11 protein-coding genes (2 of these 11 only partly in view) are annotated in these 57,671 nt (G+C 63.3%); 5 read left to right on the top strand and 6 right to left on the bottom strand.

Annotated features, from left to right (window positions below; translation table 11 throughout):
* The 3 genes from J3P85_RS12370 to J3P85_RS12360 all read right to left on the bottom strand — a co-directional run.
* On the bottom strand, positions 1-23,705 hold the 5' portion of the coding sequence (locus J3P85_RS12370; protein ID WP_434706016.1) for a non-ribosomal peptide synthase/polyketide synthase. 5,326 nt of this gene lie to the left of the window's left edge; the window shows 23,705 of its 29,031 coding nt (coding positions 1-23,705); it begins with the start codon at positions 23,703-23,705; its stop codon lies beyond the left edge, outside the window.
* A 399-nt stretch (positions 23,706-24,104) separates the two neighbouring features.
* Positions 24,105-25,814 (bottom strand): cyclic peptide export ABC transporter, encoded by a 1,710-nt coding sequence (locus tag J3P85_RS12365; RefSeq protein ID WP_411384838.1) that lies wholly within the window; start codon positions 25,812-25,814, stop codon positions 24,105-24,107.
* Positions 25,815-25,848: 34 nt separating this feature from the next.
* Complete coding sequence (locus J3P85_RS12360) at positions 25,849-26,910, bottom strand: TauD/TfdA family dioxygenase (protein WP_434706015.1); 1,062 nt, start codon at positions 26,908-26,910, stop codon at positions 25,849-25,851.
* A gap of 2,010 nt (positions 26,911-28,920) precedes the next feature.
* Between J3P85_RS12360 and syrB1 the strand changes: the two genes are divergently transcribed.
* The 3 genes from syrB1 to J3P85_RS12345 are packed head-to-tail and all read left to right on the top strand — an operon-like array spanning position 28,921 to position 33,008.
* Complete coding sequence (syrB1, locus tag J3P85_RS12355; protein WP_434706014.1) at positions 28,921-30,768, top strand: syringomycin E biosynthesis L-threonine--[L-threonyl-carrier protein] ligase SyrB1; 1,848 nt, start codon at positions 28,921-28,923, stop codon at positions 30,766-30,768.
* 17 nt (positions 30,769-30,785) lie between these two features.
* Positions 30,786-31,721, top strand: a complete 936-nt coding sequence (syrB2, locus tag J3P85_RS12350; protein ID WP_434706013.1) for a syringomycin E biosynthesis L-threonyl-[L-threonyl-carrier protein] 4-chlorinase SyrB2 — start codon at positions 30,786-30,788, stop codon at positions 31,719-31,721.
* Between the two features lie 60 nt (positions 31,722-31,781).
* Complete coding sequence (locus J3P85_RS12345) at positions 31,782-33,008, top strand: alpha/beta fold hydrolase (RefSeq protein WP_434706012.1); 1,227 nt, start codon at positions 31,782-31,784, stop codon at positions 33,006-33,008.
* Between the two features lie 368 nt (positions 33,009-33,376).
* On the opposite strand, the gene J3P85_RS12340 is transcribed toward J3P85_RS12345, so the two are convergent.
* The 3 genes from J3P85_RS12340 to J3P85_RS12330 all read right to left on the bottom strand — a co-directional run bounded on the left by J3P85_RS12340 (position 33,377) and on the right by J3P85_RS12330 (position 36,516).
* Complete coding sequence (locus tag J3P85_RS12340; protein WP_434706011.1) at positions 33,377-33,988, bottom strand: aspartyl/asparaginyl beta-hydroxylase domain-containing protein; 612 nt, start codon at positions 33,986-33,988, stop codon at positions 33,377-33,379.
* 156 nt (positions 33,989-34,144) lie between these two features.
* Positions 34,145-35,515 carry an MFS transporter gene (locus J3P85_RS12335; protein WP_434706010.1) on the bottom strand — a complete coding sequence of 457 codons (1,371 nt, stop codon included), beginning with the start codon at positions 35,513-35,515 and terminating at the stop codon, positions 34,145-34,147.
* Positions 35,512-36,516 carry a cupin-like domain-containing protein gene (locus J3P85_RS12330; RefSeq protein ID WP_434706009.1) on the bottom strand — a complete coding sequence of 335 codons (1,005 nt, stop codon included), beginning with the start codon at positions 36,514-36,516 and terminating at the stop codon, positions 35,512-35,514. Before J3P85_RS12330 ends, J3P85_RS12335 begins: the two co-directional genes overlap by 4 nt.
* A gap of 242 nt (positions 36,517-36,758) precedes the next feature.
* Between J3P85_RS12330 and J3P85_RS12325 the strand changes: the two genes are divergently transcribed.
* Positions 36,759-52,943: an amino acid adenylation domain-containing protein gene (locus J3P85_RS12325; RefSeq protein ID WP_434706008.1), complete on the top strand. Its 16,185-nt coding sequence runs from the start codon at positions 36,759-36,761 to the stop codon at positions 52,941-52,943.
* Positions 52,944-52,947: 4 nt separating this feature from the next.
* A protein-coding gene (locus J3P85_RS12320) for an amino acid adenylation domain-containing protein (protein WP_434706007.1) crosses the window boundary here: on the top strand, positions 52,948-57,671 show its beginning. The gene runs 8,860 nt beyond the window's last position; 4,724 of the gene's 13,584 nt are visible here — the first part of the coding sequence; its start codon is at positions 52,948-52,950; its stop codon lies beyond the right edge, outside the window.

Here is a 57,671-nt window from a genome sequence, read left to right as displayed (position 1 = left end):
ACCTGCAGCGAACTGTGGCGGAAGTTCAACAGCGCACTGAACAACGGCGCTGGCGAGGCCACGTCACTGCAGCGTTGGGCCAGGGCCAGGGAAGCATGCTCATGCCCCAGCAGCCCGGTCAGGCGCCCATGGGTGGTCTTCACCGCGTCCCGCACGCTTTGCTCATTCACCGGCACGCAGATCGGCAAGGTGTTGATGAACATGCCCAGGGCCCGGTCGGCCCCGTCGCCGCCTTGCATCCGGCCCAGCAGGACCGTGCCGAAGACCACGTTCTCCTGGCCCGACGCCACGGCCAGGACCTGGGCCCAGGCCAGGTGGACCAGGCTGGCGGCACTGACGCCAAGCTGCCGGGCTTGAGTCCGCAGGCGCAGGCTCAAGGCGTCATCGACAAATACCTTCACTTCTTCGATGCCGTGCCCGTCACCCTGGACCTGGGCCAGGCCGAATGGCAGCGTCGGCTCATCGATATCGCCGAGCATTTCGCGGAAAAACGCTTCGTGCTCCTGCTCGCTCGTCCCCAGCCGGGCCTGGGCCACGTAATTGCGGTACGGCACCGATGCGGTCAGGTGTTCGTCCTGGCCCAACAGGTGCATTTGCATCTCATGTTGCATCACATCCAGGGCGGTGTGGTCCAGCGCCATGTGATGGAACAACAGGATCGCTACCCAGCGATCCTGGGCCTCGTCCTGTGCATACGCCAGGTGCAACAGCGGGGCCCGGCCCAAGTCCAGGCGACAGTGCCGCGCATCGAAGCGGTTGGCCAGTTGCGTGGCCATGTCTCCGGCCGTGGCATCGGGAACGATGCATTGCGGTTCCAGCACCACCTGGCGCCAGACCACTTGCACCGGCTCATCCAACCCTTCCCAGACCACACTGGTGCGCAGGATGTCGTGGCGATCGATCACCACTTGCAGTGCACCGATGAACGCGTCCAGGCGCTCACGGTTGTCGAAGGCAAACTGTGACTGCAACACGTAGGGGTCGCCTTGTTCGGCGGCCAGGTGGTGATAGAGGATGCCTTCCTGCAACGGCGCCAGCGGATAGATATCCTGCACGTTGCGCGCACCACCTGGCACCGTGGCGACGATCTGGTCGAGGGTGTCCTGGGTCAGGTTGACCAGCGGCAACAACTCGGGGGTGATGCGTTCACAATCCAAAGGAATCAGGTTCGCCGGCACACTGACTTCCCGACCGCTGCCAATCGCCGCGGCCAGTGCGGCCAGGGTCGGTTGGCTGAACAGCACGCGCACGTCGGCGCTCAAGCCGATTTGGCGCATGCGTTCGATCAGCGTCACGGCCAGCAGCGAATGGCCGCCCAGTTCGAAGAAGTTGTCGTGGCGACCGACCTGTTCCACATTCAGCAACTCGGCCCACATGCCGGCCAAGACCTGTTCAACCTCACCCAGCGGTGCCTCGTAGGCCTGGCTGGCGTAGGCCTCGGCGTGCGGTGCCGGCAGGGCCTTGCGATCCACCTTGCCGTTGAGCGTCAACGGGAACGCCGACAACATCACGAACGCGGCAGGCACCATGTAGTCGGCCAGGGTCGCGGACAATCGCTCGCGCAAGTCCGCCACGGTCAGCGTGACCTGCGGCTGGGCAATGGCATAGGCCACCAGGCGCTTTTCGCCCGATTCATCGACCCGCATCAGCACCACCGCATCCTTGACGCCATCACAGGCCACCAGCTTGGCTTCGATCTCGCCCAGTTCGATGCGGAAACCGCGGATCTTCACCTGGTCGTCGTTGCGCCCCAGGCACTCCAGGCGGCCCTCCGGCAGCCAGCGACCGAGGTCGCCGGTGCGGTACAGCAACGCGTCGGGTTCATGGCTGAACGGGTCGGCGATGAATTTTTCCGCGGTCAGGTCCGGCCGGTTCAGGTAACCCTTGGCCACGCCCTTGCCGCCAATGTACATCTCGCCGACGACACCCAACGGCGCCAACTGCTGGCGCGCATCGAGCACGTACACCTGGGTGTTGCCGATCGGTCCGCCGATGGGCACGCATTCGGCATCCGCCGCCACGGCCTTCACTTCAAAGGTGGTGGCATAGGTGGTGGTTTCGGTCGGGCCATAGCAGTGCACCAGACGCAGGTCGGGCGCCAGCTCCAGCAAGCGCCGGAACGATGCCACATCGGCCCGTTCCCCGCCGCACAGCAGGATGCGCAGGCCGCCGATGGCCTGGGGAATCAGTTGCACGTACTGGTTGAAGATCGCCGTGGTCACGAACAGCACCGTGACCCCCGAATCCTTCAGCACCTGGGCAAACCGCGCAGGTTCCAGCAGGGTTTCATGGTCGATCACCACCACTTGCCCGCCATTGAGCAAGGCGCCCCAGACGTCCATGGTGCTGGCGTCGAACGCCGGGTTGGAAGCGAAGGCGATGCGGTCGTGCTCGTTGAAATCGGCGTAACCGTTGTTGATCACCAGGCGGTTGATGGCCCGATGGGGAACCAGCACGCCTTTCGGGGTGCCGGTGGACCCCGAGGTGTACATGATGTAGGCGATCGATTCACTGGGCTGCGCCAATGCCGGGTTGTGCACCGGGCCCTGGCTGTCCAACGTGTCCAGGTCGATGCGCCGCGCGCCTTCCGGCACGGTCTCGGTACTGAGTGTCAGCAGGCACTGGGCCTGGCAATCGTCGAGCATGAACCTTTGACGTTCCAGGGAGGCGTTGCGGTCCAAGGGCACATAGGCCGCCGCGCACTTGAGGATCGCCAACTGACTGGCCAGCAACTCGATGGAACGGGGCAACAGGATCGCGACGCAGTCATCCGGTTGCACACCGAGGCCGATCAGGTGATGGGCCAGTCGAATGGCCCGCTCGTTCAACTCCCCGTAACTCACGTGCCGCGGTCCATGCACCACTGCAATCACGTGTGGCAGGTGCGCGGCCTGGGCCTCGAACAGGGCCAGGACGGTCTGCTCCTGCGGATAGGCACGCTTGGTGGCGTTGAAATCCACCAGCAGTTGGTTACGTTCGGTTTCCGGCAGGATCTCCAGGCGGTTGAGTGGTGTCTGGGGCGCGTGTTCGAGGGCCTGCACCAGGCTTTCCAGGGCCGTGTGCATGTAGGCGCAGATACGAGAGGCACCCACTCCTTGCAACACCAGGGCGCTCAATATGAAGCCGTCGCCCAGGTCATCCACCGACAGGGTCAGTGGGTAATTGGTCCGTTCTTCGTTGCCCAGGAACTCGATGCCCTGCCACGCGGCCAGGGTTTCATTCGAGACCTCGGCCGCAGCGCTGGCGCTGTGCCGATAATTGAGCAGCGCGCTGAACAGCGGCAGCGGCGCGACCACGCCACTGCAACGCTGGGCCAAGGCCAGCGAGGCGTGTTCATGGCCCAACAACCCGGTCAGCCGTGCGTGAGTGGCTTTCACCCCATCGCGCACGCCTTGGCTGCTTACTTCGATCCGCAACGGCAAGGTGTTGATGAACATGCCCAGCGCCCGGTCGGCGCCATCGCCGCCCTGCATCCGCCCCAGCAGGACCGTACCGAACACCACATCGTCCTTGCCCGACACACGCCCCAGTACCTGCGCCCAGGCCAGGTGAACCAGGCTGGCGGCACTCACGCCCAACTGCCGTGCTTGTGCCCGCAGACGCAGGCTCAAGGTCGCCTCGACAACGTGCCGGGCATGCTCGATGTCCTGCCCCTCGCCGCTCACGTCCTGCAAGCCGAACGGCAGCGTCGGTTCGTCGACATCGCCGAGCATCTCGCGGAAAAACCCTTCGTGCTCTTGTTGACTCACACCCAGGTGCGCTTGCGCCACATAGTTGCGGTACGGCATCGCCACGGCCAGTTGGTCGGCCTGGCCCAGCAGGTGCGCCTGCATCTCTTGCTGCACCACTTCCAGCGCCGTGTGGTCGAGGGCCATGTGGTGGAACAACAACACCGCCACCCAGCGCTGGTTGATCGCGTCTTCGGCAAAGACCAGGCGCATCAGGGGGGCCTGGGTGATGTCCAGCCTGTAGTGCTGCGGGTCGAAACCGTTCTGCAACTGCGCCGCGATCTCGCCCTCGGCAATGTCCAGGGCGATCTCTTCCAGATGCAGTTTCGCTTCGCGCCACACCACTTGGATCGGCGTATCGAAGCCTTGCCACACCACACTGGTGCGCAGGATGTCGTGCCGGTCGATGACGTATTGCAGCGCGTCCACAAACGCCACCAGCCGGTCGCGACTTTGCAGTTCGAACACGGTTTTCAAGACATAGGGGTCGCCCTGCTCGGCGGCCAGGTGATGGTAAAGAATGCCGTCCTGCAGCGGCGCCAGCGGGTAGATGTCCTGCACGTTCGGCGCCCCTCCTGGCACCGTCGCCACGACCCGGTCAATGGCCGCCTGATCAAGCTGGATCAGCGTGAGCATGTCCGGGGTGATCCGTTCACAGGCCGGGACAATCCGGTTTACCGGGACATCCACCTCCCGACCACTGCCGATGGCCGCGCCCAGCGCGGCCAAGGTCGGCTGGCTGAACAGCACCCGCACGTCGGCGCTCAAGCCGGCCTGGCGCATGCGTTCGATCAGCGTGACCGCCAGCAGCGAATGACCGCCCAACTCGAAGAAATTGTCGTGGCGACCGACCTGGTCAACCCTGAGCAGCTCGGCCCAGAGTTGGGCCAGTAACTGCTCGACCTCGCCTTGCGGCGCTTCATATTCACGGCTGACGTAGGCGTCGCTGTCCGGCGCCGGCAGTGCACGGCGATCCAGTTTGCCGTTGGCGGTCAACGGCAGTCCGTCGAGGCGAACATAGGCCACCGGAATCATGTAGTCCGGCAATTGCCCCTGCAGATGACTACGCAGGGTCTCGATGTGCGGCGCAACGTCCAGGTCCCGCGGCGTGAAGTACGCCACCAGGCGTTTCTCACCCGGAACGTCTTCAAGCACCAGCACCACGACGTCCTTGACGTCATCCTGCGCGGCCAACCGGGCTTCGATCTCGCCCAACTCGATACGGAAACCACGGATCTTCACCTGGTCGTCGTTACGCCCCAGGTAATCCACCGTGCCGTCCGCACGCCAGCGCGCCAGGTCGCCGGTGCGGTACAGCAACGCATCCGGATCGGCATTGAACGGGTCGGCGACGAACTTCTCGACGGTCAGCTCAGGGCGATTCAAATACCCTTTCGCCACGCCGTCGCCACCGATGTACAACTCGCCGGCCACGCCGATGGGCACCGGTTGTTGATTGGCGTCCAGCACATAGACGTGGGTATTGCCAATCGGACGACCGATGGGAATACCGCCCTCGCCCACCTGCTTGATTTCGTAGGTGGTGGTGAAGGTGGTGGCTTCGGTCGGGCCGTAACCGTTGAGCAGATGAGCCGGCGCGCCTTCTTTCAGGACGCGGCCGATCACGGCTGGGTCGAGTACATCGCCACCAACGATCAAGTAGCGCAACTGGGCGAACGCCGTCGTCAGCCCGGCGGCGTATTGATGGAACAGGCCGGCGGTCATCCACAACACGCTGATCGATTGTTCGAGCAACAGCGCGTGGAAATCCGCCTGGGACAGCAACACGTCCTGGTCGACCACCACCACGCAACCGCCATTGAGCAACGGTGCCCAGACATCGAGGGTGCTGGCGTCGAACGCCGGGTTGGAGGCGAAGGCGACCCGGTCCTGGGCGTTGAAATCGGCGTAGCCGTTGTTGATCACCAATCGGTTGATCGCCCGGTGCGGCACCAGCACTCCTTTCGGTGTGCCAGTGGAACCGGAGGTGTACATGATGTAGGCCACCGATTCGCTGCTTTGCACCAGGTCGAGGTTATCAGCGGCCTCGTCGAAGACCAGCGTATCCAGATCCACCCGTAGCGAGGCTTCAGGCGCTAGCACGGTGCTCGACGTCAGCACGATTTTCGCCCCGCTGTCCTGCACCATGAACTGTTGCCGCTCCAGCGGCGCGCTGACATCCAGCGGGACGTAGGCAGCGGCACACTTGAGGATCGCCAGTTGGCTGACCAGCAGCTCGAGCGAACGCTCCAGTGCAATCGCCACCCGATCACCCGGTTGCACACCAAGGCCGACCAGATGACGGGCCAGGCGATTGGCCCGGCGGTTCAATTCGGCATAGGTCAGGCGTTGCGCATTGTGTACGGCGGCAATGGCTTGCGGACGTTCCTGGGCCTGCGCCTCGAACAGGCCGTGGACGGTCCTGTCCTGGGGATAGCGCCGGGTGGTGGCGTTGAAGTCGGTCAGTATCTGTTGGCGCTCGGCTTGCGGCAGTACCGCCAGCGTCTGCAAGCGCGATGCAGGGGTGGATTCCAATGCCGTGGCCAGGCTTTGCAGCGCGGTCGCCATGTAGGCACAGACCCGCTGCGCACCGACACCGCTCGTGGCCAGGACGGTCAGGGCGAAATCTTCACCCAAGTCGTCGACACACAGCGTCAATGGGTAGTTGGTGCGTGCTTGGCCACCCAGCGTCTCAATGCCATGCCAGGCCGACAGCGCCGCCTCGGTATCGGCCTGTTCGCTGGAGTTGCGGTAGTTCAACAAGGCGCTGAACAGCGGCAGTGGCGCGACCACGCCGCTGCAACGCTGGGCCAGGGCCAGCGAGGCGTGCTCGTGGCCCAACAGTGCGGTCAGTTGCCCGTGGACCGCCTTGACGCCGGCCTTGACGTCCTGGTCGCCAACGCTCACGCGAATCGGCAAGGTGTTGATGAACATGCCCAACGCACGGTCAGCGCCCTGGCCGCCCTGCATCCGGCCCATCAGCACGGTACCGAACACCACGTCCTGCTTGCCGGACGCCTGCCCCAACACCTGCGCCCAAGCCAAGTGATGCAAGCTCGCGACCCCCACGCCCGACTGGCGTGCCAGGCGCCGCAGCCGCCGACTCAAATCGCTGTCGAGCACCAGGCTCGCATCCTCGATGTCATGGCCGTCACCCTGCACCTGCTGCAAACCGAACGGCAGCGTGGGTTCGTCGACATCGCCAAGCATGTCGCGGAAGAACCCTTCCTGCGCCTCACGATCCACCCCCAGGCAAGCCTGGGCCACGTAGTTGCGATACGGCACCGGGACGTCCAATTGACCGGCTTGCCCCAACAGGTACGCCTGCATCTCGACCTGTACGACTTTCAGCGCCGCATGATCAAGCGCGATGTGATGGAACAACAGCATCGCCAGCCAGCGCTGGTTGGGCGTGTCTTGTGCAAAGGCCAGGCGCATCAGCGGTGCCTGGGTCATGTCCAAGGCGTAGTGCCGGGGATCGAAACGGTGTTGCAGCTGTTGGGTGATCGCTCCGGCCTGTGGGTCCAGCGCCAGTTCTTCAAGCCCCAGCCGCGCTTCGCGCCAGACCACTTGTCGAGGCTCGTCGAGACCTTCCCAGAGAATGGCGGTGCGCAAGATGTCATGACGGTCGATGACGCTTTGCAGGGCCTGGGTGAAAGCATCGAGGCGCTCGCGGCTGTCGAAGGCAAACTGCGCCTGCAAGACATAGGGATCGCCCTGCTCGGCCGACAGGTGATGGTAAAGGATGCCTTCCTGCAGCGGTGCCACCGGGTAAATCTCTTGCACGTTGCGCGCCCCACCCGGCACGGTCGACACGATGAGATCGATGGCGTCCTGGTCGAGGCTGGTCAGCGTCAGCATGTCAGGGGTGATCCGCTCGCAGCCGAACGGGATGCCGTTGGCCGGCACGTCGATTTCACCGCCGCCACCCACGGCCGCCGCCAACGCGGCGAGGGTGGGCTGGCCGAACAGGATACGCACGTCGGCGCTCAAGCCGGCCTGGCGCATCCGCTCGATCAGCGTGACCGCCAGCAGCGAATGCCCGCCCAGTTCGAAGAAATGGTCGTGGCGACCGACGCGCTCGACCTTGAGCAACTCGGACCAGATGTGCGACAGGGTGACCTCGACCTCGCCTTGCGGCGCTTCGTAGCCACGGGAGATAACGGCATCGAGATCCGGTGCAGGCAGGGCCTTGCGGTCGAGTTTGCCGTTCGGTGTCAATGGCAATGCGTCGAGGCGCACGTAGGCGGCCGGCACCATGTAGGCCGGCAATTGCGCTTGCAGGTGCGTGCGCAGGATTTGAATGTCCAGCGCTTCGTCTGCCGAGTGCTGGGTGAAATAGGCCACCAGGCGCTTGTCGCCCGGCACGTCTTCACGGGCCAGGACCACGGCTTCCTTCAGCGCATCGTGTCGGGCAAGTTTGGCTTCGATCTCGCCCAATTCAATGCGGAAACCGCGAATCTTCACTTGGTCGTCATTTCGGCCCAGGTACTCGATGTTGCCGTCCGGCAGGTAGCGACCCAAGTCGCCGGTTTTGTACATGCGGGCGTTTGAAGCTTTGCTGAACGGATCCTTGAGGAAACGCTCAGCCGTCAGGTCATCACGATTGAGATAACCGCGAGCGACCCCGGCACCACCGATGTAGATTTCGCCCGGCACGCCCAACGGCACCGGTTGTTTGTGCTCGTCCAGCAAGTAGAACTGGGTGTTGGCCACCGGTTTACCGATGTGCGCGGCAAACCCGTCTTCGCGGGCCATCGACACCCAGCTTGAATAGGTCGTGGTTTCCGAAGGGCCGTAGAGGTTGCATAGGCGCTTGACCTGGGTCTGTTCGAACAACGCTTCCACCAAGCTGCGCTTGAGCGCTTCACCGGCGACATTAACCGTGTCGACGCCCTCGCCCAACCCGCCGGACTCCAGCAACGCCTTGAGCGCCGACGGCACCGTATTGATCAAGGTGATGTCGTGCTCGCCCTGTTGCAGTTCCAGCACATTAGTGACCACGTCGATGCGGCCACCCGAGGTCAACGGGGCGAAGCATTCGTAGACCGCCAGGTCGAAGTTCAGCGACGTCGAGAACAAGGTTTTCGACAGGGTTTGAGCGTCAAATGAGCAATGCGCCCAAGTGAGGAAGTTCACCGTATTGCGGTGTTCGATCATCACGCCTTTAGGCAGACCGGTCGAACCCGAGGTGTAGATGACGTAAGCCAAGTGCGAGGAGATCAGCGCCTTGATCTCTGGATTCAGGATAGACTCGTCCTGCCACAGCCCGCTGTCCAAATCGATCACTGGCATCGATGCGTCTGCCAGCAACCCGAGGGTCGCCGCCTGGGCCAACACCGCCGCCGGCGCACTGTCTTCCAGCATGTAGGCAATCCGATCCAACGGATACGCCGGATCCAGCGGCACATAACCGCCACCGGCCTTGAGAATTGCCAGCAGGCCCACGACCATGTCGATGCCGCGCTCGACACAGATCGCCACTCGCGAATCCGGCTGTACACCTTGCTTACGCAGGTAATGGGCCAGACGGTTGGCCCGTTCGTTCAGGTCCCCATAGCTCAGGCTCTGCTCGCCACAGATCACCGCCACGGCCTCCGACGTACGCTGCACTTGCTCTTCAAACAGCCCATGAATCGTCTGCTGCTGCGGATAATTGGCCTCGGTGGCGTTGAACGTCACCAGCAATTGCTCACGTTCCAAGGCCGGCAGGATCGACAATTGCTGCAAGGGCATGTCCGGCTGCTGCTCGAGCATGCGGACCAGGTTTTCCAGGGTGTGCCGCACATAACCACAAAGCCGCTGCGCACCAATGCGGGCCGGGGTCATGACGGTAAAGCTGAACGCTTCGCCCTGGTCGTCCACCGACAACGTCAACGGGTAGTTGGTCCGCTCCTCGCTACTGAGCACCTGGATACCGTTCCAGGCCGGCAATAGCTCGATCGCGGTGGTCGCCCCGGTATGGCGATAGTTGAGCAAGGCACTGAACAATGGGGTTGGCGCTTGCACGCCACTGCAACGTTGCGCCAGCGCCAATGAGGCGTGCTCGTGCCCCAGTAACGCAGTCAATTGCACATGGGTGGCCTTGACGCCGGCACGGATGCTGGCTTGCGCCACACTCACCCGCAAGGGCAGCGTATTGATGAACATGCCCAGCGCCCGATCGGCGCCCTCGCCACCCTGCATCCGCCCCATCAGCACCGTGCCGAACACCACATCGTCCTTGCCCGACACCTTGCCCAGGACTTGCGCCCAAACCAGGTGATACAAGCTCGCCGCGCTCACCCCGAGCTGACGCGCCTGGGCCCGCAGCCGGCGGCTGAGGCCAGGCTCGACGTCCTGGCGGACCTCCTCGATGCCGCTGCCATCGCCTTGCACATCCTGCAACTCGAACGGCAGCGTCGGTTCGTCGACGTCGCTGAGCATGTCGCGGAAAAAACCTTCGTGGGCGCCGCTGCTCACCCCCAGGCGGGCCTGAGCCACATAGTTGCGGTAAGGCACCGCGGCGCCCAACTGTTCGACCTCTCCCGAGAAACAGGCCTGTATTTCGTGTTGCAGCACTTCCAGTGCGGTGTGGTCCAGCGTCATGTGGTGGAACAGCAACATCGCCAGCCAGCGGTCATTATCCGTGTCGTAGGCATGCACAAGACGCAGCATCGGTGCCTGGGTAATATCCAGACGGTGATGCCGGGAATCGAAACGCTCATGCAGTTGCGTCGCGGCATCGCCGTCGACCGGGTCCAGCGCGACCTCTTGCCGTCTCAACAGGGCTTTGCGCCAGACGATCTGCAAGGGTTGCTCGAACCCTTCCCAACGTATCGATGTCCTGAGAATGTCGTGACGATCGATCACCTGTTGCAACGCGCGCGAGAAGTCCTCCAGGCGCCCGTGGGTCTCGAAAGCGAACAGCGTCTGGAGCAGATAGGGATCGCCCTGCTCGGCCGAGAGGTGATGGTAAAGAATGCCTTCCTGCAAGGGAGCCAGCGGATAGATGTCCTGCACATTGCGCGCACCGCCCGGTACGGTCGATACGATGCGCTCGATAGCGTGCGGGTCCAGAGCAACCAGCGGCAGCATCGCCGGGGTGATGTGCTCACAGTCCAAGGGAATCAAGTTCGCCGGGACGCTGACCTCGCAGCCACTGCCGACGGCGGCGGCCAGCGCGGCCAGGGTCGGTTGGCTGAACAGCACGCGCACGTCGGCACTCAAGCCGACCTGGCGCATCCGCTCGATCAGGCTGACCGCCATGAGCGAATGCCCGCCCAGCTCAAAGAAATTATCGTAACGACCCACCTGCTCGACCTTGAGCAGCTCGGACCAGATCCGCGCCAGCGCCGTTTCGACCTCGCCTTGCGGGGCTTCATAACCACGGCCTGAATAGGCATCACTGTCAGGAACCGGCAAGGCCCGACGGTCGAGTTTACCGTTCGGGGTCAGGGGCAAGGCGTCCAGGCGCATGTAGGCCGCCGGCACCATGTGGCCGGGCAAGTGCACCTGCAGTTGTTCGCGCAGGTTGTCGGCTGTCAGCCCTTGGTCCAGGCTGTCGTGTGCCGTGTAGTACGCCACCAGGCGCTGGTCATCCGGGGCCCCTCCCACCGCGACGACAACGGCCTCCCGGACTCCGGCGCACGCGCCGAGCCTGGCTTCTATTTCACCCAACTCGATGCGCAAGCCGCGAATCTTCAGTTGGCTGTCGTTGCGCCCCAGGTAGTCGATGTTGCCGTCCGGCAAATAGCGCCCCAGGTCACCGGTGCGGTACATCCGCGCCTCCTGCACGGTGCTGAACGGGTCCTTCACAAAACGCTCGGCGGTCAATTGCGCACGGTTCAAATAACCCCGCGCAACCCCGGCGCCACCAATGTACAGCTCACCCGCGACGCCGACCGGAACCGGTTGCAGGTGGGCATCGAGCAGGTAGACCTGGGTGTTGGCCACCGGCCTGCCGATATGCAGCACCGCTTGCGAGGCATCGATCCGCCCCGAGGTGGCCACCACTGTCGTTTCCGTGGGGCCGTAGTTGTTGATCAGTTCGAAAGGCAGATCGGCCGGCAGTTTGCGCAAGCGGTCACCGCCAATCAGCAAGGTGCGCAATTGATCGTGTCCCAGGTTGCGGCCAAACGCGTATTCGGCAATGGGCGTGGGCAGGAAGCACACGTCCAGCGCCTGGGCCTGCCACCAGTCGAGCAGCGCGCCGACGTCCTCGCTGCCCGCCTGGGCCGGCGGTAACAGCAACGTCGCCCCCGCGCACAACGAAGGCCAGATCTCCCAGGCCGCCGCATCGAAACCGAAACCGGCGACACTGGAGGTGCGGCTGCCGCGTTTCACATCGAAGGCCTGGCAATGCCAGCCCACCAGGTTGCTGAGGTTGCGATGCTCGACCATCACGCCCTTGGGCAGGCCGGTCGAGCCGGACGTGTAGATCACATACGCCAGGTGATGGGCTTCGAGCCCCGGCACCTCGGGGCTGGAGACGGATTCGTCCTGCCAATCGCCGCTATCGAGATTGATGACTGGCACCGAACCAGCGGCCAGCGAACCCTGGGTGACGGTCTGCGCCAACACCGCAACCGGTGCGCTGTCCTGCAGCAGATAGGCAATACGTTCCGCCGGATACGCCGGGTCCACGGGGACATAGCCGGCCCCGGCCTTCAGCACGCCCAACAGGCCGACGACCATTTCCAGGCTCCGCTCGACACAGATCGCCACCCGGTCGTCCGGCCGGACGCCCAAAGCCAAGAGGTGATGCGCGAGCTGGTTCGCACGGGCGTCGAGTTCGCCGTAGGTCAGCGCCTGGTCTGCATACACCACCGCCACCGCTTGCGGGTTGGCCGCGGCCTGGGCTTCGAACTGCCGATGGATCAGCAGGTCATGGGTATAGGTCGCCCCTGTCGCATTCCAGGTCTCGAGCAATTGCTTGCGTTCGGCCGGCGGCAAGATTGCCAGGCTGTGCAGCGGCGTCTGTGGTGTATGTTCCAGCGCGTCGACCAGGCTTTCCAACGCCACTTGCATATAGCCACAGATGCGTTGGGCACCGATCCGGGACTCGACCAGCACCGTCAGGCTGAAGTCTTCACCCAGGTCATCGACGCTCATCGTCAGCGGATAATTGGTGCGTTCTTCGCTACCCAGTGCTTCGATGCCTTGCCAGGCTGACGAGGTTCGCAGCGCGATGGGCTCGGCGACCGAATGTCGGTAATTGAGCAACGCGCTGAACAACGGCGTCGGCGCCATGACGCCGCTGCAACGTTGGGCCAACGCCAGGGAGGCATGCTCATGCCCCAGCAGCCCACTCAGGCGCGCATGGGTCGCCAGCACGCCGGCCCGCACACTTTGCGCACCGACCTGCACGCCAATCGGCAAGGTGTTGATGAACATCCCCAATGCGCGGTCGGCACCCTCGCCACCCTGCATCCGACCCATCAGCACCGTGCCGAACACCACGTCTTCACGACCCGAGACCCGGCCCAGTACCTGGGCCCAGGCCAGGTGATGCAAGGCTGCCGCACTCACCCCCAAGCGGCGGGCCTGGGTACGCAGGCGTCGACTCAAGTCGGACGCGATAGCCTGTCGGGCTTCCTCGATACCGCTGCCATCGCCAAGGACATCCTGCAGACCGAACGGCAGCGTCGGTTCGTCGATGTCGCCGAGCATCGCACGGAAAAACCCTTCGTGTTCTTCACGACTCACACCCAGGCATACCTGGGCCACATAGTTGCGGTAAGGCACCGCCTCGCCCAACTGGCCGGCCTGGCCCAGCAGGTACGCCTGCATCTCGTGCCGCACCACTTCCAGCGCCGTGTGGTCGAGCGCCATGTGATGGAACAGCAACGTCGCCACCCAACGCTGGTTGACGGTGTCCTCTGCGAACCGGACGCCCATCAACGGCGCCTGGCGGATATCCAGGCGCTGGTGACTGACGTCGAAGCTCGCCTTCAACTGGCTGAGAATGTCACCGTCCTCATGCTGCGGGACGACGTGCTCAATACCCAATACCGCCTTGCGCCAGACCACTTGCACCGGTTCGTCCAGCCCTTCCCAGGCCATGGATGTCCTCAAGATGTCGTGGCGGTCAATGACGCTTTGCAGGGCCTGGGTGAACGCGTCGAGGCGTTCGCGGCTGTCAAAGGCAAACTGCGCCTGCAGCACGTAGGGGTCACCTTGTTCGGCGGCCAGGTGATGATAAAGAATGCCTTCCTGCAGCGGCGCCAACGGATAGATGTCCTGCACGTTGCGCGCACCACCCGGCACGGTCGACACGATGCGGTCGATGGCATCCTGGTCGAGGCTTGTCAGCGTCAGCATGTCGGGCGTGATCCGCTCGCAGTCGGGCGTAATCCGATTGACTGGCACCACGATTTCGTTGCTGCCGCCCACTGCCGCCGCCAACGCCCCGAGGGTTGGTTGCCCGAACAAGATGCGCACGTCGGCGCTCAAGCCGGCCTGGCGCATCCGCTCGATCAGGCTGACGGCCAACAGCGAATGCCCGCCCAGTTCGAAGAAGTGATCGTGGCGACCGACCTGTTGCAGGCCCAGCAGGTCTTGCCAGATCCGCGCCAGGGTGGTTTCAACCTCGCCGTGCGGGGCTTCGTAGCCACGCGTCACCAGCGCATCGAGGTCTGGCGCCGGCAGGGCCTTGCGGTCGAGCTTGCCGTTGGGGGTCAGTGGCAAGGCATCCAGGCGCACGTAGGCCACCGGCACCATATAGGCCGGCAACTGTGCTTGCAGGTGCGCGCGCAGGGCTTCGATGTCCAGCACTTCGCCCGACGAATGCTGAGTGAAATAGGCCACCAGGCGCTTGTCGCCCGGCACGTCTTCACGGGCCAGCACCACGGTTTCGTTCAAGGCCTCGTGTTGAGCGAGCTTGGCTTCGATCTCGCCCAGCTCGATGCGGAAACCGCGGATCTTGACCTGATCGTCGTTGCGACCCAGGTATTCGATGTTGCCGTCCGGCAGGTAGCGACCCAAGTCGCCGGTTTTGTACATGCGGGCATTGGGAACATTACTGAATGGGTCTTTCAGGAAACGCTCGGCGGTCAGGTCGTCGCGGTTCAAATAACCCCGCGCCACCCCGGCGCCACCGATATAGATTTCACCCGGCACGCCCATCGGCACCGGTTGTTTGTGCTCGTCCAGCAGGTAGAACTGGGTGTTGGCCACCGGTTTGCCGATATGGGCGACAAACCCGTCTTCACGGGCCATCGACACCCAGCTTGAATAAGTCGTGGTTTCCGAAGGGCCATAGAGGTTGCACAGGCGCTTGACCTGGGTCTGTTCGAACAATGCTTCCACCAGGCTGCGCTTGAGCGCTTCCCCTGCGACGTTCACCGTATCGACACCCTCGCCCAACCCGCCGGACTCCAGCAACGCCTTGAGCGCCGACGGCACGGTGTTGATCAGGGTGATGTCGTGCTCGCCCTGTTGCAGTTCCAGCACATTAGTGACCACCTCGATGCTGCCGCCCGAGGTCAGCGGCGCGAAGCATTCGTAGACGGCCAGGTCGAAGTTCAGCGACGTCGAGAACAGGGTTTTCGACAACGTGGCGTCATCGAACGAACGATGGGCCCAGGTCAGGAAGTTCACCGTGTTGCGGTGTTCGATCATTACGCCTTTAGGCAGACCGGTCGAACCGGAGGTGTAGATGACGTAAGCCAGGTGCGAGGAGGTCAACTCTGCCACCTCGGGATTCAGGACGGATTCGTCCTGCCACAAACCGCTGTCGAGATTGATCACTGGCATCGATGCGTCTGCCAGCAATCCGAGGGTCGCCTTCTGCGCCAATACCGCCGCTGGGGCGCTGTCGTCCAGCATGTAGGCAATCCGGTCCAGCGGATACGCCGGGTCCAGCGGCACATAACCGCCGCCAGCCTTGAGAATCGCCAACAGCCCCACGACCATGTCGATGCCGCGCTCGACGCAGATCGCCACCCGCGAATCCGGCTGCACGCCCTGCTTGCGCAGGTAATGGGCCAGACGGTTGGCCCGCTCGTTCAACTCACGATAAGTCAGGCGTTGCTCGCCGCGAATCACCGCGACGGCATCCGGCGTACGCTGCACCTGTTCCTCGAACAGCCCATGAATCGTCTGCTGCCGCGAATAGTCGGCCTCGGTGGCGTTGAATGTCACCAGCAGTTGCTCACGTTCCGCCGCCGGCAAGATCGTCAAATCAGCCAATGACGCCCCAGCCGCACCCTCCAACGCCACGACCAGGCTCGTCAATGCCGCTTCCATATAAGCGCCGATCCGTCGTGCGCCGATTTCGGCCACCGCCTGAACGGTCAGGCTGAAGCCTTGGCCGAGATCGTCCACCGACAGCACCAGTGGATAGTTGGTGCGTTCTTCGCCACTCAGTTCCTCAATCCCTTCCCAGCTCGACGACGCTTGCAGCGCGTCAGGCTCGGCGAGCGAATGACGGTAGTTGAGCAACGCACTGAACAATGGCGTCGGTGCAACCACGCCGCTGCAACGCTGGGCCAACGCCAGGGAAGCATGCTCATGGCCCAACAGCCCGCTCAGCCGCGCATGGGTCGCCAGCACACCGGCCCGCACGTTTTGCGCACCGACGCGCACACTGATCGGCAAGGTGTTGATGAACATGCCCAATGCCCGATCAGCGCCCTCGCCGCCCTGCATCCGACCCATCAACACCGTGCCGAACACCACGTCTTCGCGCCCCGAAACCCGACCCAGCACCTGGGCCCAGGCCAAGTGATACAGGCTCGCGGCGCTCACGCCCAATTGGCGCGCCTGCAGGCGCAGACGGCGGCTCAGCTCCGTCGAGATAGCGTGCTGCGCCTCCTCGATACCGCTGCCATCGCCACGGACGTCCTGCAAGCCGAACGGCAGCGTCGGTTCGTCGATGTCGCCGAGCATCGCGCGGAAAAATGTTTCGTGTTCTGCACGACTCACACCCAGGCACACCTGGGCCACATAGTTGCGGTAAGGCACCGCCTCGCCCAACTGGACGGCCTGACCCAGCAAGTGCACCTGGATCTCGTGGCGCATCACTTCCAACGCCGTGTGGTCCAGCGCCATGTGATGGACCAGTAGGGTCGCCAGCCAACGCTGGTTGACGGCGTCCTCTGCGAACCGAACCCACATCAACGGCGCCTGGCGGATATCCAGGCGGTGGTGACTGACGTCGAAGCTCGCTTTCAACTGACTGAGGATATCGCCCGCCTCAGGGTCCAGGGCCACGTGTTCAGCACCCAGTACCGCCTTGCGCCAGACCACTTGCACCGGTTCGTCCAGCCCTTCCCAGGCCATGGATGTCCTCAAGATGTCGTGGCGGTCGATCACCCCCTGCAAGGCTTGGGTGAACGCGTCGAGACGCTCGCGGTTGGCGAAGGCGAATTGCGCCTGCAGCACGTAGGGATCGCCATGTTCAGCGGCGAGGTGATGGTAAAGGATGCCTTCCTGCAAGGGAGCCAGCGGATAGATGTCCTGCACGTTGCGCACACCGCCCGGCACCGTCGATACGATGCGGTCGATGGCCTCCTGACTCAACGTCGCCAGCGGCAGCATGGCTGGGGTGATGTGTTCGCAACCCAAAGGAATCAGGTTTGCCGGGACAGTCACCTCGTTGCCAGTGCCCACTGCGGCGGCCAGCGCGGCCAAGGTCGGTTGATTGAATAATATGCGCACATCGGCGCTCAACCCGGCCTGGCGCATCCGTTCGATCAACGTGACCGCCAACAGGGAATGGCCGCCCAGTTCGAAGAAATGGTCGTAACGACCGACTCGCTCGACCTTGAGCAGGTCTTGCCAGAGCTGCGCCAGGGCAATTTCGGTGTCGCCTAGCGGGGCTTCGTAGCCACGCGTCACCAGCGCATCGAGGGCTGGCGCTGGCAGGGCCTTGCGGTCGAGTTTGCCGTTGGGGGTCAGGGGCAATTCCGCCAGGCGCACGTAGGCCACCGGCACCATGTAGGCCGGCAACAATGCCTGCAGGTGGGCGCGCAGGGTTTCGATGTCTACTGTTTCATCCAGCGAGTGCTGGGTGAAATAGGCCACCAGGCGCTTGTCACCCGGCACGTCTTCACGGGCCAGGACTGCGGTTTCGTTGATATTTGGAGCCTGGGCGAGCTTGGCTTCGATCTCGCCCAGCTCGATGCGGAAACCACGGATCTTGACCTGATCGTCGTTGCGGCCCAGGTATTCGATGTTGCCGTCCGGCAGGTAGCGACCCAAGTCGCCGGTTTTGTACATGCGGGCATTGGGAACCTTGCTGAATGGGTCTTTCAGGAAACGCTCGGCGGTCAGGTCGTCGCGGTTCAAATAACCCCGCGCCACCCCGGCGCCACCGATGTAGATTTCACCCGGCACGCCCAGCGGCACCGGTTGTTTGTGCTCGTCCAGCAGGTAGAACTGGGTGTTGGCCACCGGTTTGCCGATGTGCGCGGCAAACCCGTCTTCGCGGGCCATCGACACCCAGCTTGAATAGGTCGTGGTTTCCGAAGGACCGTAGAGGTTGCACAGGCGCTTGACCTGGGTCTGTTCGAACAACGCTTCCACCAGGCTGCGCTTGAGCGCTTCCCCTGCGACGTTGACCGTATCGACACCCTCGCCCACCCCGCCGGACTCCAGCAACGCCTTGAGCGCCGACGGCACGGTGTTGATCAGGGTGATGTCGTGCTCGCCCTGTTGCAGTTCCAGCACATTAGTGACCACGTCGATGCTGCCGCCCGAGGTCAGCGGTGCGAAGCACTCATAGACCGCCAAGTCGAAGTTCAGCGAGGTCGAGAACAAGGTTTTCGACAGGGTTTTGGCGTCAAACGAACGATGCGCCCAGGTCAGGAAATTCACCGTATTGCGGTGTTCGATCATCACGCCTTTAGGCAGACCGGTCGAACCCGAGGTGTAGATGACGTAAGCCAGATGCGAGGACGTCAGCTCATCGACCTCCGGATTCTGGATGGATTCGTCCTGCCACAAACCACTGTCGAGATCGATCACCGGCATCGATGCTGCTGCCAGCAACTCAAGGGTCGCCGTCTGCGCCAGCACCGCCGCCGGCGCGCTGTCGTCCAGCATGTAGGCAATCCGATCCAACGGATACGCCGGATCCAGCGGCACATAACCGCCGCCGGCCTTGAGAATTGCCAGCAGCCCCACGACCATGTCGATACCGCGCTCGACGCAGATCGCCACTCGGGAATCGGGCTCCACGCCCTGCTTGCGCAGGTAATGGGCCAGGCGGTTGGCCCGCTCGTTCAACTCACGATAAGTCAGACGCTGCTCGCCACGAATCACCGCCACGGCATCCGGCGTACGCTGCACCTGCGCCTCGAACAGCCCGTGAATCGTCTGTTGTTGCGGATAGTCGGCCCCGGTGGCGTTGAACGTCACCAGCAGTTGCTCGCGCTCCAATGCCGGCAAAATCGTCAAATCCGCCAGTGGCGATTCAATCCCGCGCTCCAACGCCGCCGCCAGGCTCGTCAATGCCGCTTCCATATAGGCGCCGATTCGCCGCGCGCCGATTTCGACCACCGCTTGAACGGTCAGGCTGAAGCCGTCGCCGAGATCGTCCACCGACAGCGTCAGCGGATAGTTGGTGCGTTCTTCGCCACTCAGAATCTCTGCCCCGGCCCAGCGACGCCCTTCACCGACCTCCTTGGGTGCCTGCGCCGCCACGGCAGTCTGCCGGTAGTTCATCAGCGCGCTGAACAAGGGGGTCGGCGCGGCGACGCCGCTGCAACGCTGCGCCAGGGACAACGGCGCGTGCTCATGCCTGAGCAGGGTCGCCAACCGTGCGTGGGTCGCTTTCAGCGCGGCCAGTACCCCCTGCCCTCCCGCCTCGACGCGCAAGGGCAGCGTGTTGACGAACATGCCCAGGGCATGGCCGGCTTCCTGCCCACTGTGCAGGCGGCCCATCAGTACCGTGCCGAACACCACCTCCTGGCGACCGGACAAACGCCCCACCACCTGACCCCAGGCCAAGTGGTGCAGACTGGCCGTACTCACGCCCAAGCGCCGTGCCTGGGTACGTAGCCGTTGGGCCAGGTCGGCGGCCAGCGGCAACACGATTTCTTCGACACCGACACCGTCGCCCTGCACATCCCGCAGACCGAACGGCAATGTCGGTTCGTCTATGTCCCCCAGCATCTCGCTGAAGAACGCCTCATGGTGTTCTTGATTTCCCGCCAACCGCACCTGCGCCACATAGTTGCGGTAAGGCACCGACACCGGCAGTTCAGCCGACCGGCCCTCCAGATGCGCCTCGATCTCCTTGCCCAACATCCCCAGGGAGGTGGCGTCGTCAATCAGGTGATGGAACAACAACACCGCGACCCAGTTGCCGTGGGTGACATCTTCGGTGAAATGAAGGCGCATCATCGGCGCCTGGCGCAGGTCGAAGCGGGTGTGGCGCGGATCGAAACGGCGCTGCATCTGGCCGGCGATATCGCCTTCAGCCGCGTCCAGCCCGAGTTCTTCGACCATCAGCCGTGCCTGACGCCAGACCACTTGGACCGGCTCGTCCAAGCCTTCCCACGCCACCGAGGTGCGCAGAATGTCATGGCGTTCGATCGCCACTTGCAGGGCCTGCACAATCGCATCGAGCTGTTCGCGACTGTCGATGCGCAACAGAATCTGCAACAGGTACGGATCGCCTTCCTCGGTCGCCAGGTGGTGATACAGGATGCCTTCCTGCAACGGCACGAGCCCGTAGATATCCTGGACGTTGGCTACGCCGCCCGGTATTGCCGCGACCACCCGATCGACCTCGTCCTGGGTCAGTGTTGCCAGTGGCAGCATGTCCGGTGTGATGCGTTCGACCCCATGGGCAATCCTGTTGCCCGGTACGGCGATGCCATTGCTGGCACCCGTGGCGGCGGCCAGCGATGCCAACGTCGGCTGGCCGAAGAGAACCCCCACATCGGCATGCAGCTTGACCTGGCGCATGCGTTCGATCAGCTTGACCGCCAGCAACGAGTGGCCGCCCAGTTCGAAGAACCGATCGTGTCGACCCACCTGTTCCACACCGAGCAGTTCGGCCCAAAGCCTGGCCAGCACCGTTTCCACTTCGCCTTCAGGGGCTTCGTAGTTGCGACGGGCATAAGCCTGTGAGTCAGGCGCCGGCAGCGCCTTGCGGTCCAGCTTGCCGTTGGTCGTCAGTGGGAGCGCATCCAGCAACACGAATGCACTCGGCACCATGTAGTCCGCCAACAGACCCAGCAATTGGTCTCGCAGGTCAGCCGCCGAGAGTTGCGCGCCGGCGTCGGCCACGACATAAGCGACCAGGCGCCTGTCCCCCGGACTGTCTTCGCGGGCGATCACCACCGCGTCGCGCACCTGCGCGCATTCCGTCAGCTTCGCCTCGATCTCACCCAGTTCAATGCGGAAACCACGGATCTTTACCTGTTCATCGTTGCGACCCAGGTATTCCAGTTCACCGTTTTTCCGCCAGCGGCCAAGGTCCCCGGTACGGTACATTCGCGCATGAGCCGCGCCGTCGAACGGGTCGGCGAGGAATCGCGTTTCGTTAAGCTCGGGCCGGTTGAGGTAACCCCGCGCCACGCCCGCGCCTCCCACATACAACTCGCCCTCCACGCCTACCGGCACCGGTTGGCCGTACTGGTCGAGCAGGTACAGGCGCAGATCGGGAATGCGCTTGCCGATGGGACTCACGCCGGTCGACTGTGCGTCGGCTGCTTCAAGCGGACGGTACGTCACGTGCACCGTTGTTTCGGTGATGCCGTACATGTTCACCAACTGTGTCCCGGCATTGGTCTCACGGGCATACCACGGCTTGAGCATCCCGGTTTCCAGCGCTTCGCCGCCAAAGATCACCTGGCGCAGGCTGTGGCGCAGATCGCTCTCACCCTGGGCCGCGATCAGTTGCCGGAAAGCGCTTGGCGTCTGGTTCAGCACGGTCACACCGGCTTCGCACAGCAGCGCATAGCAGTCTTGCGGGGAACGACTGACCAGTTGCGGCACCACCAGCAAGCGGCCACCGTGGGTCAACGCGCCCCAGATTTCCCAGACCGAGAAATCGAAGGCGAAGGAATGAAACAGCGCCCACACGTCCTGCGGACCAAAATCGAACCAGGGCTGGGTCGCCGAAAACAGCCGTGCGACGTTGCGGTGCTCGACCATCACGCCCTTGGGCAGGCCGGTCGATCCCGAGGTATAGATCACATAGGCCAAGTGGTGAGAGGCCAGGGCGCGCACATCAGGGTTGAACCGTGGCTGTGCGCTGATACCCGCCGCCTCGGCCTGGTCGAGCAACAACACCGGGACTTGCAAGGCGGGCAGCTGAACCTGCAGCGTCGATTGAGTGAGCAAAGCAACCGGCGCACTGTCGTCGAGCATGAAGGCCAGGCGCTCCCGAGGATAGGCCGGATCCAGCGGCACATAACCAGCACCGGACTTCAGGATGCCCAGCAGGCCGACGATCATGTCCAGACCGCGCTCAACACAGATCGCCACCCGGTCGTCCGGGCGGACGCCGAGGACCAACAAATGGTGCGCCACCTGGTTCGCCCGGGCGTTGAGTTCGCCATAAGTCAAGCAGCGGTCTTCGTGCACCACCGCTACCGCGTCGGCTTGAGCCCGCGCCTGCGCTTCGAACAGGCCATGGATCGTGTGGTCATGCTCATACGTGCGCGCATCGCTCGCGTTCCAGGCCTGAAGCATGTCCGCTTCGGTCGCGGTCGGCAGAACAAAGCCCTCGATTGGCAACGTATCGTCACGCAAGCCTTGTTCCAGCACATGCATGAATCGGTCGGCCATCGACTCGATTTCATCGGCCTGGAAGTAGCTTTCGTTGTAGATCCAGTGCAGCCAGGCATTATCGTCGTGCGGATTGCTGCGGATATGGATGGACAGCGGCATCTGCTCCTGGCCGTTCGAGCCCATCACAAAATGAGCCGGCGCCTGTCCGAACATGAACCGACGATCTTCCTGCTCATAGGAAAATGAAACGTCGAACAGTTGCGCGCGGTTGTCGCGCCGCAGCTCCAGCGAACGGTTCATCTCGCTCAGGGGGAACCGCTGGTTGCGATAATCCTGTTTGAGTGTGCGGGTCACGCCACGTATCAACTCACCAAATGACAAGTCGCTGGCGAACTTGAACCGCACGGCACTAACCTGCGTGAACAACCCCGCCGTTTTCTTGAAGGTTGCATTGGGTCGGTTCAGGATCGGCAGGCCGATCACCAACTCATCGCGCTGGGTGCTCCGTATGAAAAAGACATACAGTGCAGCCAGCAGCACCGAAAAACGTGACGCCTGGTGCGCTTGCGCCAAGACCTCGATTCGGTCGCTCAAGCTGTGGGCGAAGCGATACAAGGCTTGAGCACTGGGCGCCAGGACCCCGGGCTGCTGATCATGGTGACGCGCGACGAACAGTGGATCCGGAACGTCCTGGTATTTGTCCAGCCAGTACGCCTCATCGAGCTTGAAACGAGGGGAATCACGATAGCGGGCATCCTCGTCGATGAAGCCGACATAGGACGGTGCCGACACGTCAGGCGGCTGCTGGTTTTCCAGGGCGTCATAAAGCTCACCCAGCGAAGTGAGCACCAAGCCGACGCCCCACCCGTCCAGGATGATGTGGTGAAGGTGCATCACAAAATAAAACGACGAGTCACCGAGTTTAGCCAGATAGAAACGGAATAAAGGGCTTTCATCCAACCTGATGGCGACCGCCATCCTTTGTTGCATCCAGGCATGGACCGCTGCCTCCGGATCAGGCCGATCCGAAAAATCCAGCACGGGAACCCGCGCCTCCAACGCCTCTGCCATGGTCTGCATGGGCACGCCGTCGGCGCCGTAGTGCAACACCGTACGCAGGGCATCATATTTTTCAATCAGCAGGTCGACCGCCTGCTGAAAACGCTCAGGATCGATGGCGCCCTGGATATGGAGATAGCCACCAATGTTGTACAGGGGGGAATCGCCCTTGGTCATCTGGTCCAGCCAGATGTCCCGCTGTGCTGTCGTCAGAGGGTAAGGTGTCGAGTGCTGGAGAGACTGATTCATACCTGCCCCTCCGACACGCGCACCCACAACGCACTGCCCGGCGCCCCGTGGCCCCGTCGTTTTTCGTGACCCCGGTCAGCCGCCAGGCCTGTTGCAACAACGCCACCCACAGCACGCGCAAAGATAAATTCCATACGTTCCTTCTCAGAGATTTGTCAGTGCTGCCCGGGATAAACGCAACAGGCACGCCTGGAGTTGATGCAGATCCGCGCAGGCAGCCAGCGCGGCACGATGTCGATGATGGTCACCTGGACGAAAGGGTCGTCCGGGGCATGGCATCGCCACCCGACAGCAGGTTCGCACCTGTCGGGTCGAGATGATGCCGAGGGGCGTTCATCCGTTTGCCAAGGTGTTGTCGCGACAACATCGCAAGCCGGACGATGTTGTCGGAACGGACATTCAGGCTCGCTTGTCGCGCAGGGCGCAGTTGATGTCGGAAACGATCTGGCCATCCGACAACTTGATGATGCGATCGGCCAGTTGGAAATACTGGTCGTCATGGGTAATGATCAGCACCGTCTTGCCACGACGCTTGAGGTCGGGCAGCAGCTCTTCGTAGAAGAATTTCTTGAATGGCGGATCCTGGTCCGCGGCCCATTCGTCCAGTACGTAGACCGAGCGGTCTTCCATGTAGGCGCACACCAGCGCCAGGCGTTTTTGCTGGCCATAGGACAAGGCCTTCGTGGTCGAATAGCCCAGCCCTTCTATCTTGATCTTGTCGGCCAGCCCCAGTGTTTCCAGGTACTTGCGCGCCAGCGTCGGGTTGCCGTCCTCTTCGTCGGGGCCGATGAGGCGGTTGAACAGGTGGAAATCGGAAAAAACGGCGGAGAACAGATCGCGATAGTCGTTGCGACTTTCATCGGTGACCGGCTTGCCATCGAGCAGGACCTCACCGCCCTGGGGAATGTAGAGCCCGCAGATGAGCTTGGCCAAGGTGCTTTTGCCGCAACCATTGCCACCGACGATGTAAATCAACTCACCGGTTTGCACCGTCAGGTCGATGGGTCCCAGGGAGAAACCGGTCTCTGCGTGCAGTTCGTGGTAATGCATGCTGACGGCCTTCAATTCGATCCGATTCCACGACTTCTTGTGCTCCAGCAGGTGAACCTTGGGCACCTCGGTCTCGATGGGCTCCGGGTGCGGATCGTTGATCGAGAAACCGAATTCCGAAAGACGTGTACAGGCCACCCGGCCCGCCGCCATCAAGGGCATGGCTGTGACCAGCAACGACAGCGGGCCCATGATGTACAACACAGCCAGTACGCTGGCGGTCATGATTTTCGGATCGACGACGCTGAACAGCGGCGCGGCGAACAGCAGGCAACCGATCAACAATGACAGCGTGAACTGCCCGACGTTGTCGGCGGCGGTGTACCACAGGCGCTCAACGAAGTTGTAGCGCGCCACACGGGTGGAAGACGCCTCGATGGCCGAGCGACCGAACCAACGACGCCGCACGCCATTGAGCTTGAGCTCCTTGAGGCCGAACACCAAGGCGTGTGTGTATTCATTGAACGCGGTGTATTCATCCCGTACGCGGGAAGTGTTCCTGACGCCACAGGAAAAGAAGAACAGGTACAGCCCCACCCCCAGGATCATCAGTGAAACCGTCAGGGCCAGGACCACCCACGACAGGTAGGCCAGGTAGCCGATGCCGAACAGAAAGACCGTCGTTTCCACCAGGACCGTGGGCATGATGATCAGCGTCGTATTCAATTGCGGGATGTCGTTGGTCAACATCGTCAGCACATTGGGCGGGCCGCGCCGGTCCACTTCTTCCAGCGGCGTGGCGAGAATCTTGCGACACAGCGCAATGCGCAAGCGCGTCATGATGCGCATGCTGGCGTAGGCCGGAAACAATGCCGCACCGTTGCGCAAGATCAGCGCCGTGGCACTGAGCCCGATGAACCAGTACAGCGCCTGCAGGCGAGAGCCGTCATTGTGGATAGCCTCGTTGATCACGCTCACCACCGCGATTGACGCAACCCCGCTGATGACACCGCAGATCAACGTAAAGAGCGTCAGCCAGGGATGGTTACGCCACAACAGGCGCATGACCGAGCCCGGTTTTGGCTTCTTCTCTTTCTTCGCGTTCTGCTCGTTTTTCATGGGTTGCTATCCTCGAATGGAGTCACGAAAGGGCTCACGCCGGTCGCCATACATCGCCCCGAGCGGTCATTTCGCCCATCGCCACGACGATGAGGCGTGGTTCCTCGTAGGGATCGCGAGCGTGGGCGGCCAACATGTTGTCGAGCATCACCACATCGCCCTTGCGCCAGGCGAACCTGACCGCACAAGCCTCATAGGCCTCACCGAGCAACGCCATGACGTCGTCTTCTATCGGCGTTCCATCGCCGTAACTGACCATGCGCGGCAGGCGATCGGCGCCGAACATATCGAGCAGGTCTTCGCGCATTTCCTCGCCGAGACAAAACGGATGGTGCAGCTGTACCTGGTTGAAAAAAGCCCGCTCCCCGGTTACCGGATGCTGGATAACCGCCGGACAAAGGGTGCGCACTTGCAGGGTCTCATCGTCGAGCCATTCGAAATCGGTGCCCTCTTCCCGGCAACGCTGTTCGACGACGGCGCGCTCGGTGGTGCCGAAAAACGACGCCCAGCTCGGCTCGACACCGGCGGTGAAGGTGCGGCTGTACCTCAGGCCTTTTTGTTCGAATCGAGCGACCACCTGCGGCGGCAGGCATTGCAGGACTTGGCGGATGTCGGCCAGCGGCGTCGCGCCGCCAACCCGTGAGGGCTGTTCGCAATAGAACCATTGCTTGCGCGGCCAGCTTTCCAGGTGCGAACTCTCGTTGTGATACAGGATCATTTCGCGCTCGGGATAAGGCGTGGAGCGGTAGACGTTGCGTCCGCCCTCCTTCTTCGGCAGGTCGCCGTAGCTGCCGTGCAATCCGGGCGACAAGGCTTCGGCGAACGCCTCGAAGGCCGGCACCGAGCCGAGATCAAAACCGCGAAACAGCACCGCACCGTGGCGACACAGCAACGCCTCGATGGCCTCGCGATGGGTATTGGCCCACAACGAAGGATCCAGCCCGGGATCGATCGGCTCGATCACCACCGGCAAACTCAAACCGTCGGCGAGCAACGACAGCCTGACCGATTCGCCGGCTCCAGGACCTGGCCAGGCAAGCGAATCCGCGATCCCGTCAGCGGGCATGACGGGCGAAGCGTCAGTTTGAAGACTCATCAATAACTCCTGAACCACGGATCGTCGGATCCACGTCGCAGGGCCGGACCAATGCGACCCACCATCGGGCAAGGATAAAAACATTGATCGGGGGGGATGTCTGGCACCGCAAACCGGGACAGAGGTTGTCGTGGGTTTACTTAGGTCGTTTCCGGAGCTGCCGATCTTCCGTTCCGAGAGGGGTGGTTTTTTGGTGTGTATATCCGTTGCTGCAGTAGGCGGTGGGTCAGTTTGCTCTGATGTTGGATGGACCGGCCTCTTCGCGAGCAAGCTCGCTCCCACAGGTGATCTTGGGTGCTCATGAGTCTTGTGTTCACTGCGATCCATTGTGGGAGCGAGCTTGCTCGCGATAGCGGTGGGTCAGTTTGCAGTGATGTTGGATGAGCCGCCCTCTTCGCGAGCAAGCTCGCTCCTACAGGTGATCTTGGGTGCTCATGAGTCTTGTATTCACCGCGACCCATTGTGGGAGCGAGCTTGCTCGCGATAGCGGTGGGTCAGTTTGCAGTGATGTAATGAGCCGCCCTCTTCGCGAGCAAGCTCGCTCCCACAGGTGATCTTGGGTGCTCATGAGCCTTGTATTCACCGGGACCCATTGTGGGAGCGAGCTTGCTCGCGATAGCGGTGGGTCAGTTTGCAGTGATGTTGGATGAGCCGCCCTCTTCGCGAGCAAGCTCGCTCCCACAGGTGATCTTGGGTGCTCATGAGTCTTGTATTCACCGGGACCCATTGTGGGAGCGAGCTTGCTCGCGATAGCGGTGGGTCAGTTTGCAGTGATGTTGGATGAGCCGCCATCTTCGCGAGCAAGCTCGCTCCCACAGGTGATCTTGGGTGCTCATGAGTCTTGTATTCACCGGGACCCATTGTGGGAGCGAGCTTGCTCGCGATAGCGGTGGGTCAGTTTGCAGTGATGTTGGATGGACCGGCCTCTTCGCGAGCAAGCTCGCTCCCACAGGTGATCTTGGGTGCTCATGAGTCTTGTATTCACCGGGACCCATTGTGGGAGCGAGCCTGCTCGCGATAGCGGTGGGTCAGTTTGCAGTGATGTTGGATGAGCCGCCCTCTTCGCGAGCAAGCTCGCTCCTACAGGTGATCTTGGGTGCTCATGAGTCTTGTATTCACCGCGACCCATTGTGGGAGCGAGCTTGCTCGCGATAGCGGTGGGTCAGTTTGCAGTGATGTTGGATGAGCCGCCCTCTTCGCGAGCAAGCTCGCTCCCACAGGTGATCTTGGGTGCTCATGAGTCTTGTATTCACCGGGACCCATTGTGGGAGCGAGCTTGCTCGCGATAGCGGTGGGTCAGTTTGCAGTGATGTTGGATGAGCCGCCCTCTTCGCGAGCAAGCTCGCTCCCACAGGTGATCTTGGGTGCTCATGAGTCTTGTATTCACCGGGACCCATTGTGGGAGCGAGCTTGCTCGCGATAGCGGTGGGTCAGTTTGCAGTGATGTTGGATGGACCGGCCTCTTCGCGAGCAAGCTCGCTCCCACAGGTGATCTTGGGTGCTCATGAGTCTTGTGTTCACTGCGATCCATTGTGGGAGCGAGCCTGCTCGCGAAGGCGGTGGATCAGTTTGCAGTGATGTTGGATGGACCGGCCTCTTCGCGAGCAAGCTCGCTCCCACAGGTGATCTTGAGTGTCCATGAATCTTGTATTCACCGCGATCCATTGTGGGAGCGAGCCTGCTCGCGAAGGCGGTGGGTCAGTTTGCAGTGATGTTGGATGGATCGGCCTCTTCGCGAGCAGGCTCGCTCCCACAGGTGATCTTGGGTGCTCATGAGTCTTGTGTTCACTGCAATCCACCGGCCATTGCACCGACACACGTCGATCCAAACCAGCCTCGCTTGTCCCCATTTCCCGCGACAGACGCCGACACAAAGTCGGTGCTGAAATGCGCGAGCTGCGAAATGCACAGGTACCGCAAACGATGCCGTGGGTCGCAGTGACGTCTCGAGCACATCGGTTTGCGCAACTCGCAACACGGTGTGCCTGGCATTTAACAGGAGCGTTAGTCATGCCGATTAAGAACACTGGCGGATCGGTCAACCCCGCGCCAGCCCCCCTCACGCACGGTGCATTCCTGCATGAAACATTCGTCGCCCGGGCCCGTGAATTCCCTGAGCGAACCGCGGTATCCGACGCCTCTCGCTCATTGAGCTACGCACAACTCGACACTGTCTCGTCGCAGTTGGCGGCCCGGCTTCGCCAGGAAGGCGTCCGGGACGGCATGCTGGTGGGGATGTGCCTGCCACGTGGCGTCGACCTGGTCATCAGCCTGCTGGGCATTCTCAAGGCCGGCGGCGCCTACGTCCCGGTCGATCCGCAATACCCGGGCAAGCGGGTCGAACACATCGTGCGCGACAGCGGCCTGGGCCTGATGATCGGGGAACTCGCCGACCTGCCGCAAAGCGCGTCCGTGCGCGTCCTGTCCCTGGCCGAACTGCTGGCCGGCCCGGCCCTGCAACCGCTGCCCGCCGACGACCAGCGCAACCCCGACGAGGCAGCGGCCTACGTCATCTACACCTCCGGGTCCACCGGTGAGCCCAAGGGTGTATTGGTGGCGCACGGCAACGTCAGCCGCCTGCTGGAAAGCACTCAACGCTCGTTCGTCTTCACCGAAAACGACGTCTGGTCGATGTTCCACTCCATCGGCTTCGACTTTTCGGTCTGGGAAATCTGGGGAGCCCTTGCCCACGGTGGCCACGTCGCCGTGGTGCCCTACGATGTGTCGCGCTCGCCAAGTGGCACGCGTCAATGGCTGGCCGACCAGGGCGTCACCGTGCTGAGCCAGACGCCATCGGCGTTCCGTGGCCTGGATGAAGCGGACCGTTCTGCCAGTGCGCCATTGGCCCTGCGTTATGTGGTGTTCGGCGGCGAGGCGCTGCCCGCCACTGTGCTGCGACCGTGGGTCGAACGCCATGGCGACCAGACGCCAGCCTTGATCAACATGTACGGCATCACCGAAGCCACCGTCCACACCACCTTCAAACGGGTGCGTGGCCAGGACCTGGAAAGCGCCGCCATGGTGTCCATCGGTGCACCATTGGATGGCTGGCGCCTGCACCTGCTCGACGCCGACCGGCAACCGGTGCCGCAAGGCAATGCCGGTGAGCTGTACATCGAAGGCGCCGGTGTGGCGCTGGGCTACCTGAATCGTCCAACCCTGAACGCTGAGCGCTTCGTCCAGTTGCCGGGTACCCCAAGCCGTGCCTATCGCACAGGCGACCTGCTGGTGCTGGGCGACGATGGCGAATACCGCTACGCCGGTCGTTGCGATGAACAGTTGAAGATCCGCGGTTTCCGCATCGAACCGGGCGAAGTCGAGGCGTGCCTGCAAGCCAGCCCGGCCGTAACCGCCGCCCACGTGGCCGGTCACGACTACGGCGATGGCGATTGGCGCCTGGTCACCTATGTGGTGCCGGCCCATGGCGTGACGGCCTGGACCGAACAGGTCCGCAGCGAAGTGGCCGCACAGGTGGCCGCGAGCCTGCCGGACTACATGCGCCCTTCGGCCTACATTCCACTGGCGGCATTGCCGGTCACCGACCACGGCAAGATCGACAAGAGCCGCTTGCCCTCGCCCGAATCGATCCCATCGACCGAGCTCCACGCCAGCGAACCGGGCCTCAGCGAACAGGAGCAGTTCGTGCTCAAGGTTTGGTCGGATGACATCGGCCTGAAGAACATCGGCCTGAACGATGACTTCTTCGATTTCGGCGGCACTTCCCTGGCCCTGATCCGCTCGTTGAGCACGCTCAAGGCCCATTACCGGGTCAACCTCGACCCAGGTGTGCTGGCCGATGGCGCCACCGCCAAAGTGTTGGCCGGCTGTATCCAGCGTTCCCTTGTTCAAGCCCATTGATCGAAAAGGAGAAGTCCATGAGCAAAAAATTCGCCTTGACCCCGGAAGAACGTGCGTCCTTTGAAAAGAACGGTTTCATCGGACCGTTCGACGCTTATTCGCCAGAAGAAATGAAAGAGACCTGGAAGCGCACCCGCCTGCGCCTGCTCGATCGCAGTGCCGCGGCCTACCAGGACCTGGATGCGATCTCCGGCGGCACCAACATTGCCAACTACGATCGCCACCTGGACGACGAATTCCTCGCCGGCCACATCTGCCGTCCGCAAATCTGCGACCGCATCGAAAGCATTCTCGGCCCGGATGTCCTGTGCTGGCGGACCGAGTTTTTCCCTAAATACCCGGGGGACGAAGGCACCGACTGGCACCAGGCCGACACCTTCGCCAACGCCTCGGGCAAGCCGCAGATCCTCTGGCCGGAAAACGAAGACTTCGGCGGCACCATCACCGTCTGGACCGCCTTCACCGACGCCAACATCGCCAACGGTTGCCTGCAATTCATTCCCGGCACCCAGAACAGCATGAACTACGACGAAACCAAGCGCATGGCCTACGACCCCGATGCCAACAACAGCTCGGTGGTCAAGGATGGCGTGCGGCGCGGTTTCTTCGGCTACGACTATCGCCAGCTGCAGATCGACGAAAACTGGAAGCCCGACGAAGCCTCCGCCGTGCCCATGCAGATGAAGGCCGGCCAGTTCATCATTTTCTGGTCGACCCTGATGCACGCCTCCTACCCTCACAGCGGTGAGTCCCAGGACATGCGCATGGGCTTCGCCTCGCGCTATGTGCCGTCGTTCGTGAAGATCTATCCGGACTCCGATCACATCGAGGAATACGGTGGACGGATCAGCCTTGAAAAGTACGGCGCGGTGCAGGTCATCGGCGAGACGACCCCTGAATACAATCGCCTTGTCACCCACACCACCCGAGGCAAAAAGTTCGAAGCCGTCTGATTTTTTCACTGCCACATGACAGTTGGCATGCGCAACGTGCCTGACAGGAGTCCCCAATCCATGACTATTTCCACCGACGCAGCAACGCGCCTGTGTGAGACCGTGAGGATGCTTAGGCACCTTGCCATCCATTTGCCCGATCCTATCTGCCTGAGCTTTCTGGCCCAGGGCAGTGACTTGGCGCCCGACCAGGCCTCCTCCAGCGTGAGAGCCACGGAACGGGCGGTCAACACCGCGTTCGCCAGGATCGGCGTCAAAGCCGTGCAGTACGTGCATGACGGCGAGGCGCAACTGTCGTCTTTCGAGATGTTCATCAGCAAGAAAATCTGCCAGGCGCTCGAGTTTACCTATGACCACTTCGACGACATCGACAGTGCCAAGGACTTCGGGCGCCTGGTCAGACACTTCGATTTCAGCGGTGCCGTGCCCGAGGTCGAGACACTGCACCTGATTACCCGCGACAACGTGGCGCTGTCGGTCCATGCCAGCACCGATCGAAATCGCCCGGCCATCGTCCTCGCCCTGCCCTGCGGCATGCCGTTCGACCTGTGCCGCGATTGGTTCAATGCGTTGAGCGAGCGGTTTTTCGTAGTCACCTGGGAAACCCGTGGGCTGTTCGGTTCCTGCACCTCGTTCGACCAGCTGTCAGTGGACACCGACGCCCAGGTGGGCGACCTGATCAACGTGATGAACCACTATGACCTGGAGAGTGCGCACCTGATGGGTATCTGCGGTGGCGCGGTGATCGCCCTCAGCGCGGCCGCCACCCACACCGACCGGGTCAGTTCCCTGAGCCTGTGGCACGGCGATTACAACCTGGGGGACGACAGCCTGCGCACCGCCCACCAGCAAAACTTCGAATGGCTGATGGAGTCGGCCGCCGTAGACCGCAATGAGGCCAGCGACCTGCAGGCGTTATTCCTGGACCAGGCAACACTGGCGACCATTCCGGACTCCATCGCCCACGCGGCGCTTTATCCCTACGTCAACGAAGAGCTGTTCTACCGCTATGCGCGACTCAACGATGCGTTGAACAAGACTGAGTTGAAGTCGCGGCTGGAACAGATCACGGTGCCCACCCTGGTCGTCGCCGGCGACTGCGATGAAACCACCCACCTCGGTGGCTCCAAGCACATTGCCGAGTCCATCAGCGATGCCTTGCTGCATGTGGAACGCGATGGCAGCCACCTGGCGTTCTTCGAGTCGACCCAGCTTTCGAAGCAGACTGCTTTCCGTTTCCTGGAATCAACCCTTGAATCGACGGTGGGCTCGGCTTATCCGGCGTGAAATGTGCCGGCCTCTTCGCGGGCAGGCTCGCTCCCACAAGGGGCCAGCGGTGAATTGTGATCGAGTGACCGCCACAAACCCCCTGTGGGAGCGAGCTTGCTCGCGATGGCGGTGACCCAGTCAATGAAAATGCTGGATGTGCCGGCCTCTTCGCGAGCAAGCTCGCTCCCACAAGGGCACTCCCGGCGCACATGAATTGTGTGGCTGCTGAACATCCAGTGTGGGAGCGAGCCTGCTCGCGATGGCGGTGCCCCCAGTCAATGAAAATGCTGGATGTGCCGGCCTCTTCGCGAGCAAGCTCGCTCCCACAGGTAGTCATCAATAATCTGTTCACCGCAAATCCCCTGTGGGAGCCAGAGGGGTCTACATCAGGCGACCATGTGCTTCTCACGATGGAACTCAATGTACAGGACCGTGCGGTAGGCCCTGGAGGCATTGACGGCGAAGTGGTCGAGGGAGCCGTCGAAGATCACCAGGTTGCCGTTTGTGCTCTGGTTGAAGCTTCCATTGACGTTGAGATAAGAGTAGTTCTGGGTGGTAGGTGCATCGATGGTCAGTTGCATATGCAACAGGCCTTCTTCCCAGGTACCGGTGTGGGCATGAGTGCTGAGGAACACGCTGGGCTCCATACGCAACAAGGCACAGAGTTTGATTCCTGGAATCTTGCTCAGCAACTCGATGGTCCCGGGCATGGCGGCACGAGCGTAAGGAATCGGCGTGTCATAGGCAACCAGGCCATATTGCGTCCAGTCGGGCTTTATCTCCATGTTGTCGCCCCACCCCCAGATCCAACCATACTTACCGCCGGCCTCCACATGCGCGGCGACCTCGTCGACGATTTCGGTGATCGACTTGCCCACCCGGTTGATGGTCAAGGTCGGCGCATCGAGGGCGAGAAATTCTTCACGGATCACTTCCCAGTTATTGGCAAGATCCTGAAGTTTCGGGAAGCGACTGGGATCATAAAACGACGGACGCATAGGTGCTCCTTTATATCGAGGGTTGTCGGCTAAGAGGCGATACAAATACTGTTCCGCCACCCCGGGATTGGGGTGTGGCAGAGGCTCGGCAAAGGTTGACCCACCGCCCTTGGCCTGTCTGTCACGGGAATCCGGTACAACCGGCCTGGCCCGTCATCACAGGGCGTTGACCGAGGGACTGTCGCTGGCCTGTATGGCTTGCGGCTGTGGCTGCGTCTCGGCCAGACGACGCATCGGCCCGTAGAGCAAGACCCCCAAGGGCAGAAGCGCAAAAAGCCCACCGGCGACCACGAACAGCAGCCCCACGCCACGTCCCGCACCCACCCCCAGCCAGAGACCGATCGAATCGGCGTAGCGGCCATCGGGCGCCAGGGCCGGTTGGAACCAGTGGTCCACCAGCAAACCACCGACAAAGATCACCAAGCTCGTGGCAGCAATGGTCAACATGTTGATCAGCGCAAAGACGCTGGCACGATTGCCACCAGGAATCTTGTGCATCCACAACGAACTCACGCAGGCATCGGCAACGCATGCCGCACTGATGGCGAAGAAGGCCAGGGCACAATAGGCAACAGGGTGTGAAACGACGCCCAGGGAAACCACGCAGGCTGCCAACAACAGGTCGGCCACGCCCACCAACGCCATCAACTTGCGCGGGTGCCCGATGAGAACCAGCAACCCGGCACCGAACAACCCGCCCAAGGCCGACCACGTGTAGGCCATGCCCAGCATCTGACTGCTCATGGTGGACAACACCAACGGCGTCATCATTACCGTCGCCAGCGAAAGCAGTGCGTTGCGTACCACGGTGTAGACCAGAAGCCAGGCCATCAGATGACCGACGGAGAAAAATTTCAGCGCCGAGGCAATGTTGCCTAGCACGCTGCGCAGCACCGGCTCCTTGCCGACGCCGTGCCGCGGCTCCGGCGCGAACCGCACATGGGAAAACGCCTTGATCACCAACAAGGTGCCGGAACAGAACGTCACCACGTTCAGCCCCAGAATCATCACCAGGCCAGCCTTGGCCATGATGATCCCAGCCAGTTGCGGTGCCACCAATGCCGAGACGTTCTTGCTGATACTGATGAGGCCCGAGGCCCGGGTGAATTTTTCCGGGGCGACAATCGTATTGACCGCCGCCTGATACGCCGGCTTACGGAAAGCCGCGACGATTGAAGCCAGGCAATTGAAGATGTATAGGTGCAGGGGTTCCAGACGATCGAGCCAGAGCAGGGCCATGATCCCGAGCAACAACAGCGCCAGGCTCACATCGCAACAGATAATGATCACCCGGTGGCTGATCCGGTCCGCGAGCCCTCCCGCCAACGGCAAAAATATAATCGCCGGCAACGTTGCCGCCAGGATCACGTTGGTGAATGCCACCGCCGAGCCAGTGTGGGAATACACCCAGACGCCCAGGGCGAACCCCATCATCGTCGTACCCACTACCGCCATCGATTCGCCGCACCAGAGAAAATAGAAGCTTCGTCCCAGATCGAATCGTCGGTGGATGTCCTTGAGGTTCATGTGCGCGCATCGCGGGGCGTGCCGGCACCGATCAGCTTGCGCGCCAATCGATAGACCAGGGAGTAGGCCACCACGCCCAGCACCAACGGCGCATAACGGGAAAACAGAAACGTGCGCAACACCCGCCTGGCAATGGGCGAACGGATATCGCCACTGACGTGCAAGGGGGTCGGGAACGTTGCGGCGACGGTCGCGCCGAACGCATCATCCATCGATTGCACCGCGTGCCACCAATAGACCGGTATGTACAACGCATCGCCCGGTTCCACCACCGTGCGCAGGGCGCGCAAGCCCCGGGTCCCCGGGAAACGCAGGGTATCGATGTCGTACAGATAGCCGGCCTCTTCGACTACCGGCCGAAGTGCCCGCCAGCTGGCCTCGTCCGGCGGCAGCAAGAGGACTTCCTTGGCACCGACCACCTGGGCCATGAAGGTCTCATCGATGACATGGAAATGCCAGTCGGTGTAGGAGTTGCGGTACAGAAAACTGCGATGGGGTGGATAGTGACGGGGCTTGGACAGTTGCGGCATGAACGGCAGCCCCCCTACATCGCCCTTCATCTGCTCGATGGCAGAGCCTTTGGAAAAACGGCAGCTGTCGGCCACCAGCGGATCGTCGCCCTCGCTGAGACTGTCGAGAAAGTCATGGAACGGCACTTCCTGGAAAACCGTCTTCGCGTACTCGGTCATGGCCGCCTTGACCTCGAGCTTCGACCAGCCGATGACCTCCGAGACGATCTTCGAACGCACCTTCACCGTGCTGTTGCGCGAATGAGCCTTGATGTAGTCGAGCTGATTCCACTTATGGAACGCCGGCCAGTGTCGCACGGCATTCTTGATCAGGCAGGGACGGTTGTAGTTAACGTACTGCCGGGTGAATTGCTCGCTGGAAATCGTCAGCGCATCAATCTCTTCGACCGGTCCGGCCTCGGGGTGATTGGGGAAACGGGACAGGCTCCAGAACTTCGGGACTGGACGATCCGACTCGGTTGTCAGCGGCATTTTCGACCCTCGCAAGCTCACTCAGGGCCGTTGGTATAACAGACTCGCACCGCCCTGCCCAAGTGCCGCAATGACCAGCATCCACGGTTGTCCCTGCTTCCCATGACATACATCCCACCGTGGATGTTCTAGTTTTTTCCCACCCTATTCCTTCGTCCCGTCGACGTGCAGTCGTCCAGGCCAATGTGCACCGCTGCCACCGAACGGAAACGAATTCATGATTCGCAAACAGGTGCTCCGAAATGGATTCCTCGATCGACACGCTGCCCGCGCAAGACTCCGCGTCCCACGAACTGGCCTCGGTCCAACAAGGGATCTGGCTTGATCAACTCGCGCACCCGGACCTGCCCTACTACAACATCGGCATGTCCCTGGAGATCAAGGGCGAGATCGACATCGCATTGTTCGAGAAAGCCATCGAGCTGGTCGCCAACCGTCACGACACCTTGCGCCTGAGCTTCAGCCATGAAGGCGGCACCGGCCGCCAGCGAGTCCTGCCCGAGGTCGAGGTGAACCTGGAGGTGGTGGAATTCTCCGAGGCTGACGCCGAGGCTGGCCTGGCCATGGACTATCTGCGCAACGCCTTTCGCCAACCCTTTGAATCGTTGACTGGCCGGCTTTGGGACGCACGGATGGTCCGTTGCGGTCCGAACCGCCATTACTGGCTCGCCCGTTACCACCACCTGGTCACCGATGGCATTGGCGTGGCCCTGATCGGCCATGCCGTGGGTTCGGCCTACAACGCGTTGCTGGCCGGCAACGATGAAGTCGCCCAAGGGCATTCCTACCTGTCGTTCCTGGAAGACGACCGGGCCTACCTGGCCTCGTCCCGCTATGAGCGCGACCGCCAGTTCTGGCAGGACACCTACGCACAGATGCCGCCGTCGCTGCTGCAACGCCGGGCCGACTTCAAGACCGGCCAGGCCAACGAGCTGGCGCCCAGTGCCCAGGTCCAGGCGATGCTGCCCCGGGCGCTGTACAACGCGTTGACCCAATTTGCCAGCGAACGCAGCCTGTCGGTCGCCCATGTGCTGATCAGCGTGGTCGCCACCTATTTCTGCCGCACCGTGGGCGTCGATGAAATCGTCATCGGCATGCCCGTGCATAACCGGACCACTGCCAGGACGAAAGCAACCGCGGGGATGTTTTCCTCAGTCAGTCCGATCCGCCTGCCCGTCGACTTCGACGCCTCGCTGCTGGACCTGATGCATGCCGCCGGCGGACAACTGCGCCGCTGCTACCGCCACCAGCGCTTCCCCATCGCCGAGCTCAATCGCACCTTGCGCCTGGCCCAGACCGGGCGTCGACAACTGTTCGACGTGTCACTGTCGTTCGAAAGCCTGGACGGCGACGATCAGTTTGGCGGCACCTCGTCCACGGTCATCACCATGGACAACGGCTACGAGCAGACGCCCATGGCGATCTTCGTGCGCGACTACCATCCGTTCGAAGACGTCCACCTGGATTTCAACTTCAACACCGCCTACTTCAACCTGGAAGAGGCCCGGTACCTGCAACAACGCATCGTCTCGATGCTCGAGGCGGTGCTGGAGCAACATGACACCCCCGTGGGGCATTACCCGCTCATGAGCGAGGCTGAGCGGCAACGCCTGCAGGTCGAATTCAACGCCACGGCCCGGGAGTATCCGCGGGACGTGTTGATCCACCAGTTGTTCGAACAGCAAGCCCAGCAGCGTCCCCAGGCCTGCGCTGTACGTGGCGATGCCGGGCCGTTGCTCAGCTATGAACAACTCAACCGCCAGGCCAATCGGCTGGCCCATCGCCTGATCGCCCTGGGCGTGAAACCGGACGACCGAGTCGCCGTGAGCCTGCGGCGTGGACCGGAAATGGTCATTGCCCTGCTGGGGACGCTCAAGGCCGGGGCCGCCTACGTGCCCATCGATCCGGACCTGCCGAGCGCCCGCCAGGCGTTCATGCTCGACGACAGCAGCCCCCGGGCCGTGCTGACCAGCCAGGCGCTGCAAGACCAGTTGCCAGCGTTGGATGCGCCGCTGCTGGTCCTCGATGACCCCGCACAGTTGCCCGCTCAACCCGAACACAACCCGGACCCGCAGGCGCTCGGTCTGGCCCCCACTCACCTGGCCTACGTGCTCTACACCTCCGGCTCCACCGGTACCCCCAAAGGGGTGATGAATGAACACCTCGGCGTGGTCAACCGCCTGTTATGGGCCCGGGACGAATACCGTGTCGATGCCAACGACCGGGTGCTGCAAAAGACCCCGTTCGGTTTCGACGTGTCGGTCTGGGAGTTTTTCCTGCCGCTGCTGGCCGGTGCCGAGCTGGTCATGGCGCGCCCGGGCGGCCATCAGGAGCCGGACTACCTGGCCCGGTTGATGCGCCAGGCCGGCATCACGATGTTGCACTTCGTGCCGTCGATGCTCGACCTGTTCCTGGAACACCATGACGAACAGGCCTTCCCTGACCTGCGGCGCGTGTTGTGCAGCGGCGAAGCCCTGCCCCGCAGCCTGCAACGGCGTTTCGAACAGCAATTGCCAGAGATCGAGTTGCATAACCTCTATGGCCCGACCGAGGCGGCCATCGACGTGACGGCCTGGCAGTGCCACGCCAGTGACCCTGGCGAAAGCGTGCCCATCGGCCGGCCGATCGCCAATATCCAGATGCATGTGCTCGATGGCCGTGGCGCACCACAACCGCTGGGTGTCGCCGGGGAAATCCACATCGGTGGTATCGGCGTGGCCAGGGGTTACCTGAACCAACCGCAGTTGAGCGCCGAGCGCTTTATCGCCGACCCGTTCAGCACTGAGCCGAACGCACGCCTGTACAAGACCGGCGACCTCGGTCGCTGGCTCGCCAACGGTGCCCTGGAGTACCTGGGCCGCAATGACTTCCAGGTGAAAATCCGTGGCTTGCGCATCGAAATCGGTGAAGTCGAAGCGGCCCTGGCGTTGTGCCCGGGTGTTCGTGAAGTGGTGGTCATAGCCCGGGAAGACAATCCGGGGCAGCCGGACAGCAAGCGCCTGGTCGCCTATGTCTGCGGCGCACCGAGCCCAGCCGGACAACTGCGCAGCGCTTTGCTCAAGCACTTGCCCGAGTACATGGTGCCCAGCGCCTTCGTCCACCTCGATGCCCTGCCCCTGACCGCCAACGGCAAGCTCGACCGAAGCGCCCTGCCCGCGCCTGGCCTTGAGTCCCTGGCCAGCAAAATCTATGAAGCGCCTCGGGGCGACACCGAAATCGCCCTTGCCGAAATCTGGCAAACCCTGCTTGGCCTGGATCAAGTCGGGCGTCACGACGGCTTCCTTGAACTGGGCGGTCATTCGTTGCTGACCGTGCAGTTGCAAGCGCGCCTGCACCAGGACCTGGGGGTCGAGATCGACCTGCGCACGCTGTTCACCCAGGCCTCGTTGAGCGAACTGGCCCAGCGTGTGGAACAGGCCAGTCAATCCCAGGCCCAGCCGATTGCCGTATTGGCGCGCGATAAGCCGTTGCCACTGTCCCTGGCTCAGCGGCGCTTGTGGTTCCTCGATCAGTTGGACCACGCCGCCAGCGTCGCCTATCACATGCCCGCCGCGTTGCACCTGCGCGGTAGCCTGGATCGAAACGCCTTGCAACGTGCCCTGGACCGTATCGTCGCCCGGCACGAAAGCCTGCGTACCACTTTCGAACACCATGCCGGCGAAGTCCGGCAACGGTTTGCCGCCGTCGACATCGGTTTCGCCCTGCAGCAGCACGACCTGCAAGCCCTGGACGCCGATGCCCGGCAACAGGCCGTCGAGCAACTGACCCGGGACGAAGCCCGCGACGCCTTCGACCTGACCCAGGGACCTTTGATTCGCGGGCGCCTGCTGCGCCTGGCCGAAGACGAACACATCCTGCTGGTCACCCAGCACCACATCGTTTCCGACGGTTGGTCGGTGACGGTGTTGATCGATGAATTCAACCGTCTTTACACCGCGTTCAGCCAAGCCCCTGATCCTCACGACCTGGACGATCCCCTGCCGCCCCTGGCCCTGCAGTACGCCGACTACGCCGCCTGGCAACAGCGGTACTTGCAAGGTGAACGCTTGCAGGCCCAAACCCGCTTCTGGAAAGACCACCTCGACGGCGCTCCTGCGCTGCTGGAGCTGCCCAGCGACCACAGCCGGCCCCACGTGCAAAGCTACCGCGGGGCCAGCGTGACGCTGGAACTGCCTGCCCCCTTGAGCGCCAAGTTGCGCAGTTTCAGCCAGCAACAAGGACTGACCCCGTTCATGACGCTGCTAGGTGCCTGGTCGATCCTGCTCTCGCGCCTGAGCAGTCAGCCACACGTGGTGATCGGCACGCCTGTAGCCAATCGCCCGCGGCGCGAAACCGAGGCGTTGATCGGCTTCTTCGTCAACACCCTGGCCCTGCGCATCGACGTCCACGCCCACAGCCGTCTCGACCAGTTTCTGGCCCACATCAAAGCCACCACCCTCGAGGCTTACAACCATCAGGATCTACCTTTCGAACAGGTCGTCGAAGCTCTGCAACCGGAACGTAGCCTGAGCCATAGCCCGCTGTTCCAGGCCATGCTGGTGCTGGGCAATACCCCACGCGACCAGGCCCTGGAACTGCCGGGCCTGAGCCTGACGCCACTGCCCCGGCACACCGGCACCACCCAGTTCGACGTGAGCCTGTCACTCAACGACGATGGCGACACCATCGGCGGCCAACTCGAATACGCCAGCGACCTGTTCGACCATGGCACCGTGGAACGCTTTGCCCAACACTTCCAGACTTTGCTGGAAGCCATGGTCGAGGATGCCACTCAACCGGTGCTCGCCTTGCCGTTGCTCAGCCCGGCCCAGCGCCAGGCCTCCCCGGCGACCCTGCCGCCCACCGCCACCTTCGCCACGCAACTGCTGATCCATCAGCGCTTCGAACAGGTCGCCGCCGCACAGCCCCAAGCCACCGCCCTGGTCCTGGGCGAACGCGAACTGAGTTACCGGGCGCTCAATCGCCGCGCCAACCGCATCGCCCGTGAACTGCTCGCCCAAGGCGTGCGTCCCGATGACCGCGTGGCGATCCTGGCCCGGCGCGGAGTGGAAATGGTCTGCGCGGTGCTCGCCGTGCTCAAGGCCGGTGCCGCCTACGTGCCGCTGGATCCAGCCTACCCCAGCGAACGCCTCGGCTACCTGCTGGCCGACAGCACCCCGGTCGCCTTGCTGGCCCAGCCTGACTGCCTCGACGTGTTGCCCGAACACGCCGTGCCGGTGGTCAACCTCAGGGATTACGTCGCCGAAGACGACCTGGCGGACGAGTCCCTGGACTACAACCTCGAGGCCGGCGCCCTGGGCCTGACGCCACGGCACCTGGCCTACGTCATCTACACCTCGGGGTCCACCGGGATGCCCAAGGGCGTGCTGGTGGAACACGGCAATGTCGCCCGGCTGTTCGACGCCACCGCCGGCTTGTTCGACTTCGACCACAACGACGTATGGACGCTGTTCCACTCGTTTGCCTTTGACTTCTCGGTCTGGGAAATCTGGGGCGCCCTGAGCTACGGCGGCAAGCTGGTGATCGTCCCGAGCGACGTCGCCCGTTCGCCCGATGACTTCTATGCGCTGGTCTGCCAGCAGCACGTCACGATCCTGAACCAGACGCCGAGCGCCTTCCGCCAGTTCATTGAAGCCCGCGGGCGCAGCGACCAGGAACACGCCCTGCGCGAAGTGATCTTCGGCGGCGAGGCCCTGGACTTCCGCAGCCTGCGCCCCTGGACCGCACGCACGGCGCTGTCACGCACCCGTCTGGTGAACATGTACGGCATCACCGAAATCACCGTGCATGCCACTTACTACCCGATCAGCCAGCTGGAAATCGACACCGGCGCGCCCAGCCTGATCGGCCCGCCACTGCCCGACCTGTGCCTGCGCATCCTCGACGAGTACCAGCAACCGGTGCCGGTGGGCGTCAATGGCGAAATCTACATCGGCGGCGCGGGCGTGGCCCGGCATTACCTGAACCGCGAGGCGCTCAATGCCGAGCGGTTCATCAGCGATCCCTACGCCGTTGAGCCCGGCGCAAGGTTGTACCGCACCGGCGACATCGCTCGCTACCGCGCCGATGGCGGCGTGGTGTACGTCGGGCGCAACGACTCGCAGATCAAGATCCGCGGCTTCCGTATCGAGCTGGGGGAAATCGAGGCCATCCTCGCCGCCGTTCCCGGTGTGCGCGACGTGGTGGTAGTGCCCCTGGAAAGCCAACCGGGCCAAGCGGACAGCAGGCGGTTGGTCGCCTACCTGTGCGGTGAGCCGGTACCCGTGGAGCAACTGCGCGCCGCGTTGCTGGAGTCCCTGCCCGAATACATGGTGCCAAGTGCCTATGTGCACCTTGAGAACCTGCCGCTGACACCTAACGGTAAGCTCGATCGCAACGCCCTGCCCGCGCCGGGCCAGGACGCCTTCGCCAGCCGCGCCTATGAGGCACCGCGTGGCGAGATCGAACAGATCGTCGCCAACGTCTGGCAAAACCTGCTGGGCATCGAACAGGTCAGTCGCCACGACCGTTTCTTCGAAATCGGCGGGCACTCGCTGATGGCCGTGAGTTTGATCGACCGCCTGCGCGAGCATGGCTTGAGCGCGTCGGTGCGTACTGTGTTCACGGCCCCCAGCCTGCGAGAAATGGCCGAGGTCTTGAGCCAGAGTAACGAGGCACTGTTCCAGGCACCGGCCAACGGCATTCCACCGGGCTGCACAGCGCTGAGCCCTGACATGTTGCCGCTGGTGGAACTGACGCCGCAGCAACTTGAACAGATTGTCGCCGCCGTCCCTGGCGGCGCCGGGAACATCCAGGACATCTATCCATTGGCGCCGTTGCAACAAGGCATTCTGTTCCATCACCTGCTCGGGCATGAAGGCGATGCCTACCTGGTGCGTTCGCTGATCGAGTTCGATGACCGTCAACGCCTCGATGCTTTTCTTGCTGCCTTGCAGGCAGTGATCGATCGCCATGACATTCGGCGCACCGCCGTGCATTGGGTCGGCCAGCCGCAGGCGGTCCAGGTGGTACAGCGCCAGGCGTTGCTGCCTGTGCAGCACATCACACTGAACGCCGATGAGGACCCACGCGCCCAACTGGAACGCCTGAGCGATCCACGGCATCTGCGCCTGGACTTGCAACAGGCACCGTTGACGCGTGCCTGCGTCGCCCACGATCCGCAATCCGGACGCTGGCTGCTGGCGCTGCTGGACCACCACATGATCAGTGACCACGTATCCCAGGGGATCGTGCTCGAAGAAATCCAGCGCCTGTTGCAGAACCCGGGCGACAGCCTGCCGACACCGATACCTTATCGGGAGTTTGTCGCGCAAATCCTGGCGACGCCGCCTCAAACCCATGAAGACTATTTCAATCGCCGCCTGGCCAGTGTCGAGGAACCTACTGCGCCGTTCGACAGGCTGGATGTCCAAGGCGACGGGGCCCACGTGACGCAAGCCAGCGTGCGCCTCGACCCGGTCCTGAGCCAGCGGATCCGCGCGCAATCGCGCGCAGCCTCGGTGACGCCGGCCGTACTGTTCCATATCGCCTGGGCCCAGGTCCTCGGTCGCTGCACCGACCGTGATGACGTGGTGTTCGGCACCGTGCTCGCCGGTCGCCTGCAAGGCTCGCTGGGGGCCGAACGGGCCCTTGGGGTGTTCATCAATACCTTGCCGGTGCGGATACGATTGGCCGGGGGCGGTGTCCGTGCACTGGTGGACGAAACCTATGGCGACCTCAGCGAACTGCTGTCCCATGAACAGGCCTCCTTGGCCTTGGCGCAACGTTGCAGCAACGTGCGCCCTGGCTTGCCGCTGTTCACCACACTGCTCAATTTCCGCCATCAAACCGAGGGCGGATCACTGGTCGACGAAGATCAGATCCTGGCCTGGGACGGCATCCGCTTCCTGAGCAACGAAGCCCGCACCAACTACCCGATCGAAGTGGCCGTGGCGGATGAAGGGGATGACTTCTCCGTGACCGCCCAAGCCATTACCGGCATCGACCCGCAACGCATCGCCGCCTACCTCGCCCAGGCCGTGACCGCCTTGGTCGAAGCCCTTGAACACGCCCCGGACCGCCTCGCCAGCCAGCTGGACGTGGTGCCCGCCAGCGAGCGGCAACTGCTCCTGGGAGACTTCAACCGCAGCGCCAGCAACTTCGGCACCGCGCAACCGATCCACCACCTGTTCGAAACCCAGGTCCAGGCCAACCCCGACGCCGTGGCCCTGGTTTGCGAACAGCAACAACTGACCTATCGCCAGCTCAATCGCCGCGCCAACCACCTGGCCCGCCAGTTGCTCGCCCTCGGCATCGAACCCGATCAGCGCGTGGCCGTCTGTGCCGAGCGCAGCCTGGACATGATCGTCGGCCTGCTCGGCGTGCTCAAGGCCGGTGCCGCCTACGTGCCCATCGACCCAGCCCATCCCGCCGAGCGCATGGCCTTCATGCTGCAGGACAGCCAGCCTCGGGCGCTGTTGACCCAGTCGGCCTTGTCCTTGCCCTCCGGCGATCTGCCCCTGCTGTGGCTCGATATCCGTGAGTCGCTGCACGCGGCGGATGACGCTGGGTTTGACGTCAACCCGCAGATAGCGAGCCTGACAGCCGATCACCTGGCCTATGTAATCTACACCTCCGGCTCCACCGGCCAGTCCAAGGGTGTGATGGTCGAGCACCGTTCGGTGTTCAACTTCTGGCAAGTGCTGACCCGCACCACTCACCAGCATTGCCCGAGCCCGGCCACCGTGGCCCTGAACGCCGGGTTCTTCTTCGACATGTCGATCAAGGGCATCTCGCAACTGTTCTCTGGCCACCGGCTGGTGATCATCCCGCAACTGATCCGCGCCAGCGGCCACGAGTTGCTGGACTTCCTCGAACAGCATCAGGTGCACGCCTTCGATTCCACGCCATCGCAGCTCGACACCCTGCTCGCCGCCGGCCTGCTGGAACGCAGCAGCTACCAGCCGGTGAGCGTGCTGCTCGGTGGCGAGGCCATCAACGCCGCGACCTGGACGAAACTGCGCGACTGTCCGAGCATCCGTTTCTACAACATGTACGGCCCCACCGAATGCACGGTGGACGCCACCATCGACCTGATCCGCGACCTCGGCGAACGTCCGAGCATTGGCCGGCCGATTGCCAACGTCCAGGTGCACGTGCTCGACGCCCGCGGCGAACCGACGCCCCTGGGCGTGGCCGGTGAACTGCACATCGGCGGTGCCGGCGTGGCCCGGGGTTACCTGAACCGAGCGGAACTGAGCGCCGAGCGTTTTATTGCCGACCCGTTCAGCAGCGAGCCGAACGCACGGTTGTACAAGACCGGCGACCTCGGTCGTTGGCTGGCCGACGGCACGCTGGAATACCTGGGGCGCAATGACTTCCAGGTGAAGATCCGTGGGTTCCGTATCGAGTTGGGGGAAATCGAGAACGTCTTGCGCGGCTGTGCCGGTGTCACCGAGGCCGTGGTGATCGCCCGGGAGGACAATCGCTTGGTGGCATACCTGTGCGGCGAGCCGGCCAACGCCGAGCAACTGCGCAGCACCCTGCTCAAGCACTTGCCCGAATACATGGTGCCCAGCGCCTTCGTCCACCTCGATGCCCTGCCCCTGACCGCCAACGGCAAGCTCGACCGAAGCGCCCTGCCGGCCCCCGGCCAGGATTCGCTGGCCAGCAAAACCTACGAAGCGCCTCGGGGTGAGACCGAAATCGCCATTGCCGAAATCTGGAAAGACTTGCTGCACCTGGATCAGGTCGGCCGCCATGACGGCTTCCTCGAACTCGGCGGCCATTCGCTGCTGACGGTGCAACTGCAAGCGCACTTGCACCAGGACCTCGGGGTCGAGATCAACCTGCGCACGCTGTTTGGCCTGGGTTCGCTGCAAGCCCTGGCCCGGTGCGTGGATCAGGCAACCCAGTCCCAGGTCCAGCCCATCGAGGTGGTGTCCCGCGATCATCAGCCGATGCCGCTGTCCCTGGCCCAGCGACGCTTGTGGTTCCTCGATCAGTTGGACCACGCCGCCAGCGTTGCCTATCACATGCCCGCCGCGTTGCACCTGCGCGGTCGGCTGGATCACAACGCCCTGCTACGCGCCCTCGACCGTATCGTGGCCCGCCATGAAAGCCTGCGGACCACCTTCGAACGCCATGACGGCGAAGTCCGCCAGCGGTTCGCTGCTGCCGACATAGGCTTTGCCCTGCAGCAACACGACCTGCAAGCCCTGGACGCCGACGCCCGGCCACAGGCTGTCGCGCAACTGACCCAGGCCGAAACCCGTGAGGCCTTCGATTTGGGCCAGGGCCCCTTGATTCGCGGGCGTCTGCTGCGCCTGGCCGAAGACGAGCACATCCTGCTGGTCACCCAGCACCACATCGTCTCCGATGGTTGGTCGGTAGCGGTGTTGATCAGTGAGTTCAACAGCCTCTACGCAGCCTTCACCCAAGGTTTCGACGATCCGCTGCCGCCCCTGGCCCTGCAGTACGCCGACTATGCGGCCTGGCAACAGCAATACCTGCAAGGCGAACGCTTGCAGGCTCAGACCCGCTTCTGGAAAGAACACCTCGGTGGCGCCCCCGCGCTGCTGGAACTGCCCACCGACCGCAGCCGGCCTCAGGTGCAAAGTTACCGCGGAACCACTGCGGCGCTGGTACTGCCGGCGCCACTGAGCGCCAGGCTGCGCAGCTTCAGCCAGCAACAGGGCCTGACCCCGTTCATGACGCTGCTGGGCGCCTGGTCGATCCTGCTTTCGCGCCTGAGCAATCAGCCCGAAGTCGTGATTGGCACGCCCGTGGCCAACCGTCCACGCAGTGAAACCGAAGCCCTGATCGGCTTCTTCGTGAATACCCTGGCCCTGCGCATTGACGTCCAGGCCCACAGCCGCGTCGACCAGTTGCTCACGCGAATCAAGGCCATCACGCTCGACGCCTACAGCCATCAGGACCTGCCCTTCGAGCAAGTCGTCGAAGCCCTGCAACCGGAACGCAGCCTTGGCCACAGTCCGTTGTTCCAGGCCACGCTGGCGCTCGGCAACACCCCGCGCGACCAAGTCCTGGCACTGCCGGGGCTGAACCTGACACCGCTGCCCCAAGCCACCGGCACCACCCATTTCGACGTGAGCCTGTCACTCAACGACGATGGCGACACCATCAGCGGCCAGTTCCAGTACGCCACCGATTTGTTCGACGAAACCACGATCGTGCGCTGGGGCCGGCACTTCCTGCAGCTGCTCGATGGCTTGCTCGATGACGTCAACCAACCGCTGGCGAACCTGGCGTTGCTGGACAGCCAGCAACGCCAACAACTGCTGGTGGAATTCAACCCCGCCAGTGATGCCCTGGACGAAAAACCAAGCCGTTTCCCCCACGCCGTATTCCAGGCACAGGCGATCCGCACCCCGGATGCCGTGGCGCTGGTCTGCGCCGGGCAAGTACTCAGCTACGCCGAACTCAATGCCCAGGCCAACCGTGTCGCCCACCGTCTGATCGCGCTGGGTGTGCAACCCGACGACACCGTCGGCCTCTTCTCGCGCCGCAGCCCGGAGATGGTGATCGGCCTGCTGGGCATCATGAAAGCCGGCGCGGCCTACGTGCCGCTCGACCCGCAATACCCGGCGGAACGCCTGGCCCACATGCTGGCCGATAGCGCGCCACGGGTACTGGTTCGCCAACAAGACCTCAATACACTGCAACTGCCGGAAGGTCTGGCGACACTCGAACTGGGTTGCCCATCCCTGCAGCAAGCCCCGGCCCACGACCCTCAGGTGCCGGACCTTACCTTCGGCCATCTGGCCTACGTGATCTACACCTCAGGTTCCACTGGCTTGCCCAAAGGTGTGATGGTCGAGCATCGCGGCCTGCGCAACCTGCTGGACTGGTTCATCGAAGACCTGGCGTTCGATGCCGGCGATGCGGTGCTGCTGGCCTCTTCCTACAACTTCGACCTGACCCAGAAAAACATCCTCGCGCCATTGATGGTCGGTGGTGAACTGCACTTGGCCGAGGAGCCCTTCAACCCGGGCGCCATCGTCGCGCAGATCGCCGAATGGGGCATCACCCACACCAACATGTCGCCAAGTGCCTTCCATACCCTGGTCATTGCCGATCGGCATCACGCCTTGTCCGGCTTGAAACGAGTGGTATTGGGAGGAGAGCCGATTCCGATCGCCCTGCTGGAAAAACTGCCTGAGCCTCGGCCAACGGTGGTGAACGGCTACGGGCCGACCGAATGCAGCGGCGTCGTCGGCTGGCATCGGGTGAACACCGACCTGACGACGTACCGGGACCAATCGATCCCGATCGGCCGGCCGATTCGCAACATGCAGATGCATGTACTGGACAGCCACGGCCAACCGGTGCCGGTGGGCGTGCGCGGCGAGGTTCATGTCGGCGGTGTCGGTGTGGCCCGCGGCTACCTGAACCAAGCACAACTGAGCGCCGAACGCTTCATCGTCGACCCGTTCTCCAGCGCGGCCAACGCCCGCCTGTATAAGACCGGCGACATCGGTCGCTGGTTACCCAATGGCACGTTGGAGTACCTGGGACGCAACGACGATCAGGTGAAAATCCGCGGCCTGCGCGTCGAGCTGGGTGAAATCGAGGCGGCCCTCGCCGAACTTCCGGGTGTCCGGGAAGCCGTGGTCGTTGCCCGCGACCACCAGACGGACGAGACCCGCAGCAGCCGCCTGGTCGCCTATCTGTGTGGCGAACCGGCCGCGGCCGAGCAATTGCGTAGCGAACTTCTGAAGCGCCTGCCCGACTACATGGTGCCCAGCGCGTTCGTGGTCCTGGAGGCATTGCCGCTGACCCCCAATGGCAAGCTCGACCGCCGTGCCCTACCTGAACCCGGCCAGGAGGCTTACGCCAGCCGGGCCTACGAGGCGCCCCAAGGGCCCGTGGAACTGGCCATTGCGGACATCTGGCAACAATTGCTGGGGCTCGAACGTGTCGGCCGTCACGACGGTTTCTTCGAACTCGGCGGCCACTCGCTGCTGGCGGTCAGTTTGATCGAACGCCTGCGCGAGCGAGGCCTGAACGCCGACGTGCGCGCCGTCTTCAGTGCGCCCAGCCTGCGGGAACTGGCCCAGGCCGTGGCAAACGCCAAGGACCCGACCTTCCAGGCCCCGGCCAATCTCATCCCGAGCGCTTGTACCGCATTGACCCCGGACATGTTGCCACTGGTGGAACTGAGCCCGGCCCAGCTCGAACGCATCGTCGCCGCCGTCCCCGGTGGCGCGGCGAATATCCAGGACATCTACCCCCTGGCGCCCCTGCAAGAAGGCATTCTCTTTCACCACTTGCTGGGACATGAAGGCGACGCCTACCTGATGCGTTCGATGCTCGACTTCGATAACCGCCAGGCCCTCGATACCTTTATTGCCGCCGTACAGACGGTGATCGATCGCCACGACATCCTTCGCACCGCCGTACATTGGGACGGTTTGCCCCAGGCGGTACAAGTGGTACAGCGTCAAGCGCGGTTGGCGGTGCACAGCATTACCCTCGATGCCCACAAGGACGCGCTCAGCCAACTCGAAGCCCAGAGCGATCCACGGCAGCTGCGCCTGGATCTTCGGCAGGCCCCGCTGATGCGAGCCTGCATTGCCCAGGACCCGCACTCCGGGCGCTGGATGCTTGCGCTGCTCAACCATCACATGGCCAGCGATCATGTGACCCTGGAAATCGTCCTGGAGGAAATCTACGCCATTGTGCATGGACACGGCGACAGCCTGGCGACACCACAACCTTACCGTGACTTCATCGCCCAGACCCAGGCCGTCCCGGCGCAAACCCACGAAGCCTACTTCCGTCGCCGACTGGCTGATGTCGATGCACCTACCGCACCCTTCGATTTGCTGGAAGTGCAAGGCGATGGCAATCACATCGAAGAGGCCAGCGTGCGGTTGAGCGTCGAACTCAACCTGCGCATCCGTGCCCTGGCCCGGGAACGCGGCATCACCCCGGCGGTGTTGTGCCATGTGGCCTGGGGACAGGTGCTCGCCCGTTGCACCGGGCGCGATGACGTGGTGTTCGGCACGGTGGTTGCCGGTCGCCTGCAAGGCAATGCGGGGGCCGAACGCGCCCTTGGGGTATTCATCAACACCTTGCCGGTGCGGCTGCAACTGGCCGAAATCGGCGCCAACGAGCTGGTGCTTGCGACCCACCGCGACCTCAGTGAGCTGCTGGCCCACGAACAGGCGCCCCTGGCCCTGGCCCAACGCTGCAGCGGTGTTCCCAACGCCTTGCCGCTGTTCACCAGCCTGCTCAACTACAGGCACCAGCGCAGTGACAACCCGTTGCAATGGCCAGGCATGCGAATCCTGAACAGCGCCGAGCGGACCAACTACCCGTTGACCCTGTCGGTCAATGACTACGGCGATGCCCTCGGCCTGACCGTGCAAAGCGTGCAGGCAGTGGACCCGCAACGCATCTGCGCCCTGATGCAACGGGCACTGGAACAACTGGCCCAGGCCTTGATGTACACGCCACGGATCCCGCTCACGCAACTGGACGTGCTGCCTGCCCAGGAGCGCACCCTGTTGCTGGAAACCTTTAACCAGACCGAGGAGGACTACCCGACCCACCTGTGCATTCAGCAACTGTTCGAAGAGCAGGTGCGCCGCACGCCGAACGCCTGCGCATCGCTCGACGGCCAGCAATCCCTCAGCTATGCCGAACTCAACGCCCAAGCCAACGGCCTCGCCCACCAGTTGATCGCGGCGGGCGTCCTGCCGGGGGATCTGGTGGCCATCTGCGTCGAACGCGGCGTGGCGATGATCAGTGGCCTGCTGGGGATTCTCAAGGCCGGTGGCGCCTACGTGCCACTGGACCCGACCTACCCTCCCGAGCGCCTGGCGTCGATCATCGAGGACGCCAGGCCCCGCTTGTTGCTGGCCGATCCGGTCGGTCGCGCGGCCGTGGGCACGCTGCAGGAAGGCACTCGCTACCTGCCCATCGAGCGGGCGCTGGCGACACCGTCGAACAGCCGCGATCCGCAACCCGATACCGTGGGCCTGACGCCAGAGCACCTGGCCTATGTGATCTATACCTCCGGCTCCACCGGCAAGCCCAAGGGCGTGATGATCGAGCACCGCAACCTGGTGACCTCGACGCTGGCCCGGGGCACCGTGTATGGGCCGGCGACCGGCAAGCGCTTCCTGCTCTTGTCGTCGATTGCCTTCGACAGCTCCGTGGCCGGGGTTTTCGGCACCCTGGTCAGTGGCGGTACCTTGTGCATCTCGGATGCCGAAACCGCCCGCGACCCCGAGGCCATCGCCCGCTTCATTGGCGAACAGGCCGTCACCTCGCTGTTGTGCGTACCGTCCCTGGGCCGCCTGGTGCTGGCAAGCCTTGCCAATGGCAACGGCCATGGCAACCTGCAGGAGATGATCGTCGCCGGCGAAGCGTGCCCGGCGCAATTGGTGCAGGAATGCATCGGGCTGGAACCGGCGATCGCCTTGTACAACGAATACGGCCCCACCGAAGCCACCGTCTGGAGCACGGTGCATCGCTGCACCGCCGAGGACCTGGGCACGGTGCCGATCGGCCGGGCGATTCCCAACAGCCGCCTGTATGTGCTCGATGCACAGCGCCAGCCGGTACCGCTCGGCGTGCCGGGTGAACTCTACGTCGGCGGCGCCGGGGTCGCCCGCGGCTACCTGGACCGGGCGACACTGAACGCCGAACACTTTCTCAGTGACCCGTTCGCCCCGGGCGACGAGCCACGGATGTACCGCACCGGCGACCTGGTGCGCCTGCGCGCCGATGGGGTGCTCGAATTCCTCGGACGCAACGACCAGCAGGTCAAGATCCGCGGTTTCCGTATCGAGCCCGGAGAAATCGAGGCACTGATGCTGACCCTGCCGGGGGTGCGCGAGGCAGCGGTCATCGCTCGCGAAGACACACCGGGGGCCACGCGCCTGGTGGCTTACCTGAGCGTTGAACCGCACCTGGCCGGCCGCAATGCCAGCAGCACGCTACGGCCCTACCTGACCTCGCAGTTGCCCGACTACATGGTGCCGGCGGCGTTCGTGGTGGTCGGGCAGTTGCCCTTGACCCCTAACGGCAAGCTAGACCGCAACGCCCTGCCGGCGCCTGCCGGCGAGGACTTCGCGTACCGCCAGTACGAAGCGCCCAACGGTGAGACCGAAGCGCTGCTGGCGGCTATCTGGACCGACCTGCTGGGCCTGGAACGGATCGGTCGTCACGACAATTTCTTCGAGCTCGGTGGTCACTCGCTGCTGGCCGTGCAAGTCACGCTCCGGGCGCGGGAAACCTTCGGCGTCGAAGTGCCGCTCAGGGGACTGTTCGAACACCCGTCACTGCTCGCCCTGGCCGACCTGATCAACACCCTGCAACTGGCGCAATACGAGTCCGATGAGTTGCTGGACCTGCAACAAGAAATGGCTTCGCTGTCTGAAAGCGAACTGCTCGCTATCGTCTCCAAGGATGCTTAATAAATTGAACGAACATAACGATAGTCTCGACCAGTTGAAACGTGCCGCACTGCTGCGACTGCTCAAGCAACGCGGCGCGACACGGGTCATCGAAACCGTTGCCGACGACATGGCCCGCGTCGATCGCGACGCTCCGCTGGCGCTGTCGTTCGCCCAGCAGCGACTTTGGTTCCTCGACCAGTTGGACCCGACCGCCAGCGTTGCCTATCACATACCTGCCTCGTTGTTGCTGCATGGCACCCTTGACCAGGCCGCTCTCCAGGCAGCCCTGGACCGCCTGGTGGCACGGCATGAAAGCTTGCGCACCACCTTCCGCCGCGAAGGCGAACACCCGGTGCAAGTCATCGCCCCGGCGAATTGCGGCTTCCGTCTGGTGGAGCACGACCTGCGAAACCTGCCCCGGGACCAGGCCGAACAGCAGGCGGCACGCCTGACCGAGGACGAAGCCGCGCAGCCGTTCGACCTGCTGCTGGGCCCGCTGATTCGCGGCAACCTGTTACGCCTGGCCGATGATGAGCACATTCTGCTGATCACCCAGCATCACATCATCTCTGACGGTTGGTCCATCGGCATACTCGTCAAGGAATTCGCCACGTTGTATCAGGCGTTCAGCGCCGGGCAGCCCGACCCGCTGCCGCCGCTGACCCTGCAATATGCCGACTATGCAGCCTGGCAACGCCAGCACCTCAATGGCGAACGCCTGGATCAGCAAGTGGAGTTCTGGCGCAGCCACCTGGCCGGCGCCCCCGCCCTGCTCTCGCTCCCCACTGATCGGCCACGGCCGGCGGTGCAGAGCTACCGCGGCGAAACCCTGAAGTTCGAGTTGCCCGCGCCGCTGTCCAGCGCCATCGTCCAGTTCGCCCAGTCCCACGCCGCCACCCCGTTCATGACGTTGATGGCCGCTTGGGCGGTATTGCTGGCGCGGATCAGCGGCCAGCAGGACCTGGTGATCGGTACCGTCGCCGCCAACCGTGATCGCTTGGATGTGCAGTCGCTGATCGGCTTTTTCGTCAATACCTTGGCCCTGCGCATCCGCCTGGACGCCAATCCGAGCCTCGAGGAGGTACTGCAGCAGGTCAAGCACCTGATGCTGGAGTCATCGACCCGACAGGACACGCCGTTCGAACAAGTCGTCGAAGCCCTCAAGCCACCGCGTAGCGCCAGCTTCAGCCCGGTGTTCCAGACCATTCTCTATACCAATGCCGGGGACGGCGGCGGCCAGTTGCAACTGCCGGGCCTGGACTTGGAGTTCCTGCCTTCGCGCAAGGGCAGTGCCCAGCACGATCTGTCCTTGCACATCGACGAAGGCGGCCCATGCCTGTCCTGCAGCCTGTCGTATTCCACCGCGCTGTTCGACGCCACCACCATCGAACGCCTCGCGGCGCGCTTCGAGCGCCTGCTGCGCTGTTTCACCGAAGCGGCGCATACGCGCATCGGCGCGCTGGAACTGGACCCGCCCCTGGCCTTGCCAGAGGTCAGCGCATTGACGCCTGCGCCGGGGCCGCTCTCGCTGTCTTACCATCAGGAACGACTCTGGTTCGTCGACACCTTCGAAACCGGCTACCTGTACGAAGCCAACCCGGTCTACCACAACATTGCGTTGCTGCTGGAACTGACAGGCGAGATCAATCAAACCGCCCTGCAAACCGCCCTCGACGGCTTGCTGGCCCGCCACGACATCCTGCGCTGCCGGGTGTCGAACGACGGTAGCAGGGCCTGGCAGCAATTCGATGGCCCGGCCACCCTGGCGCTCGAACGGATCCAGGGCAACCCCCACGACCTGGCGGACCAAGCCCTGGCCGCGACCCGTCGCCCGTTGAACATGGACGGCGGCAGCCTGGTGCGTGCCAGCCTGGTACAAGCCAGCGATCGGCACGCGATCCTGGCCATCGCCGTGCACCATCTGCTGGCCGACCGCAGCGCCATGCAACTGCTCAAGCGCGACCTGCTGGCCCTCTATGAAGCCGCCTGCGCCGAACGCAGCGCCCAATTGCCGGCATTGTCGTTGAGCTATGGCGACTTTGCCGCCTGGCAACGCAACCTGCCGGCAGCCGTGCTGGAAAACCTGCGGGCCTACTGGGCCTATCAATTGCGCGGCAAGCTGCAAGCCCTGGAGCTGCCACTGAATCGACCACGGGCGGCGGTGCATGTGTTTGCCGAAGCCACCCACGGTTTCACCCTCGAACCGGCGCTGGTACGACGCCTTGAAGCCCTGGCCCGGGAAGTCGGCGTGAGCAGCGACAGCCTGGCCCTGAGCGCATTCACCGCCTTGTTGCGCCGCTACGCCGGCCACGATGAACTGGTGATCGGCACCACGGCCGCCTGCCGTGAACCGGCCCTGCGGGATGTCGTCGGGCCGCTGGACAACCTGCTGGTCATGCGCGGCCAGTGCGACAGCAACACCACCTTGCAACAGCTCTGGGAACAGACCGCCAACCACCTGACCCAGGGCCTGCGCCACCGGCACATGCAGTTTGACCAACTGGTGCTGGCCCTAAATCCGGCCAAGGACATGAGTCGCACGGCGCTGTTCGATGTGCTCTTCAATTTCCAGCGCACCAGCGACCAGAACACGCTGGTGGCGGGCCTGGCGGTCAGTACCCTGGAAACCAACCTGGGTTACGGCAAGAACGACCTGCACCTGCTGATCACGGCCGATGAGTCACGCTGGGCCGGGCATCTGGTGTACAACGCGGAGTTCTTCGACGCGGCGTTCATCCAACAACTGATGCGCCATTACGTGCGCCTGTTGGAAGCCTTCGTCGAGGATTCACAGCAGCGTGTCGACGACGTCCCGCTGCTGGATGCCGCCGAACGGCAACGGCAGATCCTCGACTTCAACGACAGTGAAGCAGCCTGGCCCGATACCCTGGCCTTGCATCAGATTTTCGAGGAACAGGCGCGCCAATACCCGGACCGCATCGCCGTCAACCTGGGCCAGGAGCGGCTGAGCTATCGACAGCTCAACGAACAGGCCAACCGCCTCGCCCGTCGCCTGCGTGCGGCCGGCGTGCAGCCCCAGGAGTTGGTGGCCATCGCCCTGGAGCGCTCGGTGCAGATGATCGTCGCCACCCTGGCGGTGCTCAAGGCCGGTGGTGCCTACGTGCCTATCGACCCGAGTTCGCCCCAGGAGCGCATCGCCTACGTGCTGCGCGACAGCGGCGCACGCAAGGCCATCGCCCACCAGGACATGTGCCCGGCGTTGCAGGCCCTTGGCATTGAAGTCTTCGATACGGCCACGGACAGCGGCGTCAGCGCCGCCAACCTGCCCAACCTCAGCGCGGCGGACCACCTCTGCTACGTGATCTACACCTCGGGCTCCACCGGAGAACCCAAGGGCGCGTTGCTCGAACACCGCAACGTCGTGCGCCTGCTGCACAACAATCGGCTGGACTTCCAGTTCAGCGCCGACGATGTCTGGTCGTTGTTCCACTCCAACGCCTTCGATTTCTCGGTCTGGGAAATCTTCGGTGCCCTGCTCTACGGCGCGCGCCTGAGCCTGGTGCCCGAGGCCCTGCGCCGCGATCCAGTGGAGCTGCTGGGTTTCCTTGAAAGCGAGCAAGTGACGGTGCTGAACCAGACGCCGTCGGCGTTCCTGCAACTGAGCGCCGCCGCCCTGGTGACGCCACAGGTGCGCCTGGAACGCTTGCGCTACGTGATCTTCGGTGGCGAGAGCCTGGAACTGGGCAAGCTCGACGCCTTCCACCACGCCTTCGGGCATGTGGCGCTGGTGAACATGTACGGCATCACCGAAACCTGCGTGCACGTGACCTACAAGGCCATTGGCGCGGCGGACATCACCGCCGGCATCTCGAATGTCGGGCGGCCGATCCCGACCACCGTGGCCTACGTGCTCGATGCCCGTCAACAGCTGCTGCCGGTGGGTGTGGCCGGTGAAATTTGCGTCGGCGGGCTGGGGGTCGGTCGTGGTTACCTGAACCGTCCGGCCTTGAGCGCCGAGCGTTTCATTGCCGACCCGTTCCGGCCTGGCGAGCGGCTGTATCGCTCCGGGGACCTGGGCAAGCTGCTGGACAATGGCGAAATCGTTCACCTGGGCCGAATCGACGCCCAGGTGAAGATTCGCGGTTTCCGCATCGAACTGGGGGAGATCGAAGCCAAGCTGCTGGCCTGCGACGATGTGCGTGAAGCGCGGGTATTGGCCCGCGAGGACGCGAGCCAGGGCAAGCGCCTGATCGCCTACCTGATCCCTCGGGCGGGCGCGGTGCTGCAAGTGGCGGCATTGCGCAAGCAGTTGGGGGCGACCCTGCCCGATTACATGATCCCTAGTGCCTTTGTCAGCCTGCCCGCCTACCCGCTCACCGCTAACGGCAAGCTGGATCAGGACGCGCTGCCGGCACCGGACTTGGATGCCATGTCCGAGCGCGGTTATGCCGCGCCCGAAGGTGCCACCGAAATGGCCCTGGCGCAGATTTTCCAGGAGCTGCTGGGCCTGGAACGCGTGGGCCGCAGTGACAGTTTCTTTGAGTTGGGCGGGCACTCGCTGCTGGCCGCGCAACTGGTTTCCCGGGTGCGACAGCAGTTGGGCGGGGAACTGATGCTGCGCGAACTGTTCAGCCATCCCACCGTGGAGGAACTGGCCCGGGTCGTCGGCGACGTGCAAGCCGTCAGCACCGAGACCATTGGCGTCGCCGACCGCAACGCGCCGCTGGCGCTGTCCTTTTCCCAGCAACGCCTGTGGTTCCTCGATCAACTCGATGCCAGCGCCAG

This window comes from Pseudomonas sp. Z1-12, from assembly GCF_051132015.1.
GTDB classification, from domain to species: domain Bacteria; phylum Pseudomonadota; class Gammaproteobacteria; order Pseudomonadales; family Pseudomonadaceae; genus Aquipseudomonas; species Aquipseudomonas zanjanensis.
This window is presented reverse-complemented; position numbering and strand designations above follow the sequence as displayed.

Bases quoted from the DNA above. Each gene is read 5' to 3' on its own strand.
- J3P85_RS12365 (WP_411384838.1), bottom strand. From the start codon at position 25,814: ATGAAAAACGAGCAGAACGCGAAGAAAGAGAAGAAGCCAAAACCGGGC.
- J3P85_RS12360 (WP_434706015.1), bottom strand. From the start codon at position 26,910: ATGAGTCTTCAAACTGACGCTTCGCCCGTCATGCCCGCTGACGGGATC.
- syrB1 (WP_434706014.1), top strand. From the start codon at position 28,921: ATGCCGATTAAGAACACTGGCGGATCGGTCAACCCCGCGCCAGCCCCC.
- syrB2 (WP_434706013.1), top strand. From the start codon at position 30,786: ATGAGCAAAAAATTCGCCTTGACCCCGGAAGAACGTGCGTCCTTTGAA.
- J3P85_RS12345 (WP_434706012.1), top strand. From the start codon at position 31,782: ATGACTATTTCCACCGACGCAGCAACGCGCCTGTGTGAGACCGTGAGG.
- J3P85_RS12340 (WP_434706011.1), bottom strand. From the start codon at position 33,988: ATGCGTCCGTCGTTTTATGATCCCAGTCGCTTCCCGAAACTTCAGGAT.
- J3P85_RS12335 (WP_434706010.1), bottom strand. From the start codon at position 35,515: ATGAACCTCAAGGACATCCACCGACGATTCGATCTGGGACGAAGCTTC.
- J3P85_RS12330 (WP_434706009.1), bottom strand. From the start codon at position 36,516: ATGCCGCTGACAACCGAGTCGGATCGTCCAGTCCCGAAGTTCTGGAGC.
- J3P85_RS12325 (WP_434706008.1), top strand. From the start codon at position 36,759: ATGGATTCCTCGATCGACACGCTGCCCGCGCAAGACTCCGCGTCCCAC.